At 35.2% G+C, this 57,671-nt stretch carries 62 protein-coding genes, 3 pseudogenes, 1 riboswitch and 1 other annotated feature (2 of these 67 only partly in view); of the genes and pseudogenes, 9 read left to right on the top strand and 56 right to left on the bottom strand.

Going from position 1 to position 57,671, the window contains the following annotated elements; all coding sequences use genetic code 11:
- The 4 genes from fapR to SH601_RS03360 all read right to left on the bottom strand — a co-directional run.
- Positions 1-475, bottom strand: the 5' portion of a protein-coding gene (gene fapR / locus SH601_RS03375; RefSeq protein ID WP_319956814.1) for a transcription factor FapR. 107 nt of this gene lie to the left of the window's left edge; 475 of the gene's 582 nt are visible here — the first part of the coding sequence; the start codon lies at positions 473-475; its stop codon lies beyond the left edge, outside the window.
- Between the two features lie 96 nt (positions 476-571).
- Positions 572-2,605: an ATP-dependent DNA helicase RecG gene (recG, locus tag SH601_RS03370; protein ID WP_319956848.1), complete on the bottom strand. Its 2,034-nt coding sequence runs from the start codon at positions 2,603-2,605 to the stop codon at positions 572-574.
- 130 nt (positions 2,606-2,735) lie between these two features.
- Complete coding sequence (locus tag SH601_RS03365; protein ID WP_319956813.1) at positions 2,736-4,391, bottom strand: DAK2 domain-containing protein; 1,656 nt, start codon at positions 4,389-4,391, stop codon at positions 2,736-2,738.
- A gap of 157 nt (positions 4,392-4,548) precedes the next feature.
- Positions 4,549-4,911 (bottom strand): Asp23/Gls24 family envelope stress response protein, encoded by a 363-nt coding sequence (locus tag SH601_RS03360; RefSeq protein WP_319956812.1) that lies wholly within the window; start codon positions 4,909-4,911, stop codon positions 4,549-4,551.
- Between the two features lie 282 nt (positions 4,912-5,193).
- Between SH601_RS03360 and rpmB the strand changes: the two genes are divergently transcribed.
- On the top strand, positions 5,194-5,382 hold the full coding sequence (gene rpmB / locus SH601_RS03355; protein WP_319956811.1) for a 50S ribosomal protein L28: 189 nt from the start codon (positions 5,194-5,196) through the stop codon (positions 5,380-5,382).
- A 132-nt stretch (positions 5,383-5,514) separates the two neighbouring features.
- Here rpmB and spoVM read toward each other — a convergent pair whose 3' ends face one another.
- The 14 genes from spoVM to SH601_RS03285 form a co-directional block, all read right to left on the bottom strand.
- Complete coding sequence (spoVM, locus tag SH601_RS03350) at positions 5,515-5,595, bottom strand: stage V sporulation protein SpoVM (protein WP_319956847.1); 81 nt, start codon at positions 5,593-5,595, stop codon at positions 5,515-5,517.
- 109 nt (positions 5,596-5,704) lie between these two features.
- On the bottom strand, positions 5,705-6,355 hold the full coding sequence (locus SH601_RS03345; RefSeq protein ID WP_319956810.1) for a thiamine diphosphokinase: 651 nt from the start codon (positions 6,353-6,355) through the stop codon (positions 5,705-5,707).
- Between the two features lie 505 nt (positions 6,356-6,860).
- Complete coding sequence (gene rpe / locus SH601_RS03340; RefSeq protein WP_319956809.1) at positions 6,861-7,535, bottom strand: ribulose-phosphate 3-epimerase; 675 nt, start codon at positions 7,533-7,535, stop codon at positions 6,861-6,863.
- Position 7,536: 1 nt separating this feature from the next.
- A complete protein-coding gene (gene rsgA, locus SH601_RS03335) occupies positions 7,537-8,418 on the bottom strand; it encodes a ribosome small subunit-dependent GTPase A (RefSeq protein ID WP_319956808.1) in 882 nt (293 codons plus the stop codon).
- Positions 8,419-10,407, bottom strand: a complete 1,989-nt coding sequence (pknB, locus tag SH601_RS03330; protein WP_319956807.1) for a Stk1 family PASTA domain-containing Ser/Thr kinase — start codon at positions 10,405-10,407, stop codon at positions 8,419-8,421.
- Positions 10,401-11,150 (bottom strand): Stp1/IreP family PP2C-type Ser/Thr phosphatase, encoded by a 750-nt coding sequence (locus SH601_RS03325; protein ID WP_319956806.1) that lies wholly within the window; start codon positions 11,148-11,150, stop codon positions 10,401-10,403. The genes pknB and SH601_RS03325 overlap by 7 nt, the downstream gene beginning before the upstream one ends.
- A 17-nt stretch (positions 11,151-11,167) precedes the next feature.
- Positions 11,168-12,523 carry a 16S rRNA (cytosine(967)-C(5))-methyltransferase RsmB gene (rsmB, locus tag SH601_RS03320; RefSeq protein ID WP_319956805.1) on the bottom strand — a complete coding sequence of 452 codons (1,356 nt, stop codon included), beginning with the start codon at positions 12,521-12,523 and terminating at the stop codon, positions 11,168-11,170.
- Positions 12,520-13,458, bottom strand: a complete 939-nt coding sequence (fmt, locus tag SH601_RS03315; protein ID WP_319956804.1) for a methionyl-tRNA formyltransferase — start codon at positions 13,456-13,458, stop codon at positions 12,520-12,522. The genes rsmB and fmt overlap by 4 nt, the downstream gene beginning before the upstream one ends.
- Before the next feature lie 13 nt (positions 13,459-13,471).
- A complete protein-coding gene (gene priA, locus SH601_RS03310) occupies positions 13,472-15,880 on the bottom strand; it encodes a primosomal protein N' (protein ID WP_319956803.1) in 2,409 nt (802 codons plus the stop codon).
- Positions 15,880-17,082, bottom strand: coding sequence for a bifunctional phosphopantothenoylcysteine decarboxylase/phosphopantothenate--cysteine ligase CoaBC (gene coaBC, locus SH601_RS03305; protein WP_319956802.1), 1,203 nt, complete (start codon positions 17,080-17,082; stop codon positions 15,880-15,882). The genes priA and coaBC overlap by 1 nt, the downstream gene beginning before the upstream one ends.
- Positions 17,083-17,190: 108 nt before the next feature.
- Positions 17,191-17,406, bottom strand: a complete 216-nt coding sequence (gene rpoZ, locus SH601_RS03300; protein ID WP_319956801.1) for a DNA-directed RNA polymerase subunit omega — start codon at positions 17,404-17,406, stop codon at positions 17,191-17,193.
- Positions 17,403-18,023, bottom strand: a complete 621-nt coding sequence (gene gmk / locus SH601_RS03295) for a guanylate kinase (protein WP_319956800.1) — start codon at positions 18,021-18,023, stop codon at positions 17,403-17,405. Before gmk ends, rpoZ begins: the two co-directional genes overlap by 4 nt.
- 14 nt (positions 18,024-18,037) lie before the next feature.
- Positions 18,038-18,298: an extracellular matrix/biofilm regulator RemA gene (gene remA / locus SH601_RS03290; protein ID WP_319956799.1), complete on the bottom strand. Its 261-nt coding sequence runs from the start codon at positions 18,296-18,298 to the stop codon at positions 18,038-18,040.
- Between the two features lie 35 nt (positions 18,299-18,333).
- Positions 18,334-19,212 carry a YicC/YloC family endoribonuclease gene (locus tag SH601_RS03285; RefSeq protein ID WP_319956798.1) on the bottom strand — a complete coding sequence of 293 codons (879 nt, stop codon included), beginning with the start codon at positions 19,210-19,212 and terminating at the stop codon, positions 18,334-18,336.
- Between the two features lie 743 nt (positions 19,213-19,955).
- Here SH601_RS03285 and SH601_RS03280 point away from each other — a divergent pair.
- Positions 19,956-21,674: an Rqc2 family fibronectin-binding protein gene (locus tag SH601_RS03280; RefSeq protein ID WP_319956797.1), complete on the top strand. Its 1,719-nt coding sequence runs from the start codon at positions 19,956-19,958 to the stop codon at positions 21,672-21,674.
- A gap of 160 nt (positions 21,675-21,834) precedes the next feature.
- Here SH601_RS03280 and SH601_RS03275 read toward each other — a convergent pair whose 3' ends face one another.
- Positions 21,835-23,007 (bottom strand): MFS transporter, encoded by a 1,173-nt coding sequence (locus SH601_RS03275; protein WP_319956796.1) that lies wholly within the window; start codon positions 23,005-23,007, stop codon positions 21,835-21,837.
- A gap of 107 nt (positions 23,008-23,114) precedes the next feature.
- On the opposite strand from SH601_RS03275, the gene SH601_RS03270 reads away from it, so the two are divergent.
- Positions 23,115-23,996, top strand: a complete 882-nt coding sequence (locus tag SH601_RS03270; protein ID WP_319956795.1) for a LysR family transcriptional regulator — start codon at positions 23,115-23,117, stop codon at positions 23,994-23,996.
- Between the two features lie 151 nt (positions 23,997-24,147).
- Here the strand turns inward: SH601_RS03270 and SH601_RS03265 are convergent, their stop codons facing one another.
- Both SH601_RS03265 and SH601_RS03260 read right to left on the bottom strand, forming a co-directional pair.
- On the bottom strand, positions 24,148-24,351 hold the full coding sequence (locus SH601_RS03265) for a hypothetical protein (RefSeq protein ID WP_319956794.1): 204 nt from the start codon (positions 24,349-24,351) through the stop codon (positions 24,148-24,150).
- A 166-nt stretch (positions 24,352-24,517) separates the two neighbouring features.
- Entirely contained in the window at positions 24,518-25,618 is a 1,101-nt protein-coding gene (locus tag SH601_RS03260; protein WP_319956793.1) for a citrate synthase/methylcitrate synthase, read from the bottom strand.
- Between the two features lie 118 nt (positions 25,619-25,736).
- Here SH601_RS03260 and SH601_RS03255 point away from each other — a divergent pair, with 118 nt between their 5' ends.
- Positions 25,737-26,615, top strand: coding sequence for a LysR family transcriptional regulator (locus SH601_RS03255; RefSeq protein ID WP_319956792.1), 879 nt, complete (start codon positions 25,737-25,739; stop codon positions 26,613-26,615).
- A 49-nt stretch (positions 26,616-26,664) separates the two neighbouring features.
- Here SH601_RS03255 and SH601_RS03250 read toward each other — a convergent pair whose 3' ends face one another.
- Positions 26,665-27,165, bottom strand: coding sequence for a GNAT family N-acetyltransferase (locus SH601_RS03250; RefSeq protein WP_319956791.1), 501 nt, complete (start codon positions 27,163-27,165; stop codon positions 26,665-26,667).
- 240 nt (positions 27,166-27,405) lie between these two features.
- Between SH601_RS03250 and SH601_RS03245 the strand changes: the two genes are divergently transcribed.
- A complete protein-coding gene (locus SH601_RS03245; protein ID WP_319956790.1) occupies positions 27,406-27,939 on the top strand; it encodes a TetR/AcrR family transcriptional regulator in 534 nt (177 codons plus the stop codon).
- Positions 27,940-27,994: 55 nt separating this feature from the next.
- Positions 27,995-28,867: an NAD(P)-dependent oxidoreductase gene (locus SH601_RS03240; RefSeq protein WP_319956789.1), complete on the top strand. Its 873-nt coding sequence runs from the start codon at positions 27,995-27,997 to the stop codon at positions 28,865-28,867.
- An 87-nt stretch (positions 28,868-28,954) separates the two neighbouring features.
- Here SH601_RS03240 and SH601_RS03235 read toward each other — a convergent pair whose 3' ends face one another.
- The 3 genes from SH601_RS03235 to SH601_RS03225 all read right to left on the bottom strand — a co-directional run bounded on the left by SH601_RS03235 (position 28,955) and on the right by SH601_RS03225 (position 30,476).
- On the bottom strand, positions 28,955-29,194 hold the full coding sequence (locus tag SH601_RS03235) for a hypothetical protein (RefSeq protein WP_319956788.1): 240 nt from the start codon (positions 29,192-29,194) through the stop codon (positions 28,955-28,957).
- Between the two features lie 141 nt (positions 29,195-29,335).
- Entirely contained in the window at positions 29,336-29,557 is a 222-nt protein-coding gene (locus SH601_RS03230; RefSeq protein ID WP_319956787.1) for a hypothetical protein, read from the bottom strand.
- Between the two features lie 460 nt (positions 29,558-30,017).
- Positions 30,018-30,476, bottom strand: a complete 459-nt coding sequence (locus tag SH601_RS03225; RefSeq protein WP_319956786.1) for an Lrp/AsnC family transcriptional regulator — start codon at positions 30,474-30,476, stop codon at positions 30,018-30,020.
- A 164-nt stretch (positions 30,477-30,640) separates the two neighbouring features.
- On the opposite strand from SH601_RS03225, the gene SH601_RS03220 reads away from it, so the two are divergent.
- On the top strand, positions 30,641-31,087 hold the full coding sequence (locus SH601_RS03220; protein WP_319956785.1) for a GNAT family N-acetyltransferase: 447 nt from the start codon (positions 30,641-30,643) through the stop codon (positions 31,085-31,087).
- Between the two features lie 84 nt (positions 31,088-31,171).
- On the opposite strand, the gene SH601_RS03215 is transcribed toward SH601_RS03220, so the two are convergent.
- From SH601_RS03215 to SH601_RS03165, 11 genes and pseudogenes are all read right to left on the bottom strand, one after another.
- Positions 31,172-32,581: a HAMP domain-containing sensor histidine kinase gene (locus SH601_RS03215; RefSeq protein ID WP_319956784.1), complete on the bottom strand. Its 1,410-nt coding sequence runs from the start codon at positions 32,579-32,581 to the stop codon at positions 31,172-31,174.
- Entirely contained in the window at positions 32,582-33,295 is a 714-nt protein-coding gene (locus SH601_RS03210) for a response regulator transcription factor (protein ID WP_319956783.1), read from the bottom strand.
- 138 nt (positions 33,296-33,433) lie between these two features.
- Entirely contained in the window at positions 33,434-33,883 is a 450-nt protein-coding gene (locus SH601_RS03205) for a hypothetical protein (protein ID WP_319956782.1), read from the bottom strand.
- A 23-nt stretch (positions 33,884-33,906) separates the two neighbouring features.
- Entirely contained in the window at positions 33,907-34,299 is a 393-nt protein-coding gene (locus SH601_RS03200) for a hypothetical protein (protein ID WP_319956781.1), read from the bottom strand.
- A gap of 44 nt (positions 34,300-34,343) precedes the next feature.
- Positions 34,344-35,243, bottom strand: coding sequence for a carboxypeptidase-like regulatory domain-containing protein (locus tag SH601_RS03195; protein ID WP_319956780.1), 900 nt, complete (start codon positions 35,241-35,243; stop codon positions 34,344-34,346).
- Between the two features lie 13 nt (positions 35,244-35,256).
- Positions 35,257-35,589, bottom strand: coding sequence for a hypothetical protein (locus SH601_RS03190; protein ID WP_319956779.1), 333 nt, complete (start codon positions 35,587-35,589; stop codon positions 35,257-35,259).
- Between the two features lie 252 nt (positions 35,590-35,841).
- The gene (locus tag SH601_RS03185) at positions 35,842-36,201 is read right to left on the bottom strand and encodes a YxeA family protein (protein WP_319956778.1); all 360 of its coding nucleotides are present in this window, start codon (positions 36,199-36,201) and stop codon (positions 35,842-35,844) included.
- Between the two features lie 19 nt (positions 36,202-36,220).
- Positions 36,221-38,134 (bottom strand): FtsX-like permease family protein, encoded by a 1,914-nt coding sequence (locus SH601_RS03180; RefSeq protein ID WP_319956777.1) that lies wholly within the window; start codon positions 38,132-38,134, stop codon positions 36,221-36,223.
- Entirely contained in the window at positions 38,135-38,890 is a 756-nt protein-coding gene (locus SH601_RS03175; protein ID WP_319956776.1) for an ABC transporter ATP-binding protein, read from the bottom strand. It abuts the gene before it with no gap.
- 413 nt (positions 38,891-39,303) lie between these two features.
- Entirely contained in the window at positions 39,304-39,840 is a 537-nt protein-coding gene (locus SH601_RS03170) for an HAD-IIIA family hydrolase (RefSeq protein ID WP_319956775.1), read from the bottom strand.
- A gap of 186 nt (positions 39,841-40,026) precedes the next feature.
- Positions 40,027-40,239, bottom strand: a pseudogene (locus tag SH601_RS03165) (DJ-1/PfpI family protein); the annotation flags it as partial.
- A gap of 110 nt (positions 40,240-40,349) precedes the next feature.
- Between SH601_RS03165 and SH601_RS03160 the strand changes: the two are divergent.
- Positions 40,350-42,035 carry a DUF2207 domain-containing protein gene (locus tag SH601_RS03160; RefSeq protein ID WP_319956774.1) on the top strand — a complete coding sequence of 562 codons (1,686 nt, stop codon included), beginning with the start codon at positions 40,350-40,352 and terminating at the stop codon, positions 42,033-42,035.
- Between the two features lie 284 nt (positions 42,036-42,319).
- On the opposite strand, the gene SH601_RS03155 is transcribed toward SH601_RS03160, so the two are convergent.
- The 6 genes and pseudogenes from SH601_RS03155 to SH601_RS03130 all read right to left on the bottom strand — a co-directional run bounded on the left by SH601_RS03155 (position 42,320) and on the right by SH601_RS03130 (position 45,843).
- Positions 42,320-42,757, bottom strand: coding sequence for a VOC family protein (locus SH601_RS03155; protein ID WP_319956773.1), 438 nt, complete (start codon positions 42,755-42,757; stop codon positions 42,320-42,322).
- A gap of 62 nt (positions 42,758-42,819) precedes the next feature.
- A complete protein-coding gene (locus SH601_RS03150; RefSeq protein ID WP_319956772.1) occupies positions 42,820-43,170 on the bottom strand; it encodes a DUF2200 domain-containing protein in 351 nt (116 codons plus the stop codon).
- Between the two features lie 31 nt (positions 43,171-43,201).
- The gene (locus tag SH601_RS03145) at positions 43,202-43,534 is read right to left on the bottom strand and encodes a branched-chain amino acid transporter permease (protein WP_319956771.1); all 333 of its coding nucleotides are present in this window, start codon (positions 43,532-43,534) and stop codon (positions 43,202-43,204) included.
- Complete coding sequence (azlC, locus tag SH601_RS03140; RefSeq protein ID WP_319956846.1) at positions 43,531-44,244, bottom strand: azaleucine resistance protein AzlC; 714 nt, start codon at positions 44,242-44,244, stop codon at positions 43,531-43,533. Before azlC ends, SH601_RS03145 begins: the two co-directional genes overlap by 4 nt.
- A gap of 54 nt (positions 44,245-44,298) precedes the next feature.
- Positions 44,299-44,750, bottom strand: a pseudogene (locus SH601_RS03135) (Lrp/AsnC family transcriptional regulator).
- Between the two features lie 226 nt (positions 44,751-44,976).
- Positions 44,977-45,843: a LysR family transcriptional regulator gene (locus SH601_RS03130; protein WP_319956770.1), complete on the bottom strand. Its 867-nt coding sequence runs from the start codon at positions 45,841-45,843 to the stop codon at positions 44,977-44,979.
- A gap of 214 nt (positions 45,844-46,057) precedes the next feature.
- On the opposite strand from SH601_RS03130, the gene SH601_RS03125 reads away from it, so the two are divergent.
- Positions 46,058-47,140 (top strand): NAD(P)H-dependent flavin oxidoreductase, encoded by a 1,083-nt coding sequence (locus SH601_RS03125; protein ID WP_319956769.1) that lies wholly within the window; start codon positions 46,058-46,060, stop codon positions 47,138-47,140.
- Positions 47,141-47,298: 158 nt separating this feature from the next.
- On the opposite strand, the gene SH601_RS03120 is transcribed toward SH601_RS03125, so the two are convergent.
- The 14 genes and pseudogenes from SH601_RS03120 to SH601_RS03055 all read right to left on the bottom strand — a co-directional run.
- Positions 47,299-47,739: a GNAT family N-acetyltransferase gene (locus tag SH601_RS03120; protein WP_319956768.1), complete on the bottom strand. Its 441-nt coding sequence runs from the start codon at positions 47,737-47,739 to the stop codon at positions 47,299-47,301.
- Positions 47,740-48,244: 505 nt separating this feature from the next.
- The gene (locus tag SH601_RS03115; RefSeq protein ID WP_319956767.1) at positions 48,245-48,433 is read right to left on the bottom strand and encodes a hypothetical protein; all 189 of its coding nucleotides are present in this window, start codon (positions 48,431-48,433) and stop codon (positions 48,245-48,247) included.
- A 93-nt stretch (positions 48,434-48,526) separates the two neighbouring features.
- Positions 48,527-48,844 carry a DMT family transporter gene (locus tag SH601_RS03110; protein ID WP_319956766.1) on the bottom strand — a complete coding sequence of 106 codons (318 nt, stop codon included), beginning with the start codon at positions 48,842-48,844 and terminating at the stop codon, positions 48,527-48,529.
- Positions 48,841-49,182 carry a DMT family transporter gene (locus SH601_RS03105; RefSeq protein ID WP_319956765.1) on the bottom strand — a complete coding sequence of 114 codons (342 nt, stop codon included), beginning with the start codon at positions 49,180-49,182 and terminating at the stop codon, positions 48,841-48,843. Before SH601_RS03105 ends, SH601_RS03110 begins: the two co-directional genes overlap by 4 nt.
- A gap of 65 nt (positions 49,183-49,247) precedes the next feature.
- Positions 49,248-49,345, bottom strand: a riboswitch (guanidine-I (ykkC/yxkD leader).
- 127 nt (positions 49,346-49,472) lie between these two features.
- Positions 49,473-49,934, bottom strand: coding sequence for a GNAT family N-acetyltransferase (locus SH601_RS03100; protein ID WP_319956764.1), 462 nt, complete (start codon positions 49,932-49,934; stop codon positions 49,473-49,475).
- Between the two features lie 76 nt (positions 49,935-50,010).
- Positions 50,011-50,559, bottom strand: a pseudogene (locus tag SH601_RS03095) (LbetaH domain-containing protein).
- 58 nt (positions 50,560-50,617) lie between these two features.
- Positions 50,618-51,334, bottom strand: coding sequence for an alpha/beta hydrolase (locus SH601_RS03090; RefSeq protein WP_319956763.1), 717 nt, complete (start codon positions 51,332-51,334; stop codon positions 50,618-50,620).
- A gap of 260 nt (positions 51,335-51,594) precedes the next feature.
- Positions 51,595-53,283, bottom strand: a complete 1,689-nt coding sequence (argS, locus tag SH601_RS03085) for an arginine--tRNA ligase (protein WP_319956762.1) — start codon at positions 53,281-53,283, stop codon at positions 51,595-51,597.
- 44 nt (positions 53,284-53,327) lie between these two features.
- Positions 53,328-53,542, bottom strand: a binding site (T-box leader).
- A gap of 363 nt (positions 53,543-53,905) precedes the next feature.
- Entirely contained in the window at positions 53,906-54,223 is a 318-nt protein-coding gene (locus tag SH601_RS03080; RefSeq protein ID WP_319956761.1) for an RNHCP domain-containing protein, read from the bottom strand.
- Positions 54,224-54,783: 560 nt separating this feature from the next.
- Positions 54,784-54,924, bottom strand: a complete 141-nt coding sequence (locus SH601_RS03075) for a hypothetical protein (protein WP_319956760.1) — start codon at positions 54,922-54,924, stop codon at positions 54,784-54,786.
- A 177-nt stretch (positions 54,925-55,101) separates the two neighbouring features.
- A complete protein-coding gene (gene pyrE, locus SH601_RS03070) occupies positions 55,102-55,725 on the bottom strand; it encodes an orotate phosphoribosyltransferase (RefSeq protein ID WP_319956759.1) in 624 nt (207 codons plus the stop codon).
- Positions 55,718-56,425, bottom strand: a complete 708-nt coding sequence (gene pyrF, locus SH601_RS03065; protein ID WP_319956758.1) for an orotidine-5'-phosphate decarboxylase — start codon at positions 56,423-56,425, stop codon at positions 55,718-55,720. Before pyrF ends, pyrE begins: the two co-directional genes overlap by 8 nt.
- Positions 56,422-57,333 carry a dihydroorotate dehydrogenase gene (locus SH601_RS03060; protein WP_319956757.1) on the bottom strand — a complete coding sequence of 304 codons (912 nt, stop codon included), beginning with the start codon at positions 57,331-57,333 and terminating at the stop codon, positions 56,422-56,424. Before SH601_RS03060 ends, pyrF begins: the two co-directional genes overlap by 4 nt.
- Positions 57,330-57,671: the end of a dihydroorotate dehydrogenase electron transfer subunit gene (locus SH601_RS03055; protein WP_319956756.1), read on the bottom strand. The gene runs 420 nt beyond the window's last position; 342 of the gene's 762 nt are visible here — the last part of the coding sequence; the start codon falls outside the window, past its right edge — the gene reads right to left on this strand; it ends in the stop codon at positions 57,330-57,332. Before SH601_RS03055 ends, SH601_RS03060 begins: the two co-directional genes overlap by 4 nt.

Raw genomic sequence — 57,671 nt, 5'->3', positions numbered from 1 at the left:
TACTGTTTTCTGTTCTATCTACACATGCCTTTGCAACAACTCGTTCACCTTCTGATACTTGACGAGTAAAAGAAATATCTGCATGTGTCGTAAGTGCTAACTCATCATTAATAACGGCAACTGCCAATGAGTTTGCTTGTGCAAACAAATGATGCCCTCGCGCTATTTTATTGCGAGAAAAAACATGATCATCGGTAATATCTAAAATAGAAATGGCGCGATTATCTAACTCTAGATCAATAATCTCACCAATCACCTCATCGATTGGTAACGCCTTAACTGTTTCATTCCAATTGTTTGTCGCAACTGATTTTATTCGTTCACGTAATTCTGGAATATTTAATTCCATTCGATCTAATCTAATTGTTTGGATACTTACATTGAAAAATTTTGCTAGTACTTCATCTGTTAAGAAAGGTTTGGCTTCAATCTTCTCTTTAAGTTCGGCTTGCCTTTCCTTCTTTGTCTTTTTCATGACATCCACCCACCGTCCATTTACAAGTCATCTTCAAAAATTATGACTAGGTACTAATAGTAATATATAATATCATTTTAAATTATGCAAGTGAATCTAATTTAATAACTGTTGATCGATATCCAGTTGAGATAGTAAATAGTTCATCAACGGTTCAAAGGCTGGCTCTTTCCACAATTGATTAGCAACAATTTCAACAGCATCAGCTCTAGCTGTCTCTAGCGCTCGATAGTCATGAACTAAATCTGCTAACTTAAAGTCAGGTAAACCACTTTGCTTAACACCGAATATATCACCGGGTCCACGCAATTCTAGATCTCGTTCTGCTAAAACGAAGCCATCCGTTGTTTCTGTCATAATCCTCATCCGCTCTTTACCTGTATCACCTTTAGGATCTGCTACTAAAATACAATAACTTTGCTTATCTCCCCTACCAACACGTCCTCTTAATTGATGAAGTTGAGAAAGACCAAATCTATCTGCATCCTGTATCATCATTACCGTTGCATTTGGTACATTCACCCCTACCTCGACAACTGTAGTAGAAACTAATATTTGCACCTTATTTTCCGCAAAATCATTCATCACTTGCTCTTTTTCTTCGGAAGTTAACCTACCATGCATAAGCCCGACTGTTGCTTTCCCGTTTAGAATCTCTACTAACTGATGGTATAAGTCAAGTGCATTTTGAATATCTAGCTTGTCCGATTCTTCAATTAGTGGACAAATAATATATGCTTGTGCTCCTTGTTTTACTTCCTTGTAGATAAAATTAACCGTTCGCTCAAACATATTCTGTTTTACCCAGTACGTTTCAATAGGCTTTCGACCTTTTGGCATCTCATCAATTTTAGAAACATCCATATCTCCGAATGCAGTAATCGATAACGTCCTTGGAATCGGAGTCGCCGTCATAAACAAGATATCTGCTAGTATCCCTTTTTCTCTTAGCGTGTTCCGTTGCTGTACACCAAAACGGTGTTGCTCATCAATAATGACATAACCCAAGTGATTAAAATGTACATCATCTTGGATTAATGCATGTGTTCCGATCACAACTTGGCACGTACCATCTTCAATTTCTGCAACGATTTCCTTTCTCTTTTTCCCTTTTATTGACCCTGTTAACCGTCTGAGCGTTACATCATTAGGTAACAATCCTTGTAATGATTCCTCATGTTGCTCCGCTAAAATTTCCGTTGGCACCATAAAGGCTACTTGCTGACCTGCAGTAACCACACCATAAAGGCTTATAGCCGCGACAGCCGTTTTTCCTGAACCTACATCGCCTTGTAACAATCGATTCATTCGGTTAGGAGACTGTAAATCCTCAAAAATTTCTGCTAGCACTTTTTTTTGAGCAGATGTTAAAGCGAAAGGAAACTGGCTAATCAATTGTTTGACACGATCCATTTTTATCGTTTTTGCATTCCCCTCTGTCGCTTCTTTATTTCTCTTACGAAACAATTGCATTTTAATTTGAAACAGCAAGAGTTCTTCATAGATAAATCGTCTTTTAGCATGTTTTAAATGTTGAAAAGATGCTGGAAAGTGCATATTTTGCAATCCACTCGCTCTATCAGGTAGCTTATAATTATGCAAATAAGTCACAGGAATTATTTCGGTTAGCTCATCAGAAAAGGATGTTAATGCATTATTCATCACTTTTTGGAATTGGGCATTTTTTACATCTCCTTTAGAAGAATAAATCGGGGTAATAGGACTTGTTCCATCTATTGCGCCCTTTTTGTAGTTATCAATCGTAATTTGTAGTCGGTGTTGATCCCACTTACCATTGACCGATACTTTTTCACCTGGAACAAAATGTTGCTTAGCAAAGGAACGATTAAAGAGTACACCCTTCACAACAGCTCCGTCCACGCGTAATGACACGACCATTCTTGACTTTTTTCTTTGATAAAATTGTACAGTAGGCTCGTGAATTACCTCACCTACTATTGTGACTTTTTCATTATGTATTAATTCATGAAGGGGTTTTTGTTCATAGTGATCATAGCGATTAGGAAAATAGTAGAGCAAATCTTCTAACGTATCAATTCCAATCTGCTCTAAATTCTCCGCTAGCTTAGGTCCTACACCTTTGACTTCTTTAACAGAAATATCATTCATTTTATTCACACTCTCTTACTTCAATTATGTATTCATTATAACGCAAGTTGAGTGTTGGAAAAAGCATGATTGGATAAAATCCGTGCTAACACAACAAAAGCTCTACCCGATTGGATAGAGCTACTTCTTGTTATTCAATAGAGAAGATGTACGAATAGATTGGTTGATTACCATTATGAACTTCTACCTCTATATCTTCAAAATGATCTTCTATAAATGTAATAATTTCACTTTCTTCTTGATCAGAAGCTTCTTCACCACGGATAACCGTGACAATCTCATCTTCGTCTGCATCAATCATATTTGTCAGTAATTCTTTAATTACCGTCATCTGATTTGCATCTGTAACCTTAATTTTCCCGTCTGCTAGTCCCATATAGTTACCATTTTCGATTGTTAAACCATCGATTTGTGTATCACGAACAGCATACGTAATTTGTCCAGTTTTGACTTGTTTACTTGCTTCAGTCATTACTTCTTTATTATCAGCAAGATTTGCCTCTGGACTGTAACTTAACATTGCAGCCATTCCCTGCGGAATTGTTTTAGTTGGCACAACAGCTACATCAACATCTGCTAATTCTGCTGCTTGTTCTGCAGCCATTACAATGTTCTTATTATTTGGTAATATTAAAACATTTTCTGCATTCGCTTCATTAATAGCATTTGCGATATCTTTCGTACTTGGATTCATCGTTTGACCACCTTGAATGACAACGGTCGCTCCCAAGCTCTTTAACAATTCTGTCAAGCCATCACCCATCGCAACTGTTACAATACCAAATGGTTGCTTCGCTTTTTCTTCCTTCTCAAGAAGGCTAGAATGTTGCTCTCGCATGTTTTCAGCTTTTAATGAAATAAAACTTCCGAATCGTTGACCTAAATTAAAAATATCACCTGGATATTCTGCATGAATGTGAACCTTAACAATTTCATCATCTGATACAACTAATAGTGAATCGCCGTACTCACTTAATTCTTCTCTAAAAGCTGCTTCATCGAATGGATTCTCTTTTAATTTATCTTCTTCAAATCGAACCATAAACTCTGTACAATAACCATATTTAATGTCTTCTGTACTCATAAAGTCCTGTGCTTGTTTATGGTGTTCTGCATTTACTAGATTCTCAAGATCCATTGTTTCATCATGAGATACGTCTGGTAACTCTTCACCATTTAATACTGCTAAGAATCCTTCATAGATAACGACTAATCCTTGTCCACCACTATCAACTACTCCTACTTCTTTCAACACAGGCAATAGTTCAGGTGTTCTTTTTAAGGATTTCTTCGCAGCCTGTACAACTTGTTCCATAAACGAGACAACGTCTTCTTCATTTTCTGCGATCTTTTTCGCTGCTTCAGCTGTATCCTTGGCAACAGTTAAAATTGTTCCTTCAACAGGTTTCATAACGGCTTTATATGCTGTTTTCACACCACTTTCAAGCGCAATCGCAAAATCTGCTGTATTTAAATCTGTTTTTCCTTCGGCCCCTTTAGCAAATCCTCTAAATAATTGAGACAAAATAACACCAGAGTTACCTCGTGCTCCCATCAACAAGCCCTTTGCAAAAGCATTTGCTACATCGGATGCTGTATCTTGACTGGCCTGTTTTACCTCTCCTGCACCCGAAGTAATCGATAAATTCATATTTGTTCCCGTATCACCGTCAGGTACCGGGAACACATTTAACGCATCAATTTTTTCTGCATTATTGGTTAGATGGTGTGCACCTGTCAGCACCATCTTCGCTAGCAATGCACCATCTATATTTTTTTGCACCACTTAATTGTTCCTCCCTCTACTCCATTTACAAATAATAAAATTAGCAATTCCCTTGATCGAAAGCCTCTATCTCACGTATTCATTTTCATTTTTATTTATCTTTCGCTCATTCAAATTCATCTAGCTTTTCATATATGATGAAACGTGCATTTACATATTAATCTTGGATGACGCGAACCCCTTGTATGAAAATATTGATTGACTGTAATCGTAAACCTAATGTTTTCTCAAGGTTATATTTTACTTGTGATTGTACATTATGTGCAACTTCGGATATTTTCGTACCATATCCTACTATAATATACATATCGATATGAATATCATCTGCCTCTTGTCTAACCACAACGCCTTTTGAAAAATTTTCTCTTCGAAGAATTTCAGCTATTCCATCACGCAACTGATTTTTAGATGCCATCCCGACAATGCCATAACATTCAATGGCAGCCCCTCCTGCAATAGTTGCAATAACTTCATTTGTAATTGTTACATGCCCATCATTAGAATTTAATTCAATTGACATATTTTATCCTCCTTCTACACAAGTAAGAGAAAATTCATACACACGTTTATATGTTCGTTCTTCATTAATCACTAGAGAATGAAGGGTGTTCCATTATAGAATGTATGAAAATTGTGCCTATGTCAAGCATTATCAGAACTAATAGAATCTTTGCTTCACGTAAGACAATGATATAATAACGTTCCATCCAATTAGATTTTTTGAAATTTAAAATTGCAAATCGATTAACTTTGTGGTAAATTATATAAGTATGGACCTGAGTAAGTAGGAGGGAACGAAATTATGGGACGCAAATGTGTTGTAACTGGTCGTAATACGACTTCAGGAAATAGCCGTTCACATGCTATGAATTCAAACAAGCGTAAATGGAAAGCTAACGTACAAAAAGTTAGAGTTATGGTTGATGGAAAACCTCAACGTGTGTATGTTTCTGCTCGTGCGCTTAAATCTGGCAAAGTAGAACGCGTTTAATTAATAAGAAAATTTTACATGATGTAAGAAAAGAAGGCTTCTTTACTATTAAGAAGCCTTCTTTTCTTTTCATGGTCATTTTGTGTAACATCGCTAGTTTTAAACATGTACGCATTTTTTATACTACCCCAATTATTGCTTTTTCCCTGAACCTAACAATGCTCGAATAAAACCACCAAGAAAACGCGGGAGCTTAATTGTATAAAATTTCATCATACCCCTCCTCACTATGAAGACATACCCTCAGCAAAAACCAATGTCTGATACAGTTTATGTGGATGCATAACTATAATTGCATAACTTTCCATAATTCTAGAAAGATTTACGAAAGTTCCTCTTCGGTTGTCTTTATCATTATTAATATGCCCTCAGTGAATAAAAAAGTACCTTTACTATTAATTAATTGATTGGAAATACAACGTGTACTTCCCCACTTAACTGTATAGTCTTCTAGAGGATAATAGAATCCTTTTAACGTTAGCCCTTCAACTGTAAGAGTTAACGGGATAAATGAAATTAACTCTTTACTAGTTGCGTGAATCTGATATGTTCCTGGCTTATAAACCGATAAAATATTTTTATTATCTATAATTTTACCTTCAATATCTCGTTCTAATAAATAATAGAGCATTTGGATATTCGCTAATTCGTGGTCCAATCTTCCTGCTGTCACACCAAATAAATAGATGGAAGTAGGTTGCTTTAAGAGTGCAGCTTCCAGTGCTAACTCTAAATCTGTTTCATTCTTTTCTATAGGATATTGTCTAAAGCTAGCTGAGGCTTGTTTAATATGCTCTTTCTCTGCCCGACTAATGGAATCAAAATCGCCTATTGCAATATCTATAGGTAATTGACTTTTCAACAAATACGAAGCCCCCAAATCTGCTCCAATCCATACATCGATTTCTTCTCCGTAAGAAGTTAACGAAGCTAACGCCTTCTCAGGCCCCCCAGCAACAATACCAACCTTCACAATTAACAACAACCCTTCATATGTATACTTAAAATTCAAACTCTAAAAGCGATAGTAAATGTTGATCCATATTGGATACTTCATGAAACGCGCACATCCATTCTTATTGACGAGTAGTGGAGAGGTCGTCGCTACGTCAGAATACTCCGCTTTCATAGTGTTTTCTATGCCATTGAACGCGTAGTGTGTTTTGCTGGAGTGGTCTGTTACTACTCATCACCAACAGAATGGAAGAAAGCCTATCTCATACAGACCATCGCTTTTAGACTAGGTAAAAAGCACAAACCGCTTCATTATCTTTGCTGTTTTACGCCATAATGTAGAAAATCCGAACATCTCTATTTAGACTACGACAATAAAGTTAAACTTCAATCAGAGGAGATTAACGTCCGTTTATTCTCCATTTAGTTCCCTTGTTTTAAGGCTAGCCTTGAAATGGGGACTTATGGACGTTTACACCGTGATAAATTTTGTCGTGTCAGATTGTTCGGATCCTTATTTTTTACTACATGTAATTACAGCTCGATTTAGTTAAATTTCTTAATTGTTGAATCGCAGCTGATCGGTCTTTTTCGTTAAACACAGAGCTTCCTGCAACTAATACGTCAACACCAGCTTCGATACATTGCTTAGCAGTCTCTTCATTTACACCACCATCAACTTCTATTTCAAAAGATAGTCCTAGTTCTTCTCGCCATTTGGCTGCTTGTTTTACTTTATCTAGTACTTCTGGTATAAATGCTTGTCCACCAAACCCTGGGTTAACAGTCATAAATAAGACTAAATCAACATCTTTTAAGATAGGTTTAATCATTTCAACAGGTGTTGCTGGATTTATAACTACACCAGGTTTAACTCCAGCTTCTTTTATCATATGAATCGTACGATGTAAATGTGTACATGCTTCAACATGAACAGAAATAATATCTGCTCCGGCTTGAACAAATTCCGGAATATATTGATCTGGCTTTTCAATCATAAGATGAACATCCATTGTTATATCGGTTAATGGACGAATCGCTGATAATACCACTGTACCAAACGAAATATTAGGTACAAAGTGTCCATCCATCACATCAACATGAATATAATCTGCTCCCCCATTCACTACATCTTGAATTTCTTCTTTTAAAACAGCAAAATCAGCTGCTAAAATAGATGGTGCTATCTTTGTTGTCATCTTAATACCTCGGCTTTCTATTCTTAATTTCCTCCGCAAACTGGAGATAATTCTGATACCGTTCTTCTAATATCTCACCGTTTGCAATCGCATCTTTCACTGCACATTTCGGTTCTTTTATGTGCATGCATCCCCTAAACTTACACTGGTCTTCGAGCTCAACAAAGTCTGGAAAACAGCCTGGCAATTCTTCTAATTCTATCTCCTTAAAATCAAGCGCGCTAAACCCTGGAGTATCAGCAATTAACCCATTTTCGAAAGCAATTAACTCGACATGGCGAGTTGTATGCTTCCCTCTTCCAAGACTTTCTGATATATTGTCAGTCTCTAGTTGTAAACTAGGCATGATTTTATTTAAAAGAGATGTCTTTCCAACCCCAGATTGACCAGCAAAAACAGAAACTTTATCATTTAAATAATCAGATAATTGCCGCTCAACCTCCTCATCTTTTGTAGATAGAAATTCAACTGAATAGCCAATTTTTTTATAATAATCAAGTTTTTCTTTTATACGTTCCGCCTCATCAACTGCTAATAAATCCATCTTCGTAAAGAAGAGTAATGGGGTAATTGCTTTTGATTCAACTAAAACTAAAAACTTATCCAATAAATTAAGACTTAAACCTGGTTCTTTTACAGAGGTAACAATAATCGCTTGGTCTATGTTGGCAATAGGTGGTCGTGTCAACTGATTTTCACGCTCTTCAATTGACAATATATATCCTTCTTTCTTATCCCCGTATTCAAACTCAACAAAGTCGCCAACTAATGGGGTAATCTTTCTTTGACGAAAGACTCCCCTACCTCGACATTGAATGACTCCACCCTCATATTGCACATAATAAAAACCACTTAATGCCTTAATAATTCTGCCTTTTGGCATTTACTCACCCTCTACATCTTCATATGATAATGTCTTTTCAATGACTATCTCATCGTTTCTAATGACTTTATAGCTCGCTTCGTCTTCAGGTTCAATCGTCAATTCTACCGAAAACTCCGTATCTTCTGTAATCATCTTTTCTTCGTCATAAAGCTCTGAAATATCATGATTGGCATCTCCTACATAAATACTTACTTCCTGTGCTTCTGGCTCCTCTTCTTCAGCATCACCAGTATAAGGAATGGTAAATGTCTCTTTATGTGTAATAGGTTGTTTCGGCTCTGGACCAGTCGATACCGTTAATTCAACCGTTTCGCCCTTTTCTATTTCTTCATTCGCAGAAGGGCTTTGTGAAATAACGTGACCTTCATCTACATCATCACTATGTTCCTCTGTGATATTTACAGATAGTCCTCTGTCTTCTAGATACTTCGTTGCCTCATCTTTTTCCATACCTACTAAACGATTTAATGTCACTTTTTCTGGTCCTTTACTTATTTCAAAAATAACCGTCGTATCACGTGGAACGACATCAGAATCAGCAGCAGGTTGGATTTGTTCGATAATTTCACCAACTGGTCTATCAGAAAATTCTTCATAAAATTTTACATCCTTATAACCTTGGTTAAGCAATAAATCTTCAACCCGGTCATAATTACTTCCAACATGGTCATCAAAAGTTTCTGTTTCAGGCCCTAAACTGACATAAACAGTAATATCTTTACCCTCTTTAATCTTTTGATCTGGTTTCGGGAACGTTTCGATTACATGATTTTCTTCCACTTCTTCATCATGATCTTCCTCTTTCACCACATTTAGTTTTAAATCCTCTAATTGTTGTAAAGCTTCCTCATAAGTCATGTCTGAAACATCTGGGATTTCCACATCTTTCGGTTGAAATAGACTTGGAAAAACAAACAGCGCTAATAAAATCGCACCAAAAAGAATAACAAACAAGCTAGTAACCCAAACAAACGGTTTTTTTCGCTTTTTCTTCTTTTTCTTTTCGTTTTCTTCTTGCCCATTCATTTTCGTAGCTTTATTAACAATAGTTGCATCCTCGTCGACAATTGTCTCATTTAGCTCACTATCATCTTTTACGATTGGAATTGCTTTTGTAACGGTATCCTCTGACTCTGGTGATTGATATTTCTCTACGTTCAATCGCTCTGGATTTAGTGCATGATTAAGATCGTCTTCCATTTCATAAACTTCTTGGTAACGATAAAACGGATCTTTCGTTGTTGCCTTTAACACCACATTCTCCAGAGATTGTGGAACTAATGGATTTAAATCCTTAACAGAAGGTGTTTCCGACTGTAAGTGTTTTAATGCAATCGATACTGCTGATTGGCCAGAAAAAGGTAAATAACCTGTTAACATTTCGAATAGCACAATTCCTAATGAATAAATATCTGATTTACGATTAGCTTTCCCACCTCTAGCTTGTTCAGGAGATAAATAGTGAACCGATCCTAATACAGAATTCGTCTGTGTTAGCGCAGTCGCACTTAAAGCAACAGCAATTCCAAAGTCTGTTACTTTAACCTGACCATAAGTATCAATCAAAATATTTTGCGGCTTGATATCACGGTGAATTAACCCATTATCATGCGCATGTGAAATAGCAGAAGTAATTTGTGTCATAATCTCTATTACTTCCTCTACTTCAATTGGTGCATGCAATTGTATGTATTGTTTCAACGTCATCCCGTCAACATATTCCATAACCATGTAATAAATTTGTTCTTCTTCACCTACATCATAAATACTAACAATATTCGGATGTGACAAGCTTGTAGCCGCTTGAGCTTCCCGATGAAATCGCGTAATAAATTCTTCATCATTGGCATACTCTAAACGTAAGACTTTAATAGCAACTTGTCTATTTAAAATCGTGTCATTACCAAGGTAGACATTTGCCATCCCACCTCCGCCAATTGATTTAATTATTTCATAACGCTCATTTAGCATCTTTCCCTCTAGCATGACGACTCACCAACTTTTTCTTGATGACTAATGATTGTTAAAGTAATATTATCTTCTCCTCCACGTTCATTCGCTATATCAATGAGAGTTTGACTAATATCTTCCTTAGGAGTAGTCAAAATAAGTTCATGTAATTCTTCATCACTTATTTTATTTGTCAAACCATCAGAGCATATTAGAAGCTGCTCAAAATCATTCCAATCGGAACGATAGATATCTGGTGCGAGATCAAATTCTGTACCAAGTGCTTTTAGGATCATATTGCGTTTCGGATGTACTTGCGCATCTTCCTCTGATAATTGCCCTGTTCGGACTAATTCACCTACGAGCGAATGGTCATTTGTCACCTGTTTCCAATTGGTTTGATTAAATAAATATGCTCTACTATCTCCAATATGAGCAACTGTAAGCTCCCTTTCTGTACATATAGCAGCTACAACCGTTGTTCCCATACCTTGATAGGCATCTTCAGCTTGTGCTTTTTCATAAACAATATTGTTCACTTGTTTGATGGAATCTGTTAACCATTTCTGTGTATCGATCTCATTAATCGGGGAGTCCACATTGGACCATAACTTTTCAAATTGTTCAATTGTTAGGTTACTAGCTACATCACCAGCTTTGTGGCCACCCATTCCATCTGCTACAACCGCAAGCAACCCGGTATCACCTGGAAATACAGCAACAGCGTCTTCATTTAATTCACGAACCTTACCTTTATCAGTCTGATAAACATATCTCATTTCAACACCTCTTCTAATCAACTATTCCGGATTAATCTTGTCATGAAAAAGCCATCACTGTTAATATCCTGAGGAAATATTTGTATACCGACTTCACTTTTTCCTGGACTGTTTTGTAATACTTCCGGTAAATTCTCCAAAAATGACGGATCCACTTGATAGTGGGGGTGATTAACTAGAAAGTCCTTAATAATCTCTTCGTTTTCCTCCTGATCAACCGTACATGTACTATACATGAGTTTGCCATCTTTTTTTAACAATGGTTCGATATGACTTAATATTTCTTTCTGAATGGTTGATAACCTGGCTACATCTTCACTCGTTTTATTATATTTTATATCAGGCTTACTACGAAGTACACCAAGACCTGAGCAAGGCGCATCGATTAAAATGCGGTCAAACGTTTCCTCTTCATGCTTTTCTCGTAAATTTCTTGCATCAGCTTGACCAGCTGTTATCGATGTAAGACCTAATTGCTCTGCTTTTTCTTCCACTAAAGCAGCCTTTTTAGCATGTAGATCATAAGCATATACTTTGCCATTATCTTTTAATTTTTCTGCTATATGAGTAGCTTTCCCACCAGGAGCACTACAACTATCAAGAACAGTTTGACCCTCTTTTAAATCCATCATTTCAGCCACAAGCATAGAGCTTTCATCCTGAATAGTGAACAATGATTCTTTAAACAGTTCCGTTTTTAGTACATTTCCTTCTTCCACTACTAAGCCTTGCTCTGAAAAAGGAGACTTATGAACTTTAATTTGATTTTCTTCCAGCCTTTCGATTAATTGTTCTCTTGTAATTTTTAACGGCTGGATACGTAAAGATACTTGTTTATGTGTAATATTCGTTTGACACATTTCTTCCGTAATTGACACACCATATTGCTTTATCCAACGCCTAACAAGCCAAAGCGGATGGCTTGTTTCTACACTAATTCTCCGTGCAGGATCACTTATTGCTTGGTAGTCCGGAAAACCATCTCTTTGGGCTGAGCGTAATATTCCATTAACCAAACTAGCAATTCCTTTGTGACCTTTACGTTTAGCAATCTCAACTGATTGATGTATGACAGCGTGATCGGGAACTTTATCTAAATATTTCATTTGATAGAATGATAAATATAGTAACCATTTTACCCAGTTATCCATTTTTTTCTTTGACTTGATAAATGTTGCTAAATCATACTCTAGTGTTAGCTTTCTTTGCATTGTGCCATACACAATTTCGGTGAGCAGCGCTCCGTCACGTGCGTCAAGTTGATGTTTTTTTAGTTGTTGATCGATAACTAAATGGCTGTAGCCACCTTGATCACCAATTCGGATCAAAAGTTCGAGTGCTATCTGTCTAATATTATATGGTTGTTTTGTCATTCGCCTAGTTTCTCTCCTACTGTCATATTACTACCAACCCCTCGCAAGAAATCCGCTGCCTGCATTTTTTTCTTTCCTGCTGGTTGTACAGTCATTAGCTGAATCGCTTTATTGTCAGCTGTTGCTACAACAACTCCAGTATCATTCAATTCAATTACTTCACCTGGTACAGCATCTGTTACCGTATCTACTTTACTTGCTTGATACACTTTTAACACTTTACCTTGCCACGTCGTAAAAGCAACTGGCCATGGGTGCAGACCTCTAATATGATTGTAAATAAATTGTTGTGATCTATTCCAATCAATTTGCTCTTGCTCTCTTTTAATATTCGGTGCAAAAGTTGCCTCATTGTCGTCTTGTGGTGTACGTCCAGCCTCACCTGTAAAAATGGCAGGTAATGTAGCTGATAATAGCTCAGCACCTACTTTAGATAATTTATCATGCAAAGAGGCCACATCATCCGCATCTTCAATGGTCACTGCTTCTTGACTAATCACATCACCAGCATCTAATTTTTCCGCCATATACATGATCGAGATGCCTGTTTGTTCGTGTCCCTCTAAAATAGAATAGTGAATCGGAGCTCCACCTCGTAACTTCGGTAATAAAGAAGCATGCACATTTACACATCCGAATGAAGGAATATCTAATAAACCTTTAGGAAGTAACTGTCCAAATGCCGCCGTTACAATTAGGTCCGGCTTTCTCTTCTTAATTTCTTCGTAGTCATCTTTTATTTTTTCTGGTTGGAACACCGGTATGTGATGCTTTTCAGCAGCAACCTTCACAGGCGGAGGTGTCATAACCTTCTTTCTACCACGTGGACGGTCTGGCTGTGTCACAACTAGGTCAATCGTGTATTCTTCACTAATTAATTGTTCTAATACCGGAACAGCAAAGTCTGGTGTTCCCATAAAAATAATTTTCTTCATAAAAAATCTCCTCTTACATTAAAGAATATGGTTCAAAATCTACTTGTATCGTTAAGTCATTACGATGGATTTCATCCTTATAATGATCTTGTATTTTTCGAACAATTTCTCGTTGATTTGGTTCATCCTTATATTTTACCATGCACTGATAGCGATATCTATTATTTATGCGAACCATCGGCGATGGAGTTGGTCCTAAAATCGTAGCTCGGTCTGATAAATGCTTGTACAATAACTTACTGATCGTCTTTGTTACTTCTTGTGCTTTGAATTGATTAGGATGGGATACTGTGAATAATGTCAAATAATAGTAAGGCGGATAATGAAAACTTCTACGCATCTCCATTTCCTGCAAGTAAAACTGTTCGTAATCATATTGACTAGCTAATTGCACACTATAATGCTCAGGTGTATAAGTTTGTACAATCACTTCTCCAGGCAATTTATGTCTACCAGCACGCCCACTTACCTGTGTTAATAATTGAAAGGTTTTTTCAGACGACCTGAAATCTGGCAAATGTAACATAGTGTCCACTGCTAGTACACCGACAAGTGTAACATTTTCAAAATCTAACCCTTTAGCAATCATTTGTGTACCTAATAAAATATTCGCTTCACCATTACCAAATCGTTCAAGCAATTTTTTGTGCGATCCTTTCCGCCTTGTTGTATCCACATCCATTCGAATAATACTCGCTTCCGGTATATGCTCTCTTAGCGCCTCTTCTACTTTTTGTGTTCCTGTACCGAAATAGCGAATGCTTTTACTTGCACATGAGGTACACTGTTTTACCATCGGAATCTTATAGTCACAATAATGACACTTTAATTGATGGCTACTTTTATGATAAGTTAATGCAATATCACAGTGTGGACACTTCATCACTTCCCCGCAATCTCGACACATAACAAAAGTAGAATGACCTCTTCTGTTTAACAACAATACAACTTGCTGATTTTTACTAATCCGCTCTTGCACAGATTCGAGTAAGTTCCGTGAAAACATCGTACGGTTGCCCGCATGTAACTCATCACGCATATCTACGATTTCAACTGGTGGCATAGCTGCTTCATTCATCCTATCAGGCATTTCTAATAAGTGATATACTCCTTTTTTAGCTCTTGCATAGGACTCCAGCATAGGTGTTGCACTCCCGAGAATGACAGGACAATGATGATACGACGCACGTTTTTTTGCCACTTCACGAGCATGATATCGAGGTTGTTCATCTTGTTTATAGCTCGTTTCATGTTCTTCGTCAATTATGATAATACCAATATTCTCGAACGGTGCAAAAATCGCCGAACGAGCTCCTACTACCACTTTTACTTCTTGTTTATGAATTTTCGTCCATTCATCATATTTCTCACCTGGTGACAAAGCACTGTGCAAAACCGCTACTTCTGAACCGAATCTACCTTTGAATCGATTTACCATCTGTGGCGTCAGTGAAATCTCTGGCACTAATACAATTGCTTCTTTTCCCTTCTGCAACACTTTATCAATAGCTTGTAAATATACTTCTGTCTTACCACTACCTGTTACACCATGCAAAAGAAATGTTTGATCCTGGTCCGCTTCTATTGCTTGCCAGATTGGTTCAATAGCCTTTTTTTGCTGAAGGCTTAGTGGTAAAGGAGTAGTTCTTTTAAATGTTTCGTCCTCGTATGGATCACGGTAAACGTTTTGATCTATCTTTTTTAACATTTTCTTCTCTACTAGTTGGTTGATTGTTGCCGTTGTCGTACTTAACACTGCGAGTAATTTCTTCTGTTCAATTGGATCTGGGTTCCCAATAAAATACTCAATGATTTGCCTCTGTTTTTTTGCACGTGGATCAATATCCTCCAGTGCTTCTACTAACAAGTATGGCTCTTTATTCGGCGCAATAAACCGTATAGTTTTTTTTGTTTCTTTTGATTTGACCAAATAATTAATTTGAACGTGACCATTTCGCACTTCTTTTAACAAAAGGTTATAATCCCCGTTTCGCTCGACAAATTCTTCATAATCCATTACCGCTCTACCAGCAAAAAGTGTTTGTAAAGCATCAGGTAATTCCTCTTCTGTTAATGCTTCAATTTCTTTCTTATATTTTGCTTTTAAAATTTGAGGTAACATCGCTTGGAATGTTTGAATATAAAAACTAACCGTCTGGTCACTCACCCATTTTCCTAATTGTAATAATTCTCCTGTTAAAATCGGGGTAATATCCATTACATCTTCAATCGGTTTTAATTTTCCATAATCAGACTCACTGACAACATCTAAAACGAATCCCATTACTTTCCGCGGACCAAACGGTACTGTTACTCGCATACCTGCCTGTACAAGATTTTCTAATTTTTCTGGGATTAAATAATCAAATGTATGATTTGTTTGGTTGGTAGGCACATCCACTATCACCTTAGCAACTCGCATTATGCATCCTTCCTTAATTCCACATCAATTAATTGAATAATTTGCTTAGCAATATTCTTTTTCGTAGCTTGCTCAATTGCTTGTTCTTCTCCATCTTTTGTCATAAATTTCACTTCATTTATATCTGACCGAAAGCCGATACCTTCTTTACCAATATCATTCACTACAATGGCATCCAAATTCTTCTTGTTCATTTTCTGCCTACCATATTCCTCTATTTCTTGCGTCTCTGCTGCAAACCCTACTACATATTGCGTTGTTTTATGTTCACCTACATATTGGAGAATATCTGTTGTTCGCTCCATCTCTATCGATAACGGTCCTTTTTGTTTCTTCATTTTATGCTCATAGGTCATTATTGGACGGTAATCAGCAACAGCTGCTGACTTAATAATGACATCCATCTCTTTATAGTATTTTTTCACTTGCTCAAACATTTCCGCTGCAGTTGTGACATTTATTAACGTAACATTTACAGGAGGTTTGATTGTTGTGGGTCCAGAAACAAGTATCACTTCTGCACCATTTTCCATTGCTGCTTGTGCTAACGCATAACCCATTTTACCAGATGAATAATTCGTAAAATAGCGAACAGGATCTACCGTTTCTCTTGTTGGACCTGCTGTTATTAATACCTTCTTTCCTTTCCATCTAGTCGTTTTACTTGTTTCCACTTCCAATATCTCTACAATGTTTTCTGGTTCTTCCAAGCGACCTTTTCCAACATAACCACAAGCTAAATAACCGTCGCCAGGCTCAATAAATTTGTATCCCCACTTTTCTAATGTATGTAGATTGTTAATTACTGCCGGATGCTGGTACATATGGACATTCATCGCTGGTGCTATATATACTGGTACCTCCGTCGCTATAAGTGTAGTTGTTAACATATTATCTACAATACCATTAGCTAATTTACCTATAATGTTAGCTGTAGCTGGTGCTATTACAACTAAATCAGCCCAATCAGCTAAATCAATATGGGCAATTTTCGCTGCATCTTTTTCATCAAATGTATCGGTATAAACAGGGTTTCGAGATATCGCTTGAAAAGTAAGTGGTGTGACAAATTCAGTAGCACTTTCTGTCATGATTACTCTAACTTCTGCTCCGGCTTGTGTTAATTTACTTGTCAGTGCAACTGCTTTGTATACTGCGATTCCACCTGATACTCCAAGCAATATTTTCTTTCCTTCTAGCATAATCAAAACCTCTTTTCTTCTTATATTCCGCAAAAATCCGCTTATAGAAGAAACCCCCGCAAGCTAAAAAAGCAATGCGAGGGAGGAATCTTCTATTTAACATCTACATTATTCATTCTCTTGTTGTGATATAGGATCAACTGTTAGTTTTTCCTGTAACACTTCTTCTAAAGCTAACCCAACTGTTGTAGCTGCTTTTGGTGATTCTACATGATGGATTTTTGTATTTTGAATTTGACGCGCTCTTTTTGCAGAGAGTGTTACTAATGTATATTTTGAGTTAATTTTTGTTTGTAATTTATCAATTGATGGTTCTAAAATCATTTTTCATCTACCTCCAATAATGCTTTATATTGTTTTGCTACTCGTTCACGCTTACTATGTTCAGCTTGAACAATTGCTTGAACCTTCTTCACAGCTTCACCTATATTATCATTTACCACAACATAGTCATATTTGTCCATCATTTCAATTTCTGAACGTGCTTCTTTCAATCTATTTAAGATCAAATCTTCTGTCTCTGTTCCACGATCAATGATTCGATTTTTTAATTCTTCCAAGCTAGGAGGAATGAGAAAAATAAATACACCTTGTGGGAAGTTCTCTTTTACTTGTAGCGCACCTTGCACTTCTATTTCTAAAAATACGTCGTGACCTTTTTCCAAGGTTTCTTCCACATATTGCTTTGGTGTTCCATAATAGTTTCCTACATACTCGGCATATTCAAGCATTTTTCTCTCTTGAATCATCTGTTCGAATTGCTCGCGTGTTCGGTAAAAGTAATCAACACCTTCTTGTTCACCTTCACGCATTGCTCTAGTCGTCATAGAGATAGAATATTTTAAATTAGTATCTTGTTCAAACAATGCCTTTCGTACTGTTCCTTTCCCGACTCCAGATGGGCCAGATAAAATAAACAGTATCCCTTTTTCTTCGATCAAATTATTTCCTCCTACTATTCTTCATTTATTTCATCGTGACTTAAGACTCTTTGCCCAACGGTTTCTGGCTGAACAGCTGATAAGACAACGTGATCACTGTCAGTAATAATGACCGCTCTTGTTCTTCTTCCGTATGTAGCGTCTACTAGTTTGTTATTTTCTCTTGCCACTGTGATGATTCGCTTAATTGGAGCAGATTCTGGTGAAACAATAGAAATAATTCTATTAGCTGACACCACATTCCCAAAACCGATATTGATTAACTTCAAACTCATTATTCGAGTTCCCCCTTAAATTATACAAAAACAATTCATTCTATATTCTGAATCTGTTCTTTCATTTTTTCTGCTTCACTCTTCAAATAAACAATTTGTTCACTGATCCAAGCATCATTAGATTTAGAGCCTATGGTATTCAACTCGCGGTTGATTTCTTGAACAATAAAATCTAATTTTCTTCCGATCGGATCCGATTCACCAACAATTTGTTGGAATTGTTTAACATGACTATGTATCCTCGTTAGTTCTTCTGAAATATCACCTTTTTCAGCTAATAACGCAACTTCTTGATACAACGTAGAGTCTCCTGAAACAGGTGTACTTTCAAGATATCTGTTAATACGTTCTAATATTCGCTCCTGGTACTCTATTATAACAATTTTTCGCCTTTCTCCCAACTGTTTTATATTATTTTGTATATTTTCTGCTCTTTTCGTTAAATCTTTCTTTAATTCTTCTCCTTCATTGAAACGCATTTGACTTGCTTTTTTTACAGCTAACTCAAGTGTTTGCTTTACTTTTGCTTCTGTGTCACTATTTATTTCTTCCTTCTCTTCTATATGAAATATATCTGAAAACTGACTAATTAATTCTATGGAGATATCGCCTGTTAGATGGTAATTTTCTTGAAGCTGCTTTAATTGGTCCATGTATTGTCCTACTAGATCCCAATCCGTTCGAAGTTGTTTCTGATGAGTATAAGTCCCTGTTAGATAAATCGACACACTAATTTTTCCACGTTTCATCTCTTGTTGTATGATTTTTTTCAACTGATCTTCAATCGGCAATAAAAATTTTGGCATATGAAAAGTTACATCAAAATAACGATGATTAATGGTTTTTACTTCTATATTGATTTCCAGCTGTTCATCCTGATATGCTTCTCTTCCAAACCCTGTCATACTTCTCATTCATTCTTCACACCCATCAACTAGTATAGACACTAAGCTCTTACCATAATCATCATATCAAAAACGCTGAGCGGAAAACAAATGATTGATGAATAGTAAACGATAAATAAAGATCACTTCCGTAGTCTAAAAGCGAGAGTGAATGTTGCTCCTTGTTGAACAATCCGTGAAATGCGCTCACTCATTCTACTTCTAATAAGTGCTAGGCACTCGTTACGGCAGAACGCTTGCTTTCCGCAGGCTTGTCTTCAACTAACTTTTCAACAAAAGCGGTTGAAAAGTGGATTTTCAGACTTCGCTTTTCCTGCAGGAGTCTGCGCATTCTGCCTTCACTTTGGTTATATTCCTATTGTAAAAAAGAGTAATACTAAAATTTTCATGTCTTTTTACTAAGCACATTTCTTTCGGAAGTGAAGCATTGTATTTCCACTCGCAAACAGTAGAACGTTTCGCATAGCGGAGACAAAACACGGAGACTCTTGCGGGAACAGTACGAGCTGAAGATCCATTTTTATGAAGTGATCTTCTTCATAAAAATTATCTGAAGCCGTACCCGTAGAAAGCGTAGTGTTTTGTCGGAGCTTGTGCCAGCACTCATCATCTATAGAATGGGAGAAAGCCTATATCCACCTAAGCCTCTCGCTTTTAGCTACGTAACATGAAAAACGTGGGACTTTGATGATCTTGCGGAAGTTACGTTTTCTATAGAAAAAATGTTATACTAGGGTAATGAGGTGATAGAAATGGTATTTGATGGAACAGTAACACGTGCGATAACGAACGAGCTTGATCAAGAGCTAGTATCAGGCCGTGTATTAAAAATATATCAACCGACAGATACAGAATTAATTTTTACAATTAGGCAATACGGCCGTAATAAACAACTTTTAATTAGTGCGCATCCAAGCTATGCTAGGATGCATATAACTAATGATACTTATGACAACCCTACAGAACCTTCGATGTATTGTATGATGCTTCGAAAGTATCTAAGTGGTAGTTTTATTGAATCCGTTGAACAAATTGAAAATGAGCGAATCATTCACATTCATTTTCAAACAAAAAATGAAATTGGAGATAAAAGTGTTAAAACATTAGTAATAGAACTAATGGGAAAACATAGTAATATCATTCTAATGGATCAGGAACGTCAAGTGATTCTAGATAGTATTAAGCATGTATCAAGCGCGCAAAACCGCCACCGCTCAATACTTCCCGGAAGCACTTATATTGATCCACCAAATCAAGGAAAGCTAAACCCATTAACTATAGACGGAGATACATTTATCCGCAAGCTAGATTTTAATACTGGTAAGCTCGATCAACAAATTGTTCAGCAGTATATGGGAATCTCTCCTGTTTTAGCAAAAGAAATTGTCGCACAAGCAGGACTCGGTAAAAGGGATATGTTTAAGGATGCCTTTCTCGATATAAAACAGAAAATACTCGATCATCAGTATGAACCAACTATTTATAAAGGAAAAAAAGAAAGCTTCTATGTCTTCACTTTAACCACTCAAGATGGGGAGCTTACAACATTTGAATCCGTCAGTGAGATGCTTGATCATTTTTATTCTGGTAAAGCAGAGCGCGACCGTGTGAAACAAAAAGCGGGTGATTTGTTACGTTTCTTAACGAATGAACAAAAGAAAAACAAACGTAAAATTGGTAAATTAAACAAAACATTAGAAGATGCCAAACACGCCGATCGTTATCAAAGAGATGGTGAATTATTAACCGCACATATGCACTTAGTAACAAAAGGTGATAAAGAAGTCGAAGTCATCGATTACTATGATCCAGACCAAAATAAGCGTACAATTACGTTGAATCCGAATAAAACACCAAGCGAAAATGCACAATCATTATTCAAAAAGTATCATAAATTAAAAACTTCTAAACAAATGGTTGAAGAAGAGAAAAAGAAAACCTATCAAGAAATCGATTATTTAGACCAAATCATCGAACAAATCGATTCTGCTAGAGAGCAAGATATTGAAGAAATACGTGAAGAATTGCAGGAACAAGGCTATTTGAAGAAAAAACAAGCAAAAACGAAACAAAAGAAAAAAGCAAATAAGCCTACTCCTGAAACATTTTTCTCTTCTGATGGTACAGAAATATTAGTTGGTAAAAACAATAAACAAAACGAACATTTAACAAATAAACTTGCACGAAAAGATGAAATTTGGCTCCATACAAAGGATATACCGGGTTCACATGTTGTTATTCGTTCATTAGAACCGAGTGAGGATACATTACTAGAAGCAGCTCAACTCGCTGCTAACTTTAGCAAATCAAAGAATTCTTCGTCCGTACCTGTCGACTATACGCTAATTAGACATGTCAAGAAACCGAATGGCGCGAAACCAGGTTTTGTTACCTATGATAATCAGAAAACATTATTTGTGACACCTGATCAAGCATTCGTTGCGAGATTAAAAGAAAATAAACCAAAATAAACAAAAGTCGTGCCAGTAAGCTGATTAAGACACTTACTGGCACGGCTTTATTATCTCTTCTATTTATTACGATACATGTACTGCTTTTTTACTTGTTAGCAACATTTATCAGCGAGTTAGCATCGTCCACCTACTTCAGTTCCTTGTTTTAATTCTATATTTAAAGTGGTGATTTACCGACATTTGTCCCATGATAAAACGAATAATGAATAAAGACTAGCGCTAATAATACAAAAATACTGCCAATCCAGCTTAAGTGTGACACACCACTATATTCTATAATCACTCCACCTAAAGCAGATCCTAACATCATCCCGACATTCATCAATGCCGTATTAAAACTTAAGATAGTTTCAGATGCATCTGGTTTCAAAGAAATTAAATAAAACTGCTTAGCTGGTGTTGTTGTCCATGTCGCTGTTCCCCATATGATAAATATGATAAATACACCAATCGGCGAATACTGTAAAAAACTCAATAAGACTAAAGCTACAATATGGATGACCAAGCTAATAGATATAGTCCGATATGGACCCCACTTGTCTACGGCATATCCCCCAAATCGTGAACCAATAAAGGCAAAACTACCTAATACAAATAATGCTAGACTAGTTTGTTCTGTTGAAAATCCAGTATTGTTACTTAATAATGGAGAAATATAGGCGAACACCATCGTATACCCTAATATCCAACAAACAGTTGTCGCTAATCCACTAGCCACCCTTTTATCTTTTATCATTGCTAACTGTCGTCTGAATGGTAACGGCTGATTCCCCTCAATTGCTGGTAATAGTTTATATAATAGCCCTAGTAAGATGACGGTAACAATCGCGACAATCAAAAATACAAAACGCCAATTGAAATGAGCAGATAAAAATGTTCCAATTGGTACTCCTAATACTAATGAGACGGTAAAACCAGTAATAACCATTGCCATAGCACTACCACGCTTATCAGGTTCAGCAATTTGTGCTGCATAGTTAGTAGCTATCACGATATATAGCCCACCACTCATCGCCATAACTACCCGTGATAACATAAGCAAATAATAACCACTGCTCAAAAAGGCGATGCAATTACCGACAATAAATAGAAAAATAGCTATTATGAGTACTGTCTTTCGCGGATACTTCGCCGTTAGTAAAACCAACACTAACGCGCCAATAGCATAGGACAACGAATAAATTGTAATTAACTGCCCCGCAGCTGCAACAGACACCTCTAAGTCATTCGCTATGATTTCTAATATACCAGAAACAACAAATTCTGCTGTACCTGTAACAAATGCTCCTAAAGCTAATAAAAAAATGATAAATTGGTTGACTTTCTTCATATATTCTTACTCCCCTTTTTTCTCATTTAACAAGTTGATTTCATTGTAATAGCCGTGATAACATAAGTAAAATTGATATTTTTGATAAAGGAGATGAGTTATAACTCATGACTATTGTTCGTTTTGACGTATTGTCTCAAGTAATTGAATTGGGAAGCTTCACAAAAGCAGCAGATGAATTAAGTATGACACAATCTGCTGTTAGTCATGCTGTTGCTAGTTTAGAAACAGAGTGGGGAGTTCCTCTATTAATTCGTGATCGCAAAAAAGGGATTAGCTTAACAGAAATAGGATATAAAACATATCCACATATACGAGAAATATTGAATCGAATGGAGTCTATCCAGCAAGAAATTGCGTTTACTACTAACTTAGAGAAAGGGGCAATTCGGATTGGAACGTTTGCAAGCGCTTCTTCCTGCTTGTTACCAAAACTATTAGCCAAGTTTCAGAAAAAACACCCTAAAATTGAATTTACATTTTATGAAGGTACGTATGAAGAAATTACGGAGTGGCTTCAATCGGGGATTATTGATATTGGCTTTGTCGTGAAAGGCAAAACAAACATTGAATTTGATTTAGTTCCACTCATACAAGATAAAATGGTTGTGGCCTTGCCTCCTGGACATCGGTTTAATGAAAAGAGGATTGTTGAAATGAGAGAATTAGAGAAGGAACCTTTTATTATGCCAACTGGAATGTATCAATCACATGTAGAAGAATTATTCGAAGAAGCGAAAATAAAACCAACTATCCGCTTCGAAGTACACGATTGCACTACTATTGCCAATATGGTGCAAGAAGGTCTCGGTGTTACGATTGGACCTGAATTATTTTTAAAAACACAACAAAACGTAGAAATAGCTACACTTCAGCAAACTAGTTTTCGGGAAGTAGCCCTTGCATGCTCCAATCTAAGCGAAGCTTCTCCAGCTGTTAAAGAATTTCTAACAGTTGCAGAAAATACTTTTCTAGAACCAGTAGGATAAAGTGAGACTTATCAGGGAGTTAGTGTCCATTTATCCCCACACTTAGCTTCTTTGTTTTAACTCGAATCTTGAGGTTGGGGGTATTACGGACTCATGCACCATGATAAAATTTATGGAGCCCGATAAGTATGACACTTTAAGGGCTTCTTTATTACTCAGTTGGCGTTTCACAAGAAAAAGAATAATCATTGCTACTGTATGTTTCAACTTTAGGATACCCACCATCTTCTATGCATTTTTCACTAGCTAGAGAAATTTCTTTATAACGGAAATAAGATTCCGAAGCATGAATAAATAACATCATTAGAAGTACCACGCCAACCACTGATAAGATTATTTTCATTCGAGTTTTCATCCACATGCACCTCCAAACCTTCACATTACTCTTAATATTATCACAAATTCCTTATAATGAGAAATTAACTAAATATAGGCATATTACACAAACTCCACACAATCACTCTATGTTTTATACAAAAAAAGACTCCAACTAAGCCGTTGAAGCCTTATATAACGATTGATTATTTTTCTGCTACCTCTACCATTTCCCCGACATAAACAGATTCTGGGCGGTAAATCGTATTATTTTCAGCTTGCTCCAATACATGAGCAGTCCAACCAACCATTCTACTTGCTGTAAAAGTTGGTGTGAAAAGATCTGGATCAAAATCAATTGATTTCATAATTGCAGCAGCATAAAATTCTACGTTTGTGTACAGTGCACGACCTGGTTTTAACTCGTTTAGAACATTTATAGCCACGTCTTCTACATGAACAGCAAGATCTAGCCACTCATCTTCCCCTTTTGATGCCAACAGTGTTTCTCTTAGTGCAACTGCACGCGGATCATGTGTTTTATACACGCGATGGCCGAATCCCATTAATTTCTCGCGATTATTAATTTTTTCTCTGATTACCTTATCTGCGTTATCAGGTGTAGCTATTTCCTCAAGCAATTGGATCACACCTGAAGGCGCTCCACCGTGTAGAGGACCTTTCATTGTGCCAATAGCTGTCGTAATACTGGACACAAGGTCAGACTCAGTTGAAGCAGTTACTCTGGCAGAAAATGTAGAAGCATTCATTCCGTGTTCCACTGTTAAAATCATATATGTTTCTAATCCATCTACTTGTGCTTTAGTTGGCTTAGTGCCATTTAGCATATATAAGTAATTTTCCACATGGCTATATGTATCATTCGGTTCACTCGCGCTCTTACCGTTAATCTTATTATACCAATATGCAATAATAGTGGGTACAAGTGCTGTTAATCTAATGGCTTGCTCAACTGTTGGCTTCCATCCATAATCTGTTGTACCTTCTGCTGAAATAACCGTCCTGATAACACTCATAATTTCCATATTATGCGGTAAATGATTCATCACTTGCTTCATCGTCTCTGTTAAATAACGATTTTTAATTAGCTGACCATTTAGCTTCTCCAACTCTTCTGCAGAAGGCAAATGACCGAACCAAAGTAAAAAAGCAACCTCTTCAAAAGATTTTGACTTCGTTAAATCTTTTGCTTCATACCCTCGATAAATCAGTTGACCTTTTTCACCATCAATGTGGCTGATAGATGTTTCCGCTGCCACAACTCCCTTAAGCCCTTGATTAAGCATTACTATCTTCCTTTCTATTACAATTTTCCTTATAAATATTGTATAATAGCAATCTAATTATTAGAATTAAATATTTTTAAAGATATTGATTAAATATTTTAATAAGGAAGGTGTAAAAATGGAATTAAGCTGGATTCGCACATTCATCACCGCTGCTAAAACGGGGAATTTCCGTAAAACTGCTGAATATTTATATATCTCTCAACCTACCGTAACGGTACATATTAAACAATTAGAAAAAGAACTTGGGATTCAACTGTTCCATAGAGATGGAAAACGTGTAAAAATTACCGAAGCTGGTAGTAGATATTTAAAGCACGCGATCCAATTAACAGAAGTATATGAATCTGGTATGGAGGACCTAAAGACATTTAGTCAAGGCTATACAACAAAATTAACACTCGGTATCTCCCCATTAATTGCAGATACGATTATCCCGTTCGTCTTAAAGCAATACATAAAAAAACATCCTGAAGTAGAAATAACGATTGAAATTGTAGAATCAAAAGACATAGAAGATGCCGTTAATAATGAAGGAGTCGATATCGGCTTATCCTGTTTGCAAAGTTTTCATCCTGAAATAGAAAGCAAATTACTGTACTATGATAAAGTTGTCTTAGTGGCTGCTCAAGATAATAGAGACGTTGAATCTGCTTTACCTTTAAGTGAAGAAGAAGTACTCTCCACTAATCGTTTACTTACACATAATCATCCTGGCTATTGGAATGAATTAATTGAAAAAGTAAAATTCTCCTACCCAGGTATTCAAATGATGAAGGTTTCACAAACACATATTACAAAACGTTTTATTATCGAAGGGCTTGGTGTCTCCTTCCTTCCCTATTCCACTGTAAAACGAGAAATTCAAGAAGGAAAAATGGTAGAAGTTAGCATGCAATCTATTTCAGCTCCACAAGCAAATACATATGCTATTTATAAATTTGACCATCAAAAACAACGAGAATTTTTAGAATTTATGGGGCAGTATCATTTGTGATATTCTTACATAATAATTCATAAAAAAATAGCTGTTGAGGAGAAATTTCTCAACAGCTTTTATAAGATATATTATTTACACTCTTTATCAACTCAATTTCATCTCGAATGGGGATACCTTCATCACCAATTAATGGGATCTCAGGTTTTAACTTTCTTGCTTTTTCAACTGCATTGTTTAAAATTCGAGAGAGGATGAACCCTCTTTTTTGATAAAACTTTAATGCTAATAAATTATCATTTGTCGTTACGAGTTTAATAACTTTGCAATTATTCTTTGCCGCCATCGCCTCAACCTCTTGGACTAATGCTGTTCCTATTCCTTTACGTTCCTCCAAACTATCTAATGAAATAATTTCACATTCATTGTTTTCGATAACATATGTAATTAAACCAATCAGTTTGTTTTCTTTACTAATAACTGCAAACCCATCCAATGCACTACAATCATATGCACCACTAGAAATTACCATTTCTGTACTTCCCCAATGTATTTTAAAGAAATTCGTTATTTTATCCTGCTGTAAATCGTTTATTGCGACTATCTTCATTTAAAATCACCCACCATCATCATACAACAATATCCTTAATATGTAAATTCGATTTTTTATTACATAGATATTTTCGTGTATCCCCCACTTTGTACTAGTCTAAAGTGAGGAGTATTTTTTAATTTATTAAATGTCATTCTGGACTGAACGTTCCGTTAATGATATGATACGAACAACAGGAGGTGTATATTAATCGCAAGGATAAAAGAATTTAATAAAGAACAAGCATTACATCAAGCAATGCTACTTTTTTGGCAGAATGGCTATGAAGGAACAAGTATCCCTGCTCTTCTCAAAGCAATGAACATTAGTCGTTCAAGCCTTTATGACACATTTACTGATAAACAAACCTTGTATATCGATGCTTTAGAACACTATCGAACCATTCATGCCAAAAACAGAGAAATACTGGAGCAAGCAACAAGTGCAAAAGAAGGGATTAATCGCTTTTTCACCGCTCATATTGCTAAAGCATATGACACCAGTCTACCTGGTGGATGCTTTGTAACAAATGCAGCGATAACAGTGGATTCTGCAAAAGACAAACATGTCAATACATTAATACGAGAGAGTTTTTACCAGCTGGAAAAAGCTTTCTATACACTATTACAAAAGGGACAAAACAATGGCGAAATAGATAAAACTACTCAAATAAAGCCATTAGCTACCTTACTATTAAATGTCAATCACAGTATTAATGTAATGGCGAAAGCTGGGAAAGATAAGCACGAGTTAGAGAAGATGATATCATTTATACTCGATACTTATCTATAATTTTTTACTCATTCCGGACTGATTGTTCCAAAAATAATAGAAATGGGGAAATTACATGCAACTATCTTTTATTGGACTTGGAAATATGGGACTACCAATGCTTGAAAACCTACTAAAAGCTGGACATCAAGTAACGGTGTACAACCGTACATACAAAGAGGTCGCTCCCTCTTTCCAAAATCAAGTAAACTATGCCAGTAAACCCAAAGAAGCAGCTCAACAATCCGATTTCATTATAACGATGCTCTCCGATGACGAAGCAATTGAGCAGGTCGTTACAGGAGAAAATGGTATTTTAGCAGGCTTACCTCATGATGGTATTCATCTTTCCGCAAGTACAATTAGTGTTGATATGGCAAAGAAACTAACAGAACTTCACCAACAAAATGCACAACACTTCTTATCTGCAACCGTATTAGGAAGACCTGATGCAGCTCAAGCAGCGAAAATAAGTGTATTATTAGCAGGTACTAAAAAAGCACGTGAACGAGCTTTACCTTTTTTAGAAGCTGTTAGCCAAGAAATCTTCATTATTGGTGACCGTGCTGAAGCTGGAAATACAGTTAAACTTGGGGTTAATTTCTTAATTGCATCTATGCTTGAAGCATTAGCAGAATCACAATTACTGGTTGAAAAATATGATGTGGACCCAGGTACATTTATGGACATTGTCAATTCCCTTTTCCAATCTCCGGTATATCAAAATTATGGAGCGATGATGGTAAATAAACAATTCGACCCTGCTGGTTTTAAAATGAGTCTAGGCAGAAAAGATGTTCAATTAGCACTTAATGCAGCGAATGCCGTCGACTCCCCCCTTCCATTAGCCGAATTAATTCAGCAACATTTTAGTAAAGGTGTGGAACAAGGCTATGGTGATTTGGATTGGACAGCTTTAATTAAATGTTTAGAGGATACGCAAAAATAACACTATGTTGCCAAGCAAACCACTTGGCAACATTTTTTATACATAGCAATACTTAGTGCTTTCCTTATACCAACAGCTATAATCTTGCTAAAAATTCATGTTTTCAATACCCAATATAAACGGTAAGAGCAACATGATAATACCTAGAAGAATAATAATACTGCCAAAAAACTTATTGGATAGTTTATCGTTGTATGAGACACCTTGTTTCAAGAAAAAATCAAGTAAAGTCGGTACTTTGCTTGTAATAATTAAATAGCCAAAACAAATAAATACGAGACCAATCAAAAGGACAATAACCACTTGAATTGGCACACTTGTTAGCATATGCGTATACTCACAACCAAATGTTTCACTTATACTTTTTATTTAAGACTACTAGATATATAATGATTGATCTATTTATGGATATATAATCTTGTATAGCATCAAATTCAATATCGGTAATTACATAATAACTACAGTAGATTAATCCCATATCAACGGACGAATAATCCGCATTGTCCTCATATAATCCAGTAATTGCCCAGTATGAACAGACCTGTGATAGCCAATTCGTAACAACATATCCTCCATCGTTCTTATATAACCAACATCTGATCGGTCAATCTTTATGTTCCTTAACTCATAGTCACTTAATTGTCCAACATAATTCAAAAATTCTATACGATATGGTTGTGCAAATGTCAATTCTTCTTCTACAGTTGTGAAACTTTTTTCTCAAAGGGATTAGATACCTGTAATAGACCTGAACTCCCTCGACCAATTAAAACTTGATGATAAAGAAATTTGCCTTCCAATAAATGCCTGATGATAGTAACAAACAAGGGTGAGATATTTTTTCGTGAATTCCATATAAATCTTGATGTTTTAAGGAACAAAAGAAGGGATTTCGCTCGTAAATGCATAGACTGGAGTGAAAGACGTTATCATCTTGCAGGGGCGTTAGGTAATGCTATTTTAAATCGCTTGCTAGCTCTAGGATGGATCCTGATCGAGCTATAAAAATTACAGAAATAGGTGAAATAGGGCTATATGAATCATTAGGTATTGATATGCAAGAATAATCTTTAGAGATCATGTACTATTTACCCGTATGGGCCATTCATCATTGATTAAAATAAGACACAGAGTAATCCCGATTGTATAACTAGGATTTTCTGTGCCCCTCTTCAACTACATCATCTTTTATAAATGGTTTATAATCCACAACAGAAGACAAATTCATTAAAGTAGTTGGCTCTCCAAAAGATAATGTGGCATCAATGAACTCTTCAAGTATTTTAACCGATTCTGTTACAACCTTCACTAAGTAGCTAAACTGACCAGCTAAGCGGTGACATTCTACTACCATTGGTTGTTCTTTGCAAAAATCTTTAAATTTCTTTCCTTGCTTCGTATCAAATAAAATAAATGCTGTTACATTTTTATTAAGCTTTTCAGGATCAATGATAGCTCTATATCCTTTGATTACTTCTTTATCCTCGAGTTTTTTGACCCTTTCGTTTGTAGCGGGAGTTGAAAGCCCAATTTTCCTACCTAAGTCTGTCATTGATATCCTAGCATTTTTTTGCAATTCAATGAGAATACTTTGATCAATCTCGTCCAATTCATTATCCTCCTTCATAATTTAAATAAAAAGCTATTATTACCATTATATATTAAGCAATTTGACATAAAACCTTAAGAACACTATGTATTTAGAATAATATACCATATATAATAATGACTAATAAAGAATTATACAATATTTGAATGAGGAGTGGAGTATAAATGAAAATTTATTGTGCTACTATGGAAGATTTAGAAGAGGTCTCAACATTATTTAATTTGTATCGTGTGTTTTATCAACAACCTTCCAATTTACAGGATGCTAGGGTGTATATAAAAAATCGTTTAGAAAACGAGGATTCCGTTATATTCATTGTTAAAGATGAGCAAAAATGTGTTGGATTCACTCAACTCTATCCCACATTTTCCTCTATATCCATGAAAAGAGCTTGGATATTAAATGACTTATACGTCGATGTAAAATTCAGAAGACAAGGTATAGCGGAATTACTCTTGCATAAAGCAAAAGAATTTGCTATTAGCACAGGAGCTAATAGTATTACTTTGACAACAGCAGTAGATAATTATGCTGCCCAACAATTATATCAAAAAAACGAATACAAAAGAGACTCTCATTTTTATCATTATGATTTAGCTCTAACTAACTAACGTTTTTATTAATGTATAAAAAAGAGAGCTTAAAAGGTCGAAAGTATCTGCATCTATACAGACCTTCTTTTAAGCTCTCAGACATTACATTTTCAATTTTAGTGTAACCGTAATCTCAGTACCTTTCCCCACTTCACTAGCTACTGTTATTTCACCTTGATGTTCTTTAATAACATCTTTTGCGATTGCCATGCCTAATCCTGATCCTTTATGCCTTTCACCTGTATTGGTACCTCGATAATAGCGATCAAATATTTTATCTACTTCTGCTTGCTCAATTCCTTTTCCATCGTCTTTTATTTGAATAGTCAGATGCTTTTCGTCCACTTTTATACTTACATCGATGTTTACTTCTTTCGTATTGTGCACAAGTGCATTATAGATTAAATTATTTATTGCTCGCTTCATTAACGTTTGATCTACTTTCATTGGAATCTGTTCTTGTATCGCATCAAATTCAATATGAGCGTCTACATATTGTGGATCATTTAATATATCAATCACACAATTTCTTAACAACTCAACCATATTCGTTTCTTGCTTATTTAAAATAAGTGTATTGTTCTTTAATTTGGTCGTTAAGTGCAGGTCATCCATCACATCTTTAATATAAACAGATTTTTTCTCTATTATCTCTGCATATTCGCACATCTCTTCTAATGAAATGTTATAGTCTGGATCTGTCATCAATTCAGCATAACCTTTAATAGAAGATAAAGGTGTTTTTATATCATGCGATATATTTGCTAACCACTCTTCTCGCATTTGTTCTGTTTTTTCACGCTCTCGTTCATTTTCCTTTAACTGCTTGGAGAGATTATTCATATTATGAAAAACTTTTTTATATACACCATTCGGTTGGTAGTCTATCGAATAATCTTTATTTGCTAATTGTTTAATACCATCAATTACTCGATTAATTGGCTTTGTTAGACGTGTACTAAAGACATAACCGATCAATAAAGCAATGATTATATCTATTACTAATATACCGAGAAACACTTTAATAGCTTGAAAAATGTTACGAATATCAGAAGTTAAAACGAAGCGATTGATATTTGGATTTTCTATACCCATTAAATAACTGTAACCGTCTTTTTCACCGACAAAAACAGTTGTCTCTGCATCAACTTCTTTATATTTATAATGCTGAATGATGTCTGCAGGAGTGTAACGTTGCGGCAAGCTCTTTGGTTCTCTATATCCAGTAATGACTTGTCCATTCTCATCTAGCACTTGAATCCATGCATTCTGATCGATTAGTTCCTTTTTACCATCCTGATCAATCTGCACATCATGATTCTCCACTGCCAAATGAGTTTGAAATTCTCTTGTGAATTGTTCAGCTGATATTTCACTATCCTGAAAAATAGGTATATCGAACCTCGCTTGAATGATTAATAATGAAAAGATCATAAACACATTGATAAAAATGACTAGTATGACTATTATTACTGCAGACACTAAATATTCGCCTGTTAACCGCCATTTCATCTATGATTCATCCTCTATTACGAATTTATAACCTAATCCTTTTACCGTAATTAAATAATGAGGGCTAGAAGGATTATGCTCAATTCTTTCTCTAAGCCGTCTAATGTGCACCATCACCGTATTATCTGATCCGAAGTAGTCTTCTCCCCATACCATATCGTATAGTCTTTCTTTACTAACAACCTTATTAACATGTTGCAGAAAATATTTCATTAACCCTAATTCCTTTGGTTTTAGCTCAATTACCTTATCATTTTTCGTCAAGACTGCATTATCCTCATTTAACTCAAAAGGACCAACCTTTATAATCGATTCTTCATTCGGGGTCATTATACTGTAATCTGCTCTTCTCAGCTGCGCTTTTACTCGGTATGCGACTTCTTTTACACTAAATGGCTTCGTGATGTAATCATCTCCACCAATTGCAAATCCCAGGATCCTGTCTATCTCCTCTGTTTTGGCAGAAATAAATAGAATAGGCACATTGGATACTTGCCTAATTTGTTTACACACATCATACCCTTCACCATCAGGTAGCATAATATCTAACAACACAAGGTCTGGGCTTGTTTCATGAAATAAACTCATTCCTTCTTCCGCGTTCGCTGCCGTAACAACTTGTTGAATTCCTTCCTTTTGTAATACTGTTTGTAATAATTTTAATAAATCTTCTTCATCATCTATAATTAACACTGTTTTATTATGTATACTCAATTTCATCGCCTCCTTGTCCTTCTATTATACAAAAAAGAAGAAACAAAAAGAAAATCCGAACAACTTGTTCGAATAATTGATTCATTTTGAATAGTTTATGCATCTTCCGTGATGAATTTTCCTGCCAAAAGAAGTACTTTATACTCTGATGTCAAATAATGGTTGGTTTTCGTTTGGTAAACGAAGATTTTCATAACTTGAAAAATGACCGATAAAGTTATTCCAAGATGAACGTAATGATTCTTGAAACATTTTTAAAGAGTTAGCGGTTGCTTTATCCCAATAACCTCCATAGGATTTTCGATCTTTTTCTTCGAGTTTATCTAGTATTTGTTGATAATTAGAAGCAAAATTATTATAATCATTTTGCTGAATTGTCTCAAAATTCTTTCGGAAAGCTTGAGACTCTATGTGATATTGGTGTTCCTTATTCTCTAGTTGTTCAATCTGTCGCAAATACGTTTGCGCCTGTTCTGGCATAAAGTCTACACTACTAGCGATATCATAAAAGGCTTTTGTAACCATTAATTGTTTCTCTTCAAATTCAGTAATGCTGTTTTGGAAAAAAGTATTGGTTGCTTGTTGCATTTGAGCACGATATTCTTCTGGAATTAGCTCGGCTGCGATAAAATCAAGTTGAAATTTTGCTTGCTCACTACTAGAAACAAAATTCCGTAATAAGAACCTGACCTATTACGAAAATTGAGTAATTGATCACTTTCTTCAATTGCTAAATATAGATTTTCTTTTTCCTCGTCTGATAACTCGTTAATCTGATCAATAAAAGAAAAATATTCGCGCAGCTCATCACTTCGAGTAGTTTCTTTCATTAAGGTTATAGGACTCATTTTAGCACTTGCTTCTTTTTGAACTAGCGGTTGTTCTGGTACATCTTTAAAATCAACCTTAATATTTGCATTATATTGTATAGGAGTGTTAGGAACGACTGATCGCTTGACAAAATAAGGTGAGCTAAGTAGTTGGTGTGTATTGAACATAGACATATTATTCCTCCTTTAAATAGTGCTTTCTATTAAAATTTTGATAATTATCTATAATAAGAATAGCCAAAATGATATAACATAGAAATATCAGATTCTAATAATTGACCATTGGATGTAAATACTATCGGAATAATGTCATATAGATGTTGGTGTGACCCTGTAAAGAAACTATATTTACCTACTGCAGGCGATAGTTTTGAAACTTGAATCGAGTAATTTCCATTACTATCCGTTGTTACAGAATTACTATATTGTTTTTCGTTTAAAACAACTTGAATCAAAGTTTCAACAGGATGATTCGGAACACCTATCCCATCAACATCGAGTAATTGTCCGTGAATAGTGATATTCGACTTAACTCTCCACATTTTCCCATACCCATAATCAATAAAGCCTTCGACACCACCATCTGACTCAATATGGCTTATGGTTGTCCTTACAGGATTTTTGGTTGGTGCAACTTCTTCCATGGTAAGAGTGTAAAATGAAGTATCATCAAAAGCAGTTGTTATAGGCAATACTCTTATATAGTATTGACCACTATTAAGATTAATAGTATGGGATTCATTTTCATTCAAACTAGTAATAAAATTTAGATTGTTGTCAAAGATGTCAAGTCTATATGGTGCTTTAGATGGATTATCTAAATACGTATTTATCACTTTGTCTTCATCTAAAAGCAAAGTCATCCAGTCAATATCGAAAGAGTTATCTATGATTCCTGAATGGTCAATTGAGTTTTGATAAACATTAGCTCGAAGAATATTATCGTTAGGCTCGTTTGAATCATAAGTTGTTGAATGTTTAACAGTAAAAGCAAAAGGAGTATCGGTGTCAAAGCCAACTAATGACTGTATGGCAATAAAATAAATGCCTTTATCACCAATTTTAGCGAGTTGTTCATCTATTGTAGGACCGTAACTTGAAAACACGTGTTCTTCCAATGTTTGTGTTTCCTCATTTAGTTTGTCCTTGTTCAGTAATATAGTCTGTATATACTTGTTCTAGTTCAATTAGAAAAGCATTGTTAGGATCATCATTTATTGAGGATGTTTGCAGAAGATTAGATTTAGAAAGAGTTTCTTGATGTGAAAAGTTATTCCTATCAAAAGAAAATTCATTAAATTCACTACGATGCTTAATTATTTCTTCATATCTAACAGTTTGTTCATGAGCATTTCGTAATAATTCCTCATCGAATTCTACTCCATTTAGATCAAGTTCATAAGCAAAGACACCAGTTGGAACGAAAAAAAACAGAAACAAAAGACATCCAATAACTTTTTTCATTTAATTAACCTCCATAGTTTAAATTATCTTCCTTTTCTTTATCGGATGTTTTTTTTGAATTATAAGATAATTATTACATTTTTTTCTTAATCTCTTTTTAACATCAGCATTTTCTGGAATTAATACTTTCAGTAAAAAAACAAAAACATGGCATAGAAAACACTATGGAAGTGTTCTTGCCATGGCAATTGTCAAAATCATGATCAGATAACTTTCTTTTTAGATGTTATCAGTTCTTTTGTTATGATATGTTTACTGTAATTGTTCTAAGACTTTTTCTGGGATTTCGTCAGTTGTGACTTCTTCATAGGAGGTAACAACTTTATCATCTTTTACAAACACTTGTAAAAATGCTCCTTGACGAAGTTGTTTAGTTGCCTTGAAGTCTAATGTGATCTCATTACCATCTGTATTATATCCTGATAAGCTGTATTGATAATCTGTATATATTTCACCACTGCTTGTTTGACTCTCGATTGGTTCACCATCTCCTATAACTTGCGTATAATATGAATCTGTTCCTAATCGATTAATATTCACGTTTTGTAAAAATAATAAACCACCTAGTAATAGAACAACAATAATTCCTATAGTAATAACTGTCTTTTTCATATTTGTTCACCTCATTGTATTATTTCGTTACAATCTTGTAGTAATTTCGTACAGTCATAAAGTAATAAATAACATAAATCAATATATAAATAGTCATCGAAATGAATGCAGGTATCCATATATTTAATTGTAGGATGTTATTGATCGCCATTAATGCTACGACACTATGGGCTACACCAGCTACTAATGGCAACGCAAAAATAAAGAATATTTGCTTACGGATGGATTTCTTTATGTCTTTTTTATCTACACCCATTTTTTGCAATATTGTGTAACGTCCTCTATCAGCTGTTGCCTCTGTCAGTTGTTTAAAGTAAATAATACTACCTGTTGCGCTAAGGAATACTAATCCTAAGAAACATCCGATAAAGATAAGTAAACCGTTTGATTCCATCCCTAGTGTGTATACTTGATAAAAGCTGGTAAAATCTGCTTCTTCAGGCATACTTGATCGGATAGATTCATCTAATGTTTTTGCCTTTGATTCACCTGTTATTTCGTATGCCTCCATTGTAACAACATCTGTATCTTCTGCTACTTTATCAAACATTTCATCACTAACTACAATCGTTATATTAGACGTTCCTGCGTTCAATACATTTGATTCTTTCATATCCGTAAAGCTTATTTCATTTCCATTTACATCAAGAGTAGATCCCACATATTCCGGTGATAACCCTTCAAAATAACTAATATCTAACGCTACTGCTTGCTCATCTGATAAAGCAATCGTATCTGTATCTCCTTGTAATTCTGATAAGCGATTATACGTTTTGTTCGAAATAACCGTATAGATTGCTTCCACTGGCCCCATTCGACTATTCAAAGCTGTAGTATCTACTCTCGCTGGTATCGTTGGTATTGATTCATGATAGACTACATCATGATCTGGATCCTGCTCAATTAGTGAATCAACTTGACTCGTTAATTCTCCATCTTGATCAACAAACATCATACTATTTGGGTTTGTTAATTCTGCGTTAATCTTGTTGTTGTAATAAAAGCCATACGATGTTCCAACCGCTGTTAGTGTTGTTGCACTTAGCACAGCTATAATCGTTAACGTAAAAGCATTTCCTTTCATCCGATAAAGTAGTTGAGAAATACTAATGATATTAATACCATTCCAAAACCTTTTCTTGTTTTTACGCGCTCTTTTTAAGAAGAAAATGGTTAACGTACTAAACAATAAGTAGGTTCCCAAAATAACAGCGATTATAATCAACAGTGGCGCAACTAAAATTCCAATCATTTGCCAGACTTTTGAATATAAAATATCTTGTAGTGCTAACCAGTAACCAAAACCTAGAAGTAACACAGATAATAGAGCTGTTATGATAGATGTTTTTGGTTCACCTTCACTCTCCTGATCAGCCTGGAATAACTCGATTAATTTAAAACGATAAATGAGTCGATAACCATGAAAGGATGTCACAGCAATAATCAATAGAAACACTATCACTGTATTAATGATCGCATCTGTAGAAATGGAGAACTGAACAAGCACTTCATATCCCATTAATTTCATTAAAATAGCAACAAATAGCTTGGAAACGACAGACCCTAACAGAATTCCAATTACAAGTGCAATAATACCCATTAGAAAGTTTTCATAAAATAGCATTCGCCCTATTTGTTTCTTTCGTACACCTAAAAGAGAATAGAGTGCGACTTCTTTCTTCCGTTTCCTTGTAAAGAAGGAGTTAGAGTACCAAATAAAAATAGCAACAAAAATAATTAACACAATCGACGCAGCGTTAAAAGCAGAGCTAATCTTCGTCGATGTCTCTGACGCAGCATCTATCGTTTGGTCATACTTCAATGAAACAAATGTAAAATAAATAACGATACTAAAGATCATCGATGAAAAATATAAAAAATAATTAGTGAAATTTTTTCGAATGTTCTTTCTTGCAATTGTAAATAGTGTCATTTATTGATCGCCTCCAAAGGAAGCAAGGACATCTAATATTTTTTGATAAAATTCCTTCCGTGATTGATTCATTTTCGTAATTTCCGCATCAATGCCACCATCATTAATGAACAAAATTTGTTTACAGAAACTAGCTGCATAAGCATCGTGCGTTACCATCATAATAGTAGACCCCTTCTCTTCATTTAACTTTGATAAGCTCTCTAAAAGGCTTGTTGCTGATTTTGAATCTAATGCCCCAGTCGGTTCATCTGCTAAAATCAAACTTGGATTGGTCACAATCGCTCTTGATGCTGCCGTTCGCTGTTTCTGTCCACCAGAAATATGATATGGGTAACTATCAAGAATTGCGCGAATACCGAATGTATCTGCAATGCTTTCTACCCGCTCTTCAATTTCTTTTGATGGAAGCTTAGCTAATGCTAATGGAAGTAAAATATTTTCTTTAACAGTCAAAGTATCTAGTAAGTTATAATCCTGAAAGATAAATCCTAATTTATCACGACGAAAAGTAGATAATTGCGCTTCATTCATACTGACAATATCTTGACCATCCACGATTATCTCACCTGAAGTTAGTGTATCAATTGTCGCTAAAATATTTAATAAGGTTGATTTACCTGCACCAGACGGACCCATGATACCGATAAATTCTCCCTCTTTTATCTCTAAATTAACTTCTTCTAACGCTGTATGTTCATTCCCCTTACTACCATAGATTTTCTGTACATTTTTCGCATGTAGTATTGTTTTCATTGTAGATTTCCCTCCCGTTTGTCTTTCTGTTATTGATTATACAGAGCCAACCTTACAGCATATTTAGTTCAACCTTACATGAACCTTAAATAATTTTGTAAGCTCTCCTTAATATTCCCGTAACATAATAAAAAGAAACAAGGTTTAACCTCGTTTCTTCAATCCTTATCCTATCCATTTTTCGAATAGATATTGCCAGCCTAATGGAAGTATAAATACAAAAGAGCCCGCGATCAAAAACGTCAATAAAGCATAACCCCCACCTTTTAAACGAGAAACCTCCCTTCGTTTATACGCAATCCATATAGCTCTCCCTATAAATAGAACAGTCCCAAGTACAAGCAATGCTGAAAATATACTCATAAGCAAAACTTCCACCACGTTCATCCTTCCACTATTTCTAGTTTTGTATATTAATTAGACAGTATCCATTCAGCAGCTTCATTAATATCTTCTGCTACAAAATCAGGCTCTACTTCCGCCCATCGTTCAAAAAATTGGTTGTTTGTGTATTTCGTATATGTTTCTTTTCCACTACCCGTTTTCACTAATATTTTTTTACAGCCAACTTCATCTGCCGCGATTATGTCAGTCCACCTATCACCAACTACAACACAATTTGTTAAGTTTAAATTATTTTCTTTAGCAGCCTGTTCTAGCATTCCTGTTGCAGGTTTTCTACATGAGCAACCTTCGTGATGTTGATGTGGACATAGATAAATTTTGTCAAATCCAAAGCCTAATAGTTCTTCGTGAAAAAGGTCGATTGTAGACTCCCCTAAAGATATACCTGGCTGATTAGTAAAAGAACAGATTAATAGATTAGACTTTTTTAATTGATGGATTAAGTTAGATACGTTGGGAAACAATTCGAATTCACCTGGATACTCTACTTTATCACTTCCGCCAATGGTCCCATCTCTATCAAGGAAAACAGCTTCAAAGCCCATATTTCACACCTCCATAAATGTAATTTTTTACTTATAAAGATTATTTTACTACTTATTTATTTGTGAAACAATTGTTTGGTTGTATCGAGTAATTATTGTTACAATTACACTAAATATGCTTCAGAGAGAAAGGAATGAGCGGATGTCAATAGAACCTGTACCCATCCTATCGAAGAAAATCTTAGTTAAAGCTTCAAAGTCAGCTAGATGAATTTTGTCTAATGTTTTCTCTGGTACTATAGTGAAATTCCATGTACACGTTAGTGTTTCTCTCAGAGCGACTGTTACAACTTCTGTTGAGCCATCCCCTTCCCATTTATTCCAACCGAACATATTTGTAAAAACACTTGCGCCTAACACTTCAAAACCATTAGCTAACAATAGCAAGACTTTTTTCATGTTATATCTCCTCCTCACATAAAAAAAAGCATAAAACCATTTTCTTTTGAAAATTGAAACCTTTCCATCATGCTAACCGTATACAAACTAGAGAGGAGTGTTCCAAGTTAATGAAAAAATTATTTTGGATAATGATCATTGCTTTAGGTGTTTTTATACTACCTACTCACGTTTTAGCCGTGGACTTTTCCATTACAAACACAGAAATTAACGCATATCTACAAGAAAACGGTGAGATAGATGTAACGGAAGAACATACCTATCAATTCGATGGTGATTTCAACGGGATCTCACGAACTTTGATTCAAAAAGAACATACGGAAATAACAGATTTTCAAGCATTCGAAAATGACAGCCCATTAGAGGTTGAGCAAGATGGCGATCTTTATAAAATTTATCGAAGTGGTGAGGATCAAACCTTACAAATCGAGCTCCACTATACGATTAAAGATGGTATAGAAGTTTATTCAGATTTAGGACAATTTTATTGGTCATTCTTTGATGACAGTAACGAATCCACTTATGAAAACATGGATATTTTCATTCATCCACCTCAAAATACAGAGGGTGTTATCGCACTAGGCTATGATACAGCCTACAAAACAGAGGATATCAACTCAAGTGGTGTTGTACATTTTGCATTAGGTGAAGTAGATGACGGGACCAATGGTGATATTAGAGTAGGCTATGATGCTTCCCTTTTTCCAACTGCAACCCTTATGGAAAACAAAACAATTCGTGAAGATATAGTGGCGGAGCAAGCAGAGTTAGCAGAAAAAGCTGCTGCATATGAAGCTAGAACGAATCGATTAAATCAGCTTTCCCCATTTGTAATTGCAGGGTTATCAATATTTTTCATCATACTCATAGTTAGAGCTAGAATCGAAAAGAAACAAAGATTACACGAAGTAGAACGTCGCCTATCATCTTTACACTATGTGCCAAAGCAAATAATGAGCTTGCCAGCTACAATCCTCTTTAGCAAACAAATGCTACCAAGTAATGAGATGATATCAGCAGCATTGTTAGATTTAGTAAGAAAAGGCTACGTCAAGCGTGAGGATAACGATAATTTCAAACTAGTTAATTCTAACACGGAGTTCGAACATGAAAGCATTTTAATTAATTGGTTATTCCATCATATTGGGAATAATGGGGAATTTTCAACGAAGGCACTAGAAGAATATGTTGAAGACAAAAACAATCATTCCGATTATCATAGTGATTATGCTGAATGGACCCAAGCTGTTAAAAAAGAAATAAAACAACATCATTTATATGAAAGGAAAGCTAGACTTCGTTGGTTCACAGCAATTATCAGTGTACTAACCATCCCATTCACCATTCTATTAGCAACTCATTCATTGTTCATGTGGATGTTCTTCTCCATCGTGCTAGGTATTGGCTTATTACTATTTACCATCATTTATCATCCGCAAACTATTCAAGGATTACAAATTCACCAAGAATGGAAAAAACTGAGCGATAATTATCACAATATCAGCGAAGAAGAGTGGAATGCTTGGATGACTGATGAGCAAATGAAAGCATTCATTTTTGCTGTTGGGACAGGTAATAAAGAGATGACAAAAAGGGCTGAAATACTAAGCAAAAACTTCTCATCCACTGATAGCAGTATGAGTGCAACAGATATTGCAATGATAATGATCATTGCTACCAGTCTAACTTATCAATTTGACAGCGCTGATACAACCGTTTCTGCTTCAACTAGTACAAGTAATACTAGTTCAGGAAGTGGAGTTGGTGGAGGCGGCGGAGGTTCTGGTGCTTTCTAATCATTATCGATGAGTGACCGAATTTCTTCTTTTTCATAATTTAGGTTACTCATTCGTCTTATGAATGACCTAATTTTTTCGTTTTCATAATTTAGAGCTCTCATTCGTCTTATGAGTGACCCTATTTCTTCTTTTTCTTAATTTAAGTCACTCATTCGCTTCATGAGTGACCTAATTTTTTCGTTTTCATAATTTAGGGCTTTCATTCGCCTTATGAGTGACCAAATTTCTCGGATTTCATTATTAGAGTAATCGCACTTTTCACTTTGCTAAAAAACATGTATTTATTGTGCTTTCTTTTCCTCCCAAAGACGAATCCGTTCTTCATGACTTACATCGCGGTGTACTTGATGGAGCATCCATACATAGCCATACGGATCCAAGAACATAGCATTTGTTACTCCATAGTCAGGCAGGTCAGTAACAGGCTGAATTTCTGTACACCCAGCCTCGATTGCTTTCTTAAACGTTTCTTTAATATCTGGTACCGTAATATTAAACCAAATTGTTTTCGGATCATCGGCGGTTGGTGCTATTAGTTGGAACTCGGGATTTTCATCCAACATATGAAAATGTACATTGTAAAGGCTGAAAATAACTTCATTCTCTCCTTTAGGCAGATTAGATACCTCTACTCGCTCTAGCTCAAATATCTTTTCATATAATGTCAAAGCTTGCAAACTATCTGTCACGACTAAATCGATCTCTATCCCAACTCGCATAAACACACTCCTTTTTTCTTTAGTATATCAAACGTCCTTATGTGTACAAGTAATTGCTATCTTTATTTTCGCAAAATTTTCTCCATTGCTTTTCCTTTTGCTAATTCATCGACCAACTTGTCTAAATAACGAATCTCTCGCATTGTCGGTTCTTCAATCTCCTCTATCCGCACACCACAGATCACACCTTTTACTAAAGACCGTGAAGGATTTAATTTAGGTGCTTTTTCAAAAAATGTTTCAAAGTCTGTTTCTTGTTCTAATTGCTTTTCTAATTCTTCTTGGCTATAGCCAGTTAACCAACGAATAATTTCGTCTACTTCAGCTTTTGTTCGTCCTTTTCTCTCTGCTTTTGTAATGTAATGTGGATAAACCTTTGCGACACTCATTGTATATATTTTGTGCTTACTCATGAAATACTCCTTTGATAGTTTTATTTAATCATTAAAAAACGAACTGCACTAATAGCATGTAAAAAATCGTTCCGCCTGCAATCGATAAGAGCATACTTTTCTTCCAAACGTGAAGCAATACGACGACTATTACTCCCGCTAATTCAGGTATTCCATGATTTCCAGCTAGTATGTTTACATCTTTCAAACAGTATACAACTAGTAGGCCAATTACAGCCGCTGGTAATACTTTCCCTAGATATTGCACATATTTCGGTGTCGGCTTGTTTGATGGAAATACGATAAATGGCAAAAACCTTGTTATCATCGTACCTAACACGACCATTGCAATCGTAATAATTTGTTGTGTTAATGTCATGGTCATGTATGAGCCACCTCCGATTTTTCTACTGTTTTTCTTAGTAAAGTAAGTACACCAAGTATCGCAATCATTGCTGGAATAATGAAGTTAGATCCACCAAAAATGAGTAAACATAAAACAGATAGGCCGAGGCCTACAATTGCACTATGATGCCTTGTCTCTTTCATCCATTGATCAACAAAAATAACGACAAAAAGAGCTGTCATCACAAATTCCAAACCTTCTGTATTAAAGGTAATATACGATCCGAAGATGCCACCAATCGCAGCACCCGCAACCCAATACACTTGATTTAATATGGTGACAAACACCATAAACCAACCTTTGTCAACATTCTCTGGTGCTTTCGTCGTACTATTAATGGCAAACGTTTCATCACACATACCAAAAATCAAGTAAAATTTCTTCTTCCCAACGCCTCTAAATTTGTCTAACATAGAAATTCCGTAAAATAAATGTCGTGCATTTACCATTAATGTAAGTAGTAGTGCATTAATAGGATGGAAAGCTACAAGTAAAAGGTTAGCTGCCACAAATTCCATGGAACCTGCAAATATTAACAAGCTCATTAAAATTGGATATATTGCATGAAATCCGAGCGAATTCATAAAAATCCCATAAGCAATTCCTAAGAAAAGGAATCCGGTCATAATTGGAATGGTATAGGGAAATGCTGCACGAAAAGCTGCCAAAATTTGACTTTTCCGATTCATTTGGTCATAATGTATATCTAATGTTTCCTCGCTTCTATTCAACTATGATACCTCCTATAATTCTTCTATTGGAAGATTAACTGTTCTTTTCTCTGTATTCATCACAATGCTTGTGTCAATACCACTACTGCAGGATTTTGCATCAGTAAATCAATAATAAAATTCCGGTAACTTTCCATATCTTTCGTTACAATTTTCAGCATAAAATCATGATTACCTGTATGTGTAAAGCATACTTGAACTTGTGGATACTTATTTATGTCTTCTTAAAATGAATGAGTAGTATCCCGATTTAAAGGTAATAAATTGATTAGTACGATAGCGGTTAATTCAAGTCCTAATTTTTTCTTTTTTTATAATTCCTTTTTCAGCCAAGTTTTTCGTTCTTGAAAGACAGGCTGAGGTGGAAAGTCCTATTTTTTTAATAAATTCAAATTTGATATGGACGCATCTTCCTGTAATTCTTGTAAAATTGCCTTATCGTGTTCATCTATATTAATCATGATAATCAACTCTCTCCAAAAGATTATTATTTCGTATGAATTATATATTAACGAATTTCATATCGTTTTTAAACTTATAAACGATATGGAATTCTTTTTTTATTAGGCATCCATACTATTATTAATAAGACAAATAACACAGCATTTAGGTACCAATATACTGTTTAGAAAATTACTAGAATACTATCTCATAGTATACTATCGTTATTAAAAAAGATCATGATAAAATCTAATCCTTCTCCTCGAAAAATTCCTTAAATTTTTTTAAAGGTGTAGATACAAATTTATCTTTTCTACAAATGAAAACAGTCTTCACCTTGCCATCAAAATTAGGAATTGGATGTTGTTTAAGTGTTCCTTCTTTTATATACTTTCCAACAACACTTTTTGGAAGCATACTAACACCTAACCCACCAATTACACATCCGATTATTGCATCAAATGTGCCAAATTCCATGATCTTTTTTGGCTTAACACATTCTTGTTGTAACCATTGTTCTAGCTTTTCTCGATACGAACATCCCGTACGAAATACAAGAAAAGTTTTTGTCTGAATATCCCTTATCGAAGTTATAGGTGGATGCACTGTATCTGTTATGAGTACTAATTCTTCTTCAAATACTTCCTTCTGAATCAGTTCAGGACGATCCATTGACTCAGCAACAAATGCTCCATCAAGTTCATACTGAAGAACACCTTGCATATTTTTTTCTGTAGATCCTGTTTTTAAAGTTAAGTCAACATTAGGATATGCTTTAAGGTAATTGGATAATAGAACCGGTAAACGGACTGCCGCAGTTGTTTCCATTGAACCAATGATTAAAGGACCTTTTGGCGTTTGTTCATCAGTCATTATATTTTTGGTTTCTTCTATAAGCTCAAATATTTTTTCCGTATATATTAGCAACATATTACCTTTTGGGGTTAACGAAGTCCCTCTATTATGCCGGTAAAAAAGAATTGTCTGGAGGTCAGCTTCCAACTGTTTTATTTTGATTGTGATATTCGACTGTGCATACTGAAGTTCTCTTGCAGCTTCTGAAATACTTCCTAGCTTCGCAACCCTCTGGAAAATTTTTAAGGTATGTAAATCCATAGAAGCTTCCTCCTTCTTGCTATCAACTGTGAATATAGCAAATATCATTATTATATATTATTCAATATATCAAAAAAGAGCTATACTTGAAATATCCTAATATTAGAAAAAAAGATTAATAGAAACAGCTCTTGCTGATGGCTTGTATTCATTATTTATAATGTTAATCTAGTACGTTAAAAACAAAATCTTATACAAAAGTTGAGGGATGATTATGTTGAATAACGAGATAACAGAAAGATTTAAAATAAAACACCCCATTATACAAGCTCCCATGGCAGGTGGAGTAACAACCTCCGAGTTAGTAGCCGAGGTTTCTAATAATGGCGGTCTAGGAATGATTGGAGCAGGTTATATGACTCCTATTCAAATTAGAAAGCAAATAAGGGAGCTAAAAAACCTAATATCAAATCCTTTCGGCATAAACTTATTTGTTCCAAAAGAAATTGATGTTACACTGGATAACATTAAGGTGGCTAATCAGTTATTAGACCGTATTCGTGAAAAGGTCCATTTACCCCAAAAGGATAACAACATTGAAATTCCTGCATTTAATAATATGTATGAAACATTCATGGAACAAATAAAAGTTGTAATAGAAGAAAATGTTCCAATCTGTTCTTTTACTTTTGGCATTCCACCTGAAAAAGTAATTTCTGAACTAAAAAAATCTGATATTATTCTTATGGGAACAGCAACAACCGTTAGAGAAGCAGTTGAAAATGAAAAAGCAGGAATGGATATTGTTATTGTTCAAGGCAGTGAAGCTGGTGGACATCGTGGGAGTTTTAGCAATACTAATAATGAGGGTTTAGTTGGTTCAATATCTTTAATTCCGCAAGTCGTCGATAATATAAGTATTCCTGTGGTAGCTGCTGGAGGTATTATGGATGGAAGAGGGTTAATGGCAGCTATCTGCTTAGGGGCAAAAGGTGTACAAATGGGAACAGCTTTCTTGACTTGTATGGAAAGCGGCGCACATAAAGTACATAAAGATGCTGTTATAAATGCTACAGAGGAAGATACTGTATTAACTCGTTCATTTTCAGGCAAATTGGCAAGAGCAATTACCAATAATTTCATTATGAGCATTGAGAACAACGAACAGCTTTTACCCGACTTCCCTGTTCAAAATAAATTAACCCAAGATATTAGAAAAGCAGCCGCCACAAATAGTGACAAAGAGTTTATGTCACTATGGTCTGGTCAAAGTCCAAGATTAGCTAAACAACAAACTGTAAAAATGTTAATCAACAATATAATGTCACAAGCAGAAACAATCAAAACAAATATGTAAGGAAAAACAACTAACTATAAAATATTAGGAGATTTTACTTTGTTCAACATCCTAGCGGAAATTTTCACCAGAACCATTTATAAAAGTAAAGGTTAATACACATTTGTATTTTGTATAATGTGTATTAACCTTTTGATTTTTTCAGCAACATGACATCTTTATTTGATGGACACACTCATAGTTCTTGTCCTGTTTTCAAACCCCAGACTTTCATATAGTTTAATTGCTTGATTTCCTTCAAAAACACTTAATCGTACTTCCGAATATCCTTCTTGTTTAAGTTGTTCAATTGCTGTTTTCATCAATTGTTTGGAAATACCTTTGCTTCTATATTCATCTAGTACAAATAATTCATAAATAAATCCAATTGCCTTGTTCGAAAACTGGTCTTTACTTCCTCCTATAAGAATCCAACCCATTAATTCATTATTTTTTGTTGATATTAAATAGTAACCATCCTTCTTTAAAAGAGGTTCTACCAATTGTTTGGCTTTTTCAATTGTTAGTTTTTCTTTACCTAACGTACCCTCAAATATCGCTTGGGGAGAAAGTGACAATATCTTTTCCATTTCTAACTTATTTGGTTTTCTTATATCCATTAATTCAACTCAATCCTTCCCATTACTTTTAGATCTTATTATCTATACACCTACTATGGAATTCCTTCTTCCACTCTACTACTCAAAGCTACAGTGGTGACTTCCCTAAAATTTAACTCTTGCTAACTGTTACTTGAATAAAAAATGTGCATTCCTTTTAAAAGAACCCTGTGAATAAATAAAATTATTTCTTAATCATTGTTATAAATTCAGTCGACTTATTTATAAATTCAATAGAATTAACAAAACCAAAGTTCTCGTACAAGCGAATAGCTCTATGATTAGATTTAGCAACTGTTAAACATAAAGGAGTTTGAGCATTTGCATCCATTTGGCTGAGAATAAATGAAAAAAAGAGTGACCCATTACCTTTACCTGTCAATTCAGGTTTTATTACTCTCCAATTCACTCAATATTTTTGCACTTTAATTATTCATTCTTTTAAATTCAATAAGGAACAATATCATTTAGTTTTATTTATTCAATCTCTAATTAATTTAACTAACTAAACAAAAATAAATATCGTCAATGCAATAAGAGCGCCTAATATCACAACTACATAAATAAATGTAAGTGTTGTTACATTTTTTCTTGTCGCTTTAGAGTAATCCGCATCGCTCTTTCCACCTAATAAGATAGTGGAAACTAGCGCTATAATTCCTATTATAATGATTAACGTTATATATAACTTCATTAATTATCACCTACTTCTTTCCTTTTATTAGATAGACCAAAATGTACTTGTTTTAAAGACGTTGATACCATCCATCCTCAATAAAAAACTAGATTAATTAGATACTATTCGCAATCCAATAACCGCAATCACAATCAAACTTAAAAAGAATATTCTTTTACGGTCTACTGAATCATGATAAAAAAGCATACCAAGAACAACACTTCCAACCGTTCCCATCCCTGTCCACACCGCATATGCAACGCCTAATGGGATCGTCAGCATTGCAATCGATAGTAATCCTAAACTAAGTGAAAAACCTACGAGGATAAAAACAAAGCCACTAGCTTTTTTACCATCCGCAACTCGCTGCATACCATTAACACCTACTACTTCAAATAGCCCCGCAAAAATCAGAATAATCCAATTCATGGTCTTTGCACCTCTTTCTGCTCTTGTTTCTCCGTAGTTACTGTTTTTAGTCCAATTACTCCGGTTAATAACAGTAGAACAAATATCCATACCCCTACATTAACCTCAGCTTCAAAAAAGATAATATCCACTAACACCGTTCCCAATGTGCCTACACCTACAAAAACAGCATAAACAGTTGATGCAGGTAAACGAGTTGATGCTATAATTAAGCCACCAAAACTAATGATAATGGCAATAGCTGTGAGCGTCCAAGTGAAACCATCATTAGCATATTTCAAGCCAGTAGCCCAGCCTACTTCAATAAGTCCTGCTAATACAACAAAAAACCACCACATACAAACAACTCTCCTTTTAATAAATACTTTTAAAAAGCCCGAGACATACCACTATTATTAGTGATATCTCCCGGGCTTTTTCCCCTCCGTGTCATAGCAAAGCTACGAGTTTCCTCTCGGACCAGGCCAACTATTTTGCTGCGGAACCCTAGAAAACCTTTACTATATGCAATTAACCTCAATTGTATATAGTTTTATTTTTTTTGTCAATTTGATTCAAGTATTTCTACTAAGGTTGGATAAACTTGTGTTAAATAACTCATTATACTAAAGAAATGAATTAGAATAAATTAAAGTTTTAACTTTAAACCTTCATGTGTTACTTTAAAACCTAACTTTTCATAAAACCTTAACGCATCTGGTCTTTTTTTGTCTGTTGTCAGTTGTACTAAATGACAACCACGTTCTTCTGCACGTTGAATTGCCCATTTTATAAGTTCAGTGCCTACACCTTTTCTTCTTACAGATGCCAATGTTCTCACTCCCTCTATTGTAGCTCTCCATCCACCTTGATGTGTTATATGTGGTGTAAAAGTAATTTGTTGGACCCCGATCACTTCATTGTCGTCACAAGCAACTACTAACTCGTTATTAGGATCAGATGTAATAGCATTAAATGCTTTTATATAACTTTTGGGAAGTGGATTCTCATAACGCTCACGCTTACTTCCCAACATATCATCTGCAAGCATTGCAACAATACTATCTAAATCTTTTTCAGTAGCCAATCTAAACTTTATTTCTGCCTTCATTTAATCCCCCCATATTAAATCACTTTGCTCGTTCTTCCTTTCAAAATTATACATTACCCAAACTATTATTTTCCATTTAAATAAGTTGTTCTTTTAAATTAATAAAAGACTCTTCAAGCCTAGGATGCACTACTTTCAAACTATCTTTTTCTTCCATAAGAAAATTAATATAAACAAAAGCAGCATCATCTATCGATATGTCTAATGATTTATTTAATTCTTCCAAGTAAGGAGGTGTTCCATCAATCCACACATCATTGCCTATCGTTATTGGTATACCATATCCACTTTTAGTTCTATCTTTAGGTTAAAGTGAATGACCAGCTGTATAGATACCAACATTATGACCAATCATGCAATTGTCACCTATTTTCACTCCCGCCATATTTAAAATAGTACAATTATAACCTGCATAAAAGTTACTACCTACGTGATTGTTATAACCTAAATCACAATGAAATTTATGCTCAACACTTAGTTAACCACCTATAGTTCCAAACAATTGCTTAATAATATCTTCTCTTGCTACATCGGTATAATTAAATGCTTGAGTAAGTTTATGTGCATGTACGTTTTTCTTTTTTAATTTTGCTGTGTCACGTTCATAGTATATTTTATTTTTCATTTTATTAGACTGCCTTCATTTAATTGATTAGAAATCTTATGTATTATATGTTTTATTATTAAAGAAACTTCATCGATCGTAAATAACTTTCTATCTCAAACTTTGTTAAGTGAAAATACTTATTATTATGTTTTCCATAGTTAAAAAATCCATGTTCCATTCCTTCAAAAGTTTTCAACCTAATATCATTTCCTGCTTGTTTCATTAATTCTATAAATTCAATGTTATGTTGAAAGTCTATTTCCGATGTACCACAAATCCATAAGGTCGGTGGTAAACATTTTTTTATATTATGTATAGGAGACATTTGAAAAGCCTTATCCAGTAAACTCGGATAGCGTCTCCTCATGATATCAACAGCATCCATTACACCTGAAAAAACTATTAGTGCATTAGGCACATGATTTATTGTTGCATTTTCTTTATTGTGATCATCCATTAATTGATCAAACATAATTGCAGACACAGTAATATACGCTCCGGCCGATGAACCACAGACAATGATTTTATTCGGATCTATTCCTAAATCACTTGCATTGTTACGCACCCATTGTACAGCTGATTTAACATCGTAAATTGCTTGTGTTGGTAAAAAATCCTTGTCCGCACCATTTCGATAGTCTACACATATGGCCATCATTCCTTTAGATGAAAAATACTTTGCTTGATGTTGAAATTGTGCTGGAGTTTTAGGGTCTTTTTTAAAGCTAGCACCATTAAAAAATAAAACAACTGCCTTTTCACTATGGTTGGATGTAGAATCAAAGATATACAACTTTACATTTCTATCGCCTACTACTTTCTAACTCTTTTCTATTACAGGATATTCAAATGTAATGGTTTTCATCATGATTCTCCTTCGAGCAAATTATTAATTTAAACAATACCATAATTACCAAAAATTATCTATATATACAAAAGAGAACCAAAAGGAAGCTATACAACCTCTTGATTCTCTCCTGCGTATGATAGAGATGTCGAACACTAGTTATATACCCTTATGCAATGTAAATAAACATTTTCTCGCAAAAAACTTCACATTTCAGACGGTGCTTCTATTCCTAATAAGTGTAAACCTTCATTTAGAACAATTTGAACTGCTTGAACAAGCTTCAATCTTACTTGCTGTTGATTATCATTTTTCAGTATCCGTACCGCACCATAATATTTATTAAAGGCTTTGGATAGTTGGAGAACATATTTTGCTATTTTTGATGGGTCATTCCGATCAAATGCCTGCTGAATGACATGAGGAAATTCCATTAATGATTTAATAATGGACCACGATAATTCATCCACACACGTTAATGTAGCATCATTATCATGATATGCTGCCTTGTGTAAAATAGATGAAGCACGTGCATGTGTATACTGAACATATGGACCTGTTTCACCTTCAAACTTCAGCATTTCTTCTAAAGAAAATTCAATATCGTTTAAACGATAGTTTTTTAAATCATGGAAAATGACAGCTCCTACTCCAACTTGACGCGCAACTTCTTCTTTAAATGCTAGTGATGGATTCTTATCCTGAATATTATTTGTCGCAAGTTCAATCGCATCATGCAGAACATCTTCTAATAACACTACTTTACCTTTACGAGTAGACATTTTTTTACCGTCTTTTAATATCATTCCAAATGGGACATGAGTAAGACCTTCATGCCATTCATAACCCATTTTCTCTATAACGTTAAAAAGTTGTTGGAAATGTAATGTCTGCTCGTTTCCTACGACATAAATGGATTTAGCAACTTGATATGTTTGCTGACGATAGATTGCTGCAGCTATATCACGAGTGGCATATAATGTTGTGCCATCCTTTTTCTTAATCAAACAAGGCGGGAGCTGCCCGTCTAACGGCACCACCTGTGCTCCTTCAGATTCTTGTAACAAATTCTGCTCTGTTAATAATTCAACTACTTTTTCCATTTTGTCATTATAAAACGCTTCTCCATGATAGGAATCAAACGGAACATGCAATAATTCATATATCTTCGAAAACTCTTTTATAGATTCATCACGGAACCATTTCCATAATTGCAATGCTTCCTCATCGCCATCCTCTAATTTTTTAAACCATTGTCGTCCTTGTTCATTTAATTCTTCATTTTTCTCTGCCTCTTCATGAAAACGAATATACAATGTAAACAGCTCTTTTATCGGATTCTTTCGTACTAATTGCTCATCGCCCCATAAATGGTATGCAGTGATTAGCTTACCAAATTGAGTACCCCAATCACCAAGATGGTTAATTCTAACTGGCTTATACCCACATTTTTCTGCAATAAGTGCTAATGAATTTCCGATTACCGTTGAGCGCAAATGTCCCATTGAAAAAGGTTTCGCAATATTCGGTGAGGAAAAATCTATCGTAATAACTTCTTGGCCACTAAGCTCTACATTTCCATAATTGGCTTGTTGAGAAATAATTTCTTCTAAAACTTGTGATGAGATATTCACTTTATTCAAAAACACATTTACATAACCATTTATAGCTTCTACTTTTTCAAATAAAGAAAGTGACTGCATGTTATTCGCAAGTTCTAGTGCGATTTGTTGCGGTGATTGACGATATATTTTAGCTAATTCAAAACATGGAAAAGCTATGTCCCCCATATGCGCATATTTCGGTTGCTCAATCATGCTACTTATTTGACTTTTGGTTACTTGTTGCTTCAATTGCTCATAAAGTATATCAGTAAATTGGTCTGTATAGTTCATGTTATCTTCCTCCCCAAAAAAATAACTCCCGTCTCTTTTCATCTGAAAGAGACGGGAGCATATCACCCGCGGTACCACTCAACTTGTTTTGTCAAAACCACTCTTTTTGTTAACGAGGTAGTTCCCCCGACTTCTCCTACTCACCATTCAAAGAAGTATCTCCAAAGTGCGCTTCGTTATTTGCTAAATGACCAGGCTCACACCCTCCCCGGCTCGCTTTACTTTCACAAACAACTACTCTCTTTGTCATTGATTTTTCCAATTATATTTTAACCTATTATACTCATTTTCGTTAGAATTTCAATACTTTTTTGTGAATTTTTTCAACTTGCTACAATATAAGCTATAGTTAACTTATAACTACACAGATAAGTTTATTGACGTTAGTTGAATACTTTTTGCAAATAAAAGCTTATCCTAATTTTTACTCTTAAGAGACATTAATATTTAACTAATTATTGTTCTGGAACTATTTAAAAGTAACATAGGAGACACTTACCGTATACCTATAGAACATCAACATACTGCCATGAATAATATGGTATCTATTTGAAGTCTTAAAAAGATTGCAAAAAAAGACGCCCTTCAGTAATAAAACCGATGGGCTGAGAATAATCTACTTTTAATAATAGGAAGTTGCAGTAATTAAACTTAGAATATTGTCTTCTTGAAGCGTATCACTAGCAACTTTATTTCGCTGCATTTTACTACACTTAATGCATTCATGAATTATTTGAAAACCTTTTTTTCCTGAATGCTCCAAACTAATTGGACGCATCATGCCTTTGCAATTGCTTAAACGATCACCCGGGTGATTATCTAAATGCTTTGAAAATAGACAATATGGACAGTGATTGCGAAAACTTCCATTTGTCAATGGTACTACATCGGCTCCACAATTTTCACATTGAAAAGCAGTGTTTTCTGTTAATCTACTCAACGTTATCTTCCTCCAAGACGAATTTTCATCTTTGGAGAAAGGGTTCTGTTAGTTTTCCTACTCTTAGTAGTTTCAGGCTTTTAAAGTGAATTTACAGATTCACCGCTTCGTTCTGCAAAGCGATTACTTCTAGTTCCTACTTCACAGGAGCATATTTCATCTCTTGATCCGGACCATGATTGACTTTATGAATTTGTATCAACCACTGTAAGACGGACTTCTCCATCTTCCACTAGTAAGTGTTCATCCTTAATCACTGACATTGGCAATCATCCCCTAAAAGATACGTTTAAGTTTAATTAATTGGCTCAAAAAACCACTCCAATTTTTATTTTACTTTAGATTATTCTCTTTATTTATTATACAATAAAATTTTCCAAAACAAACGTTTTTATCGAATTCTATTGTTTTTTTCCATATACTTCTCTATAGCATCCAAAATATAGTGAGTGAAAGTTACTTGCTAATAAAGCTAGCGATAAGATATTCACTCTATTCAAAAAACATTTACATCACCATTCAATACTTCTACCTTCTCAAATAAAGAAAGTGACTGCATGTTATTCACTAGTTCCATCACAATACGTTGCGGTGTACGTCATTTCCACTAGTAATCGATCTTCTTCATACCTCATCAATGTTTCTGTATTTTCATCCGTATCATCTGAGCTACAAGCAACCAAAGCAATACTGATCAACACCGCAAGACAAAGCATCCACCATTTTTTCGAAGTGTATTTAAAATAGGATGTGTGGTCAACATCCTTTTCATTCCTATTTTATACCTACTACTGCAATTGTATCTCACTAAACACTTGGCGTCGAACATCATCGAATTCCAATATTTCCTGCGGTTTCCCAGGAAATATTAAAGGAAATTAATTATTTCCTAATTCATCTCGCCATTCTAATAAATCTACTTTTTCTGCTTCTGTTATTTCCTCTTTTTCTACTAATGTTTCTGCTAAAATATCAAAGTTCGTAATTGTGGTAAAAGGAATATTAGCATCACTAAATTGGTTATTTGCTTTATTTAAGCCGTAACTAAAGATCGCTATAACACTTAATACTTCCGCTCCTACGTCTTGTAAAACAAGTGCACTATCAATCGATGAGCCACCAGTGGAGATTAAATCTTCAATAACGATGACTTTATCTCCTTTTTCCACCTTACCTTCTATCTGATTTCCTTTACCGTGACCTTTTGGCTTCGAACGCACGTATACCATCGGCAAGTCTAAATAATCTGCTAACCAAGCCGCATGTGGAATACCAGCTGTTGCACAACCTGCAATTACATCTGGTTTTTCATCCATTCCATTAATTATTTCCGCAAATTGCTCAACAATTTGTTTTCGTACTTTTGGATAAGACATCGTTAAACGATTATCACAATAGATCGGGGAATGAATCCCAGATGTCCAGACGAATGAGCGGTCTGGTCGAATTTGAATTGCTTCTATTTCATATAATGCATTGGCGATCTCTTTTGATTTAAGCATGTTGCCACTCCTCTACTACTCGTTCATAATTTGCTTTTGGATTTTCTGCTTGTGTGATACTTCTTCCTATTACTAGATAATCAGATCCGTTTCGTTTGGCTAATGCTGGTGTTGCGACGCGTTTTTGGTCGTCTTGCGTGGAATCACTTAATCTAATACCAGGTGTAACGGTTAAGAAATCTGCTCCGCAAGCTTGCTTAATAATCGGTACTTCATGTGCAGAACAGACTACTCCATCTGCTCCACTGTTTTTCGTTAATAGCGCTAATCGTTGGACAGCATCTTCAACAGACTGTTGAACAAATAATTCATCACGTAACGTAGACTCATCCATCGAAGTTAACACCGTAACAGCGATTAATTTAGCAACACTCCCATTTCGGGCGCCTCTTTCTAATCCTCTTTTGGCTGCCTTAATCATGTCTGATCCTCCGGTAGCATGAACATTAACAATATCCACACCTAACCGCGCTAAATTGTACATCGCTTTTTCTACCGTTGTCGGGATATCATGTAATTTTAAATCTAAAAAGATGGGATGGTTATGTTGCTTTAACCAAGCAATCATTTCTTTCCCTTCGCGATAATATAGTTCCATCCCTACCTTTACTGGTACACCATATAAGTCATTGTTTTCAATAAATGCTTTCACTTCGTCTGCTGTAGGAAAATCTAACGCAAGGAAAAATGGTTGTTTCATGATATATGCCCCTTCCCAATCGCATCTTCAACTGATTCAAATCCATATTGTTCTAATACACTTGGCAGTTCACGAATAATTTCTGGACATGCTAGCGGATTTTGGAAGTTAGCTGTTCCAACCGCAACTGCATTTGCTCCCGCTAATAAAAATTCTAATGCATCCTCCGCTGTTACAATCCCACCCATTCCAATAATCGGAATATCGAGCGCTTGGCGCACTTCATAAATCATTCTAATTGCAACTGGTTTAATCGCAGGGCCTGATAATCCACCTGTTTTATTCGCAATAATTGGCTTGCGTTGCTTCAGGTTTATCTGCATACCCGTTAGTGTATTAATCATCGAAATGCCATCTGCTCCTGCATCTGCTACCGCTTTTGCCATTTCTACAATGTTGGACACATTCGGTGATAATTTGACATATACCGGATAATCGCTTGCCTCTTTTACTTGACTAGTTACTTCCTTAGCAAGGGCTGGATCTGTTCCAAATTGCACGCCGCCCTCTTTTACATTCGGACAAGAAATATTCAATTCAATTGCAGTAATATCTGCTGAGTGATTTAATGTTTTCGTCACATAAACATATTCCTCAACCGTACTTCCAGCGACATTGGCAATAACTGGTGTATCATAAGAACGTAAAAAAGGTAGTTCTTCTGCAATAATTTTATCTACACCAGGATTTTGTAAGCCTATCGCATTTAACATCCCACTTGAGGTCTCCGCAACTCGTGGTGTAGGGTTTCCATATCTTGCTTCACCTGTTGCTGCTTTGACAATAATCGCACCTAACTCACTTAAATCATAAAATTGACTATACTCTTTGCCGAATCCAAAGCAACCAGATGCAGGCATGACAGGGTTTTTTAATGCTAAACCAGGTAAATTAGTTGCTAACTTCATGTTAAGATCACCTCATTCGCAGAAAATACTGGGCCATCCTTACAGATCTTTTTCGACTTCGTAGCATCTTCTTTCAATGGAACCACACATGCGTAACATGTTCCGACACCACAGCCCATTCTCTCTTCTAAAGAAATGTAACCTTTATGATTCTCTAATTGACTAGACACTGCCTGTAACATAGGGGTTGGACCACATGAGAAAAAGTAATCAAATGTTGGATTTATCGTTTCAATAATATCTGTGACAAACCCTTTCGTTCCATAACTCCCGTCATTTGTCGCTATATATGTATCACCAAGTGCTTGAAACTTCTCTTCATAAAAGATTTGCTCCTT

Source organism: Gracilibacillus pellucidus (assembly GCF_033949965.1).
Lineage (GTDB): Bacteria > Bacillota > Bacilli > Bacillales > Amphibacillaceae > Gracilibacillus > Gracilibacillus pellucidus.
The sequence above is the reverse complement of the archived record's forward strand: the minus strand, read 5'-3'. Positions and strand labels throughout refer to the sequence as shown.

Coding starts and splice junctions, on each gene's coding strand:
- SH601_RS03160 (WP_319956774.1), top strand. CDS start 40,350: ATGAAAAAATTATTTTGGATAATGATCATTGCTTTAGGTGTTTTTATA.
- SH601_RS03260 (WP_319956793.1), bottom strand. CDS start 25,618: ATGCTTAATCAAGGGCTTAAGGGAGTTGTGGCAGCGGAAACATCTATC.
- SH601_RS03105 (WP_319956765.1), bottom strand. CDS start 49,182: ATGTGGTGGTTTTTTGTTGTATTAGCAGGACTTATTGAAGTAGGCTGG.
- SH601_RS03150 (WP_319956772.1), bottom strand. CDS start 43,170: ATGAGTAAGCACAAAATATATACAATGAGTGTCGCAAAGGTTTATCCA.
- rpoZ (WP_319956801.1), bottom strand. CDS start 17,406: ATGATTTTAGAACCATCAATTGATAAATTACAAACAAAAATTAACTCA.
- SH601_RS03235 (WP_319956788.1), bottom strand. CDS start 29,194: ATGCTAACAAGTGTGCCAATTCAAGTGGTTATTGTCCTTTTGATTGGT.
- priA (WP_319956803.1), bottom strand. CDS start 15,880: ATGCGAGTTGCTAAGGTGATAGTGGATGTGCCTACCAACCAAACAAAT.
- SH601_RS03205 (WP_319956782.1), bottom strand. CDS start 33,883: ATGCAACAAGCAACCAATACTTTTTTCCAAAACAGCATTACTGAATTT.
- pyrF (WP_319956758.1), bottom strand. CDS start 56,425: ATGAAACAACCATTTTTCCTTGCGTTAGATTTTCCTACAGCAGACGAA.
- SH601_RS03115 (WP_319956767.1), bottom strand. CDS start 48,433: ATGAAGTTATATATAACGTTAATCATTATAATAGGAATTATAGCGCTA.
- SH601_RS03325 (WP_319956806.1), bottom strand. CDS start 11,150: ATGAGATATGTTTATCAGACTGATAAAGGTAAGGTTCGTGAATTAAAT.
- SH601_RS03275 (WP_319956796.1), bottom strand. CDS start 23,007: ATGAAGAAAGTCAACCAATTTATCATTTTTTTATTAGCTTTAGGAGCA.
- SH601_RS03100 (WP_319956764.1), bottom strand. CDS start 49,934: ATGAAGGCAGAAATAAAGTTTAGATTGGCTACTGAAAAAGATTTAGAT.
- SH601_RS03255 (WP_319956792.1), top strand. CDS start 25,737: ATGGAATTAAGCTGGATTCGCACATTCATCACCGCTGCTAAAACGGGG.
- coaBC (WP_319956802.1), bottom strand. CDS start 17,082: ATGCTAGAAGGAAAGAAAATATTGCTTGGAGTATCAGGTGGAATCGCA.
- SH601_RS03360 (WP_319956812.1), bottom strand. CDS start 4,911: ATGTCAATTGAATTAAATTCTAATGATGGGCATGTAACAATTACAAAT.
- fmt (WP_319956804.1), bottom strand. CDS start 13,458: ATGAAGAAAATTATTTTTATGGGAACACCAGACTTTGCTGTTCCGGTA.
- SH601_RS03180 (WP_319956777.1), bottom strand. CDS start 38,134: ATGACACTATTTACAATTGCAAGAAAGAACATTCGAAAAAATTTCACT.
- SH601_RS03240 (WP_319956789.1), top strand. CDS start 27,995: ATGCAACTATCTTTTATTGGACTTGGAAATATGGGACTACCAATGCTT.
- SH601_RS03270 (WP_319956795.1), top strand. CDS start 23,115: ATGACTATTGTTCGTTTTGACGTATTGTCTCAAGTAATTGAATTGGGA.
- SH601_RS03120 (WP_319956768.1), bottom strand. CDS start 47,739: ATGGATATAAGAAAACCAAATAAGTTAGAAATGGAAAAGATATTGTCA.
- SH601_RS03155 (WP_319956773.1), bottom strand. CDS start 42,757: ATGCGAGTTGGGATAGAGATCGATTTAGTCGTGACAGATAGTTTGCAA.
- azlC (WP_319956846.1), bottom strand. CDS start 44,244: ATGAATCGGAAAAGTCAAATTTTGGCAGCTTTTCGTGCAGCATTTCCC.
- SH601_RS03215 (WP_319956784.1), bottom strand. CDS start 32,581: ATGAAATGGCGGTTAACAGGCGAATATTTAGTGTCTGCAGTAATAATA.
- SH601_RS03200 (WP_319956781.1), bottom strand. CDS start 34,299: ATGTCTATGTTCAATACACACCAACTACTTAGCTCACCTTATTTTGTC.
- rsmB (WP_319956805.1), bottom strand. CDS start 12,523: ATGACAAAACAACCATATAATATTAGACAGATAGCACTCGAACTTTTG.
- recG (WP_319956848.1), bottom strand. CDS start 2,605: ATGAATGATATTTCTGTTAAAGAAGTCAAAGGTGTAGGACCTAAGCTA.
- rpe (WP_319956809.1), bottom strand. CDS start 7,535: ATGACAACAAAGATAGCACCATCTATTTTAGCAGCTGATTTTGCTGTT.
- SH601_RS03175 (WP_319956776.1), bottom strand. CDS start 38,890: ATGAAAACAATACTACATGCGAAAAATGTACAGAAAATCTATGGTAGT.
- pknB (WP_319956807.1), bottom strand. CDS start 10,407: ATGCTAGAGGGAAAGATGCTAAATGAGCGTTATGAAATAATTAAATCA.
- SH601_RS03145 (WP_319956771.1), bottom strand. CDS start 43,534: ATGACCATGACATTAACACAACAAATTATTACGATTGCAATGGTCGTG.
- SH601_RS03265 (WP_319956794.1), bottom strand. CDS start 24,351: ATGAAAACTCGAATGAAAATAATCTTATCAGTGGTTGGCGTGGTACTT.
- SH601_RS03280 (WP_319956797.1), top strand. CDS start 19,956: ATGGTATTTGATGGAACAGTAACACGTGCGATAACGAACGAGCTTGAT.
- SH601_RS03060 (WP_319956757.1), bottom strand. CDS start 57,333: ATGAAGTTAGCAACTAATTTACCTGGTTTAGCATTAAAAAACCCTGTC.
- SH601_RS03220 (WP_319956785.1), top strand. CDS start 30,641: ATGAAAATTTATTGTGCTACTATGGAAGATTTAGAAGAGGTCTCAACA.
- SH601_RS03245 (WP_319956790.1), top strand. CDS start 27,406: ATGCTACTTTTTTGGCAGAATGGCTATGAAGGAACAAGTATCCCTGCT.
- pyrE (WP_319956759.1), bottom strand. CDS start 55,725: ATGCTTAAATCAAAAGAGATCGCCAATGCATTATATGAAATAGAAGCA.
- remA (WP_319956799.1), bottom strand. CDS start 18,298: ATGAGTTTGAAGTTAATCAATATCGGTTTTGGGAATGTGGTGTCAGCT.
- SH601_RS03130 (WP_319956770.1), bottom strand. CDS start 45,843: ATGGATTTACATACCTTAAAAATTTTCCAGAGGGTTGCGAAGCTAGGA.
- argS (WP_319956762.1), bottom strand. CDS start 53,283: ATGAACTATACAGACCAATTTACTGATATACTTTATGAGCAATTGAAG.
- SH601_RS03190 (WP_319956779.1), bottom strand. CDS start 35,589: ATGAAAAAAGTTATTGGATGTCTTTTGTTTCTGTTTTTTTTCGTTCCA.
- rsgA (WP_319956808.1), bottom strand. CDS start 8,418: ATGCCAAAAGGCAGAATTATTAAGGCATTAAGTGGTTTTTATTATGTG.
- SH601_RS03110 (WP_319956766.1), bottom strand. CDS start 48,844: ATGAATTGGATTATTCTGATTTTTGCGGGGCTATTTGAAGTAGTAGGT.
- SH601_RS03285 (WP_319956798.1), bottom strand. CDS start 19,212: ATGAGAAGTATGACAGGGTTTGGAAGAGAAGCATATCAGGATGAACAG.
- SH601_RS03125 (WP_319956769.1), top strand. CDS start 46,058: ATGTTGAATAACGAGATAACAGAAAGATTTAAAATAAAACACCCCATT.
- rpmB (WP_319956811.1), top strand. CDS start 5,194: ATGGGACGCAAATGTGTTGTAACTGGTCGTAATACGACTTCAGGAAAT.
- SH601_RS03250 (WP_319956791.1), bottom strand. CDS start 27,165: ATGAAGATAGTCGCAATAAACGATTTACAGCAGGATAAAATAACGAAT.
- SH601_RS03185 (WP_319956778.1), bottom strand. CDS start 36,201: ATGAAAAAGACAGTTATTACTATAGGAATTATTGTTGTTCTATTACTA.
- spoVM (WP_319956847.1), bottom strand. CDS start 5,595: ATGAAATTTTATACAATTAAGCTCCCGCGTTTTCTTGGTGGTTTTATT.
- SH601_RS03170 (WP_319956775.1), bottom strand. CDS start 39,840: ATGGGCTTTGAAGCTGTTTTCCTTGATAGAGATGGGACCATTGGCGGA.